The sequence below is a fragment of the Actinomycetospora sp. C-140 genome, assembly GCF_054796175.1.
In genome coordinates this window covers 168,494-226,164 of record NZ_JBTWNF010000007.1, presented here as the reverse complement: position 1 = coordinate 226,164, position 57,671 = coordinate 168,494, and the positions used below count along the sequence as shown (strand labels likewise).

Genomic DNA, 57,671 nt, shown 5'->3' with positions numbered 1-57,671 from the left:
GGACTACGAGGCGGCGGCGGCCGAGCGCGAGGCCCTCGCCGACATCGCCCGCAAGACGGCGCTCGCGGCGGGGCAGGCGGCCTCCGAGGGCGGCGCGCGCGGTACGTCGGCGGGGGAACCGGCCCGTCCCACGTGAGCAGTTGGCGCCCCTCCCGGGGCGCCAACTGCTCACGTGAGGCCGAAGACGTTCCCGGACGGGATCTTCGGGCGGCCGAGGACGCGGACCGGACCCGGGCGGGCGGTGTCGTAGAGCGCCGCGGTCTCGGCGGCGATGCGCGGCCAGGCGAAGTCGGTGTCCAGCCGGGCCCGGGCGGCGCGGGCACGCTCCCGCGCGGCCGCCGGGTCGTCGAGGCAGCGGATCACCGCGGCGGCGAGGCCCGGGACGTCGCCGGGGTCGAACGACAGGCCCGTGACCCCGTCGACGACCACCTCGCCCAGCCCGCCGGCCCGCGACGCCACCAGCGGCGCCCCGGCGGCCGCCGCCTCGAGCGCGGTGATGCCGAACGGCTCGTAGCGGCTCGGGAGCACGGCCGCGTCGGCGGTCGCGAGCAGGTCGCGGAGCACGGCGTCGTCGACGTGCCCGAGCAGCTGCACCGACCGGCGGACGCGGGCGGCGCGGGCGCGCTCGGCGAGCCAGTCGCTGCAGGACCCGGTGCCGGCGACCAGCAGTCGGGTGCCGGGGTGGGCGCGGCGGATCGCCGGCAGGGCGGCGACCAGGTCGTGCACCCCCTTCTCCCACTCGAGGCGCCCGAGGTAGAGCAGCGTCGGCGGTCCGTCCGGCCGGGTCGGCGCCCGGTGCCACGTCGCCGGGTCGATGCCGTTGTGGATGACCGTGACGTCGTCGGGGTCGAGGTCGAACAGCCCCGACACCTCGGCGCGCATCGCGTGCGAGCACGTGACGACGCGGTCGGCGCGGCGGGCGAGCCACCACTCCACCGAGTGCACCTGCTGGTTGAGCGGCTGGGAGAGCCAGCCGCCGTGCCGCCCGGCCTCGGTCGCGTGCACGGTCGCGACCAGCGGGGCGTCCGCGAGCTCGGCCAGCGCGACGGCGGCGTGGGCGACCAGCCAGTCGTGGGCGTGGACGACGTCGGGGGTCCACTCCCGGAGCAGCGGCGCCGTCCCGCGGACCATCGCGTGGCCGAGCCCGAGGGTCCAGGCGACGAGGTCGCGCACGAACTCCAGGTGCGGCGGGTCCTCGGCGACCCGCAGTACGCGCACGCCGTCGGCGCGCTCGAGCGTCGTCGGATGCGTCTCGGCGTCGGTGCCGGCCGGGTGGCGGGCGACGACGACGACGTCGTGCCCGGCGTCGGCCAGCGACGTCGCGAGCGCGTGCACGTGCCGGCCGAGCCCGCCGACCACGACCGGCGGGTACTCCCAGGACAGCATCAGCACCCGCACCGGCGGCCCCTTCCGGACTCATGATCGAAGTACCGATACGGACGCTGAGCGTCTGCGACGGCACTTCGCTGACCAGTCAGGCGAGCGACCCTACTCCCGAGTAGGTAGGGGCGGCGCGGCGGCGGTCGCCAGGGTCGCGCCGGCGCAGGGCGCGGGCGTCGAGGCGTCCGAACACATCGTCCTGGGCCGCGAACACGGCCGCGCGGGCGGCCGCCTCGGCGTGACGGCCGGCGGGCAGGAGGTCGGTGAGCTCGCGGACGCGGTCGCGGTGCTCGGCCGCGCGGCGGCGGGCGTAGTGCGCGGCCGAGTCCTTGGTGACCATGAACGCCCAGTCGCTCGAGAGCGCCAGCGCGGCCTGGGTCGCGAGCGCGTCGAGGGTGGCGTCGCGGCCCGCCGTCGGCGCCGCGCCGTCGACGGCGGCGAGCAGCCGGTCGGCGACCTCGGCGTTGTCGGCGACGAGGTCGCGCACCCCGGCGCCGTCCCAGACCCGCCAGTCCTTGCCCGACCCCCACGACGACGCCGGCAGCACGACCGGCTCCTCGACGTGCCCGGCCTCGACCGCACCGCGCAGCGTGGTGACGCGGATGCCCGCCTCCGGCAGGGCGGTCAGGACGGCCTCGAGCCACGCCGGGCCCTCGTGCCACCAGTGCCCGAACAGCTCGGTGTCGAACGCGGACACCACGAGCCCCGGGCGGCCGCGGGTCGAGCGCAGCGACTCCAGCCGGGACCGCACGACGCCGACGAAGTCCTCGGCGTCCCGGGCCACCGCCGCCGCGGCCCGCGCCGGGTCGTACGGCTTCTTGTCCCCGGGCGCCACCCGCCGGCCCGTGACACGGGCGGGCTTGAGCCCGGTGGCGTGGTCGAAGGTGTGGAAGTCGCGGTAGTCCGGGCCGCCCGGGTAGCTCGCGCGCGGGGACCACACGCGGTAGGTCACCTCGAGATCCCGCCCGAACGCCACGACGTCGGTGCCGTCGACCGGGTGCGCGGCCGCGGTGTCGCCGCGCAGCGCCGGGCCGTCGACGAGGAAGCGCTCGACGCCGGCGGCCGCGTAGTCGTGCTCCAGGCCGGGTGCGTAGCCGCACTCCGGCGCCCAGATGCCCGCCGGGCGCCGCCCCAGGCGCAGCGACGCGTCGCGCAGCCCGGCGTCGAGCAGGAAGCGGCGGACGCGTCCGGGCAGCAGCGGGGCGAAGGGGTGGGTGGCCGGTCCGCCGAGGAGCTCGACGACCCCCGCGTCGGCCAGGCGACGGAGGACGGGCGACGCCCCGTGCCGCCAGTCGCGCTCGAAGACCTCCAGCGCGCGGGCGGCCGCGCGGTGCTCACGGGTGGCGAGGTCGGGGTGCGTCCGGTGTGCCTCGTGCGCCCGCAGCTGCCAGTCGGCCAGCCAGGAGTGCATCGCGCGCAGCGCCGCGGGGTGGTCGAGCTGCGCGGCGAGCACCGGGGTCACGCCGAGCGTCAGGACGTCGCGGTGGCCCCGGGACGCGAGCCGCTCGAGGGTCTCGACGACGGGGAGGTACGCGTGCGCCCAGGCCTGGTAGAGCCAGTCCTCGCCGACGGGCCAGGCGCCGTGGCGCAGCAGCCACGGCAGGTGCGAGTGCAGGACGAGGCAGAACGTGCCCACCGGTTCCCTGCTCAACCACGCTCCCTGTCGTCGCCCCCTGCCGGGGCGCCGAGTCTCGCACGGGCCCCGGGAGTCGGTTCCGGGCGACGGGCGGCGAGCATGTGGCGATCCTGGCGTCACACGCCAGCACAGCCGCATCGCTCGAACACCCACCCCGAGCCTCAGGCGGGCCGCACCGCCGTGACGAGCAGGTCCAGCGAGCCGTCGAGGTCGTCGGCGCGCAGGTCGAAGTCGGCGGCGGTCACCGCGGCGACGTCGGCCGCGAGCGTCTCCGGCCACACCTCGCCGGACAGCGCCAGCGCCACCTGCGCGTCGACCAGCGACCCCCCGTGGCGCGCGTCGAGGGCGCGCAGGGCCGGCCCGTGGTGCAGCCCCAGCAGCGACTCCACGGAGAGCCCGGCGGACGTGACCAGCGAGGCCAGCTCGGCTCCGGTCAGCTCTCGGGTGTGGAACGGGTTGAGCGGGCGGTCCTCGGGGCCGGCGCCCGGGGAGAAGGTCAGGCGGTTGGGGGTCGCGCAGTACAGCCGCCCGCCGGGCCGCAGGACCCGCGCACACTCGGCGAGGAAGCCGGGCTGGTCCCACAGGTGCTCGATCACCTGCAGCGTCACGACGGCGTCGACGCCCCGGTCGGCCACGGGCAGCACCTGGAGGTCCGCGCGGGCGACGGCCACCGACCGGTAGCGGGCCCCCACGTACGCCGCGACCGCCGCGTCCAGCTCGAGGGCGACCACCCGCCGGGCCGAGGACGCCAGCAGCGCCGCCCCGTACCCCTCGCCCACCCCGGCGTCGAGCACGACGCGGTCCGCGCACGGTGCCGCCAGCGCGAGGTAGACCGCCTCGTGGCGCCGGAACCAGTAGTTCTCCACGTCCAGCCCCGGGACCGTGCGCTCGCCGGTCAGCGGCAGGCCGTCGACGGGGGTCACCTCCCGCATCCTGGCAGGCGGGGCCGTCCCGGGGCCGACGGGGACGTGCCGCTCCGTCGCCCGGCGGTGACGAGGTCGACAACGCCGGGCGCCGGCACCCCGCCGCCCATATGCTTAGCCTGTGCAACTATCCGGTGCCGGCGCGACGACGCGCGAGTGGTGGCACCGCCTGGTGGCGTCCGACCCCGGGCTCGTCCGCCTGACCTCGGCCGGGCGGGCCACGGTCGGGGTCGGGTCGGCGTTGCTCGTCGAGCTCGCCGTCGTCCGCCTCTTCGGCCTGCCCTCCGCGCTCGTGCCGATGATGCTCGGCGGGGTCATCGCGATGATGGCCGCGTTCGGCGTCTCGGACCCGACGCGGGCCGGGCGGGCCGCGACGCTCGGTGTGATGTCGCTGTTCCTGCTCGGCGGCATGGGCACCGCCCTGCTCGTCGACCGTGTCCGTGTCCTGTCGCTGGTGACGTTCGTGCTGGTCATGATGCTCGCGGTCGTCATCAGGCGGTTCGGGCCGCGCTACTTCATCGGCGGCATGGTCACGTTCATGGGCTACTTCTTCGCCCTCTTCCTGGGCCTGCGCCCCGAGCAGGTGCCGGGGGTCCTGCTGGCCGTCGCGGTCGGGTTCGCGTGGGCGACGTTCCTGTCGCTGGTGGTGCTCCCGGTGCGTCACGACCGGGTGCTGCGCCGGACGGTGCGCGCCTTCTCGGCACGGGTCCAGCGCGCCGTCGCGGCGGCGGGGGAGATGCTCGACGCGCCCGGCGACGAGCGGCGGCGCGACCGGGTCCACGACCGCCTCGTCGCCGTCACCGAGGCGGCGCTGATGCTGGACGGCCAGCTGGGGATCGCGGTCGCGGCCGACGCCCACGCGCGGGCCGTGCGGCACGCGGTGATCGACGGGGAGCTCGCGACGCGGGCGGTGGTGGACGCCGCCCGCCGCCTCGCGGAGCGGCCCGGCGACGGCACGGAGATCCGGAATCTGCTCGGTCTCGTCGGTGCGGGCCGGTGGGAGGAGGCGCGCGCGGCGGCGGACGGCGCCCGCGCGGACCACGCCGACGGTGAGGCGGCCGTGGCGGCCGTCGGAGCGCTGGTGGCCGCGCGGGACGCGTGGTCGGCGGCCGTCGCGGGCGAGCGGAGCCCGGCGGAGACAGGTGACTTCCCCGAGTTCGCCCCCGCCGTCGAGCTCTTCGGCGGGTTCCTGCCCGGCTCGGGCGTGACGGTGATGGCGATGCGCGACGCCGTCGTCGACGGCAGCGCGTCACCCCGGTCGTGGGCGTCCCACCTCGCCCTGCCGACACGCCAGGCGCTGCAGGTCGGCCTCGCCACGGCGCTGGCGGTCGCCCTCGGTGACGTCGTCTCCGGTCAGCGCTGGTACTGGGCCGTGCTCGCCGCGTTCCTCGCCTTCACCGGGACCGCGACCGCCGCGGAGACCGTCCGCAAGGCCGGGCACCGCATCGTCGGCACGATGGTCGGCCTCGTCGGCGCCATCCCGCTGGTGGCGCTGACCGGCGGCTCGCCCGCCGTCGCCGTGCCGGTGATGCTGCTGAGCGTCTTCCTCGGCTTCTACCTGTTCAAGGTCTCGTACGCGCTGATGATCTTCTTCATCACGTTGCTCGTCGGCGAGCTCTACGCCCTGCTCGGGAGCTTCACGCCGTCGCTGATGCTCCTGCGCCTCGGGGAGACGGTGCTGGGCGGGGTCATCGGCGCGGCGGTCGCGTTCCTCGTGGTGCCGACGCACGCGCGGGACGCCGTGTCGGGCGCACGCCGGGTGCTGCTCGAGCGCCTGACGACACTGCTGGACGACGTCGACCTGTGGCTGCGCCGGCCCGACGCGGCCGTCGACCTGGGCGCCGACGCCCGCTCCCTCGACGCCGCGGTGCACCAGATGCTCACGGTCACCGACCCGCTCACGCGCACCCTGCTCGTCGTCCCGGACCGCGACACCCGCCGTCGGCTGACGGGGTGGACCACGGTCGCGTACCACGCCGCGCGGCTGGCCCGGGCGGCCCGCGCGGTGCCCCGGGGCCGGGGGAGCGACGGGGGCGGGGCGCATCGCCTGGCGCGCCTGGCGGAGCGGTGGGGCGCCGAGGACCCCACCACGCCGCGCGCCGCGACGCGGGCGGTCGGCGACCTCCTGGCCCACGCCGACCGCACCGGCCGGCCCGGCGACCCCGTCGTCCGCGAGCTGCTCAGCCTGCACGAGGCGGTCACCGCCCTGGCCGACGCCCGGGGCTTCCTGGTGGACTGGGCCGACGAGGACCCCGGGATCCTGGGCCGCGTCCTCGACGCCGATCTCGCGCCGGTGTCCGCGACCGTGACCCTCGTGGACCGCGACGGCACGGGCGGCACGCCGGTGGTCACCGACGCCGACGGCGCGTACGCGACCGGCACGACGCCGGGCGGCCAGCTCGTCGTCGTGCCGGGTCGCGGCCTCGACGCCGGGCCGACGGCGCTGCGCCTGCCGCGCGACGGGGCCGCCGTCCTGCCCGACGTCGTGCTGCCGCGACGCCGGGTGCCTGCGGCGCGTGAGCACTTCGGAGTGCCCCAGCACTCCGAAGTGCTCACATGCGCCGGAGGCGCACCAGGGCGATCCCCAGCGCGATCCAGGTGAGGCCCCAGACGGCGATGGCGACGCTGCGGGGGACGTCGCCGAGCGCCCCGGCGGCCGGGATGGTCGCGAGCGGCCACACGCCGGCCGCGAGCGTCGCCCACCGCGGCAGGATGGCCGGGCCGCGGACCATCCCGATCGCCGCGACGACGAGCCCGCCGGCGGCGAGGACCATGAAGACGCTGAAGAGGGTCACTGCCGTGTCCTCGTCGACCAGCGCGTAGGCGTGGGCCAGCGAGAAGACCGTCATGGCGACCGCGGCGACGGCGAGGGCGCCCGTGACGAGGCCGGAGGCGCCGACCGCGCCCGCGAGGCGTCGCACACCGACGATCGCGGCGGCGAACAGCAGGCCGGCGGGCACGACGGCCGCGAACCAGCCGGCGCCCACGGCGCCCGGGTCCAGGGCGCCGACGATCCCGAGGACGGTGATCACGACGCCGGCGACGGCGGCGGCGACGCCGGAGGGTCGGACGCCGGTGTCGGTGCGGGCGAGGGTGTCGGTCATGGCTGCTCCCGGATGTCGGGGGTGGACGGATCAGGAGCGAGCCTCGGCGCGCGAGCGTCCCGCCCGGCAGGGCCGCAGCTCCCGGCGCGCACCCGGGGCCGTCGGGAGGAACATCCCGGCCTGACCGGGAGAAACGGCCGCAGACAAGTGCCCGGCGGGGTCGCAGGATGAGCACATGGGGGGCACCCGTACCGACCGGCCGCCGTGGCTCGCGATCGCCGTCACCGCCGTGGGGCTCGCGGAGACGGTGGCGGCGGTCGTGGGCGTCCTCGTCACGGGCATGTCCTTCGCGGCGGCCCGGGACAGCTTCCTCGTCTCCAACGCGGTCATCGGCACCGTCGGCACCCTCTGCGGGGGCCTGATCGCGGCGTACCGACCACGTCACCCGCTGGGCTGGGTGCTGCTCGGGGCCGGCGTCGCGCAGACGGCCACCGCGGCGGTGACCCCCTGGCTCGCCGCGGCGCTCGTCGCCGGCGACCCGACCGCGATCACCTGGACCGCGACGGTCTACTCCGCGGCCTGGCCGTGGGCGATCGGCCTGCTCCTGCCCCTGGCCCTGCTGGTGTTCCCGGACGGCCGGGTGCCGCGCCCGCTGCTCGCGGTCGCGCTGGTCAACGGGGTCGTGCAGGTCCTGCTGTTCAGCGCCGACCCCTATCCCCTCCAGACGGTCGCCGGGTTCGCGGCGGGCCAGGCGCCGCCGGCGTGGTCGGTGCTGGCGGTCCCCGGTCTGCTGTCCGGCCCGGTCGACGTCGCGTCGAACGTCGTGCTGGCGGCGACCTACCTCGCCGGGGTGGTCACGCTGGTCGCGCGCTACCGCCGCGGCGACGAGCGCACCCGCCGCCAGATCCTCTGGCCCCTGCTCGCCGCCGTCGCGACGGTCGTCGTCATCGCGGCGACGCGGGCGCTGTGGACGCTCATGCCCACGGGCACCGTCTTCCCGGTGATCTCCACGGTCGCGGTCGCCCTCGTCCCGATGGCGATCACGGTCGCCGTCCTGCGCCACGAGCTGCTCGACATCCGCCTGCTCTGGTCCCGGGCGGTCACGTACCTCGTGCTGACCGTCGCGCTCGTCGCGACCTACGTCGCCGTCGTCGAGCTCGTCGCGCGCCTGGTCGGGCCGGCCGACGGGCTGGCGTCCTCGGTGGTGGCGACGATCGTCGTCGCGGCCGCCTTCGACCCGATCCGGGTCCGGCTGCAGCGCCTGGTCGACTCCCTGCTCTACGGCGACCGCGCCGACCCGGTGCGCGCGATGTCGTCGGTCGGCGAGCAGCTCGACCGGCCGGTGGACGTCCTCCCGGCCGTGTGCCGCGCCCTGCGGCTGCCCTGGGCGGCGCTCGCGGTCGACGGCGACGTCGTCGGCGAGACCGGGACGCGACCCGCGGACGTCGAGACGTTCCCGCTGCGGCACGCCGGTCGCACCGTCGGCGAGCTGCGGGTCGGGGTGCGCTCCGGCGAGGCGCGCCTCGCCGCGTCCGACCGCGCCGTCCTCGAGCTCATGGCCCTGCCGATCGGCGTCGCCCTGCACGCCGAGGCGCTGTCGGCGGCCGTGCAGCGGTCGCGGCAGGAGATCGTCGCCGCGCGCGAGGAGGAGCGCCGACGCCTGCGGCGCGACCTGCACGACGGGCTCGCGTCGGTGCTCACCGGCGTCGCGTTCCAGGCCGACGCGGTGGTCACGCTGTCCGACGGGCAGGTCGCGACGCTGGGCGAGGGCATCCGCACCGGGGTCACGGGCGCGCTCGCCGACGTCCGGCGCCTCATCAACGAGCTGCACCCGACCGCGCTGGACGAGCTCGGCCTGGCCGAGGCGGTGCGCCGGCACGCCCAGCGGCTCGCGCGCGGGGAGCCGGCGCCGCTGGCGTTCGCGGTGCTCGACGAGCCGGTCGGCGAGCTGCCCGCGGCGGTCGAGGTCGCCGCCTATCGCATCCTCGTCGAGGCCCTGACCAACGTCGCCCGCCACTCCGGCGCCACGCACGCGGAGGTCGACATCCGGCGGTGCGACGGCGACCTGGTCGTCGGTGTCCGCGACAACGGGACCGGTGCCGCGGACCGCTGGGACGCCGGCGTCGGGCTGGCGTCGATGCTCGAGCGCGCCGCGGAGCTCGGCGGCCTCGTGTCCGCGGCGCCGTCGCCGGCAGGCGGGCGGGTCGAGGCGCGGCTGCCGCTCGCCCGGGTCCCGTCGTGACCGAGCCGGCGGTGCGGGTGGTGCTCGCCGACGACCACCCCGTCATCCGCGACGGGCTGGCGGCCCTGCTGACGGCGACCGAGGGGATCGAGGTGCTCGCCACCGCGCGAACCGGCGACGAGGCGGTCGACGCCGCGGTGACCGGCCGGCCGGACGTCCTCGTGGTCGACCTGCACATGCCCGGCGGCATCGACGGGGTCGAGGCGACGCGCCGGGTGCGCTCCGAGGCACCCGAGGTCGGGGTCCTCGTGCTGACCATGCTCGACGACGACACCTCCGTGCGTGCGGCGCTCGACGCGGGCGCGGCCGGCTACGTGCTCAAGGGCGACTCGCGCCAGCAGATCGTGCGGGCCATCCACGCCGTGGCGGCCGGGGCGACGTTCCTCGGAGCGGGCGTCACGCCGAGGCCGCCCAGCGTGGACGCCTTCACCGAGCTGACCGCCCGCGAGCGCCAGGTCCTCGACATGCTCGCCACCGGCGTCCCCACCGCCACCATCGCCGCCCGCCTCGGCGTCGCCACCAAGACCGTCACCAACAACCTCTCGGCGATCTTCGCGAAGCTCGGCGTCACCGGGCGCACGGAGGCCGCGCTGCTCGCGCGCGACCACGGGCTGGGGCGCCGCGACTGACCGGCCTGATCAGCCTGGATCAGCGCAGGGCCGCGAGGTGCTCGAGGGTCATGGCGACGACCTCCTCGTCGCGCAGCGTCCGCCCGCGCAGCACGGCGCGGTCGAAGGCCTCGGCGCCGAGCCGGGTCCGCAGGGTCTCGACGGTCGCGGCGACCCGGTCGGCCTCGACCGGCTCGAAGGGCAGCGCGGTGGCGGCCCCGGCCGCGTCGATCGCGGCGTGGAGGGCGACCGCGACCTCGTCGAGCCCGTGGCCGGCGAAGATCGCGAAGACGTGGCGCAGGGAGAGCCACTGGTTGGCCCAGTCGCCGCCGCGGAACCAGGTCTCGACGACCTCGGGCCAGCCGTCGACCGCGGCCGCGACCTCGCCCCGCGCGGCGCGCACGGCCAGCTCCTCGGTGCGGGCGAACGCGCGCAGCCAGCGGTTGCCGACCTCTTCGGCGATCTCGACGCTCTCGCGCAGGAACCGCAGGGCCCGCTCGGGGTCGTCGCGCTCCCGGGACACGCCGAGCGCGTAGGCGGCCTGCGCCCGCGCGGTGGGCGACCCGCTGCGCTGCGCCGCCTGCCGCGAGAGGTCGGCGAGCGCCCGCGCCGCGGCCGGGTCGCCGATGCTCGTCGAGGCCACCGAGCGCATGTAGTCCACGTGCGCGGCGAGGGCGTGGTCCCCGGTGCGCGCCGCGTCCTCGCTCATCTCCTCGAGGACCCGCAGTGACGGGTCGGTGTCGCCGCGGTAGATCAGCGCGTTCGCGAGCGTGCGTTCCGCCAGGGCGCCGGTGGGGACGCCGAGACGCTCGGCGCTCGCGAGCGCCTGCCGGGCGCCGACCACCGCACCCGTCAGCTCCCCGCGCACGAAGCGTCCGTAGGCGACCACCCCGAGCACGACGGGGGACCACGGCCGGTCCTCGGCCCCGGGCGCGGCGAGCGCGGCCTCCGCCCAGCGGAAGATCTCGTAGCGCACCGCGCGGAACGCGAACTCGCGCACCGACGCGACGAGCTCGAGGGCGACGTCGACCTCGCCGAGGGCCAGGCTCGTGCCGAAGGCCTCCCGCAGGTCCTCCATCTCCCGGTCGACCTCCCGCAGCCAGGTGCCCTCCTCGGGCCCGCCGAACCCCTCGCGCGCGGCGCGGGCCGCGTCGAGGTGGGCGCGGGCGTGCGCGAGCCGGACGGCCGCCGCCTCCGGCCGCTCGTCCAGGCGCGCCCTGGCGAAGGCCCGCAGCGTCTCCAGGAGCCGGTAGCGCGTCCCGCCGTCGACCTCGCGGGCGACCACCATCGACTTGTCGGCCAAGGTCGCGAGGAGGACGGCGACGTCGGCGCGGTCCAGGTCGCCGTCGGCGCACACCTCCTCGGCGCGGCGCAGCGTGAAGCCGCCCGCGAACACCGACAGCCGCGCGAAGAGCGTCTGCTCGCCCGGCGCGAGCAGGCCGTGGGACCACGCGACGACGTCGCGCAGGCTGCGGTGGCGCACGTCGGCGTCGTGCCGGCCCGCCAGGAGCCGGAAGCGCTCGTCGAGGCGCTCGGCGACCTCGGCGACGGTCATCGACCGGACCCGCGCGGCGGCGAGCTCGAGCGCGAGCGGCAGGCCGTCGAGGCGCACGCAGATCTCGGCCGTGGCCCGCGCCGACCGCGCGTCGAGGACGTACCCGCGGCGCGCGGCGGTGGCCCGGGCGACGAACAGCGTCACGGCGGGGGAGGCGCGGACGGCGTCGGGGGTGACGTCGTGGGCGCCCGGCACGGCCAGCGGCGCCAGGGTGTGCGTGACCTCGCCCGGGAGCCCGAGCGGCTCGCGGCTGGTGGCGAGCACGCGCACGCCGGGGCACCACCGCAGGATGCGGGCGACGAGCGGGGCGACGGCTTCGAGCACGTGCTCGCAGTTGTCGAGGATCAGGACGAGGTCCGCCGACCGCAGGGCCTCGACGATCGAGTCCTCCAGCGAGCGCTCCGGGCGTCGTTGCAGGTCGAGCTCGGTGGCCAGCGTCGCCGTGGCGGCCTCGGGGGAGCGCACCGCGGCGAGCTCGGTCCACCGCACCGTGTGCCCACCCGGGGCGCCGGCGAGCTCCTGCGCGAGACGGGTCTTGCCGACACCGCCGGGGCCGACGAGCGTGACCAGCCGGTGCGCGGCGAGCTGGTCGCGCAGGATCGCGAGGTCCGAGGCGCGCCCGACCAGGTCGTCGGACGCGGGAGGGGGCACGGGATCGGGGGCGGGCGCCCGCACCGGCTCTGGGCGGCCGTCGAGCTCGGGGCTCTCGACGAGGATCTTCCGCTCGAGGTCGCGGACGTCGGGCGTCGGATCCATCCCGAGCTCCTCGCGCAGCAGGAGCCGCAGCTGCTGGGCCCGCCGGAGGGCCTCCGCCGGACGGCCGGAGCGGTAGAGCGCGAGCATCAGCGCCGACCAGAGGCGCTCCCGCAGCGGGTGCTCGACCACCAGCGCCTCGAGCTCGCCGACGACCTCGCGGTGGAGCCCGCACGCGAGGCCCGCCTCGGCCGCGAGCTCGTGGCCGGTGACGCGCAGCTCCTCCAGCCGGCCCGCCTCGGCGCGGACGCCGTCGGCGCCGGCGAACTCCGCGAACGCCGGACCGCGCCAGCGCGCGAGCGCCGTCGCCGCGAGGCGGCGGGCCGCCGCCGGGTCGTCGTCCATCCGCGCGCGCACGCCGTCGATCTCCGCGGCGAACCGGTCCGCGTCGACGTCCGCCGCGGCCACCATGAGGCGGTAGCCGGGGGCGCGGGTCTCGAGGACGGCGCCGCCCCCGTCCAGCGTCCGGCGCAGGCGCGAGAGGTGCGTCTGCAGGGTGGGGATCGCGGTGGACGGCGTGTCCTCGCCCCACAGGACGTCGACCAGACGGTCCGTGGTGATCATGTGCCGCCGGTGCGCGAGCAGCACCGCGAGGAGCAGGCGCGGCTTCGGCCCGCCGAGCGCCCGTCGGTGGCCCTCGGTGACGACCTCGAGGGAACCGAGGACCCGGAACTCCATCGAACGAGTGTGCCTCACGTCTCATTGATGACCGAAGGGTCACCGATGGGCTGCAAGGGCGATTGCGCACGCTCGGTCCCGTCGGCGGCGCCGAGCGGCCCGCCCGGGACCACGGAGGGGCTCATGCGGATCCACAAGGACGACATCCCGCGGACGATCGACGCGCCGGGCGCGATCGCCCGCCAGCGCCAGGACTTCGGCGAGGCGACGGGCTACGGCTCGATCGCGGGTGAGTACTTCTCGCTCGGCGGCGGCGCGGACATCGCCCCGCTGCTCGCCGGGCTGCCCGGCGACAGCTGTCACGCCCCGCACTGGGGCTACGTCATCTCCGGCGAGGTCACCGTCACCTACATCGACGGCACCCAGGAGACCGTCACCGACGAGGATCTCTTCTACTGGCCGCCGGGCCACACCGTGCGCGTCGGGCGCGACGCCGAGGTCATCCTCTTCAGCCCCGCGCAGGAGCACAACGCGGTGCTCGACCACATGAAGACGACGATGGGCGCGTGACCCGTCGGCCTCGTCGAGCCGCCGCGTCCGTGCTCAGGCGGGCGCGGCCGCGCGGGCGTACCCGCGCATCGTCGAGACGACCTCGTCCTGTGCAGCGGTCGTCGGCCGCGGGGCGGCGGGGGAGATGCCGCCCTTGTCGCGGTTCATGAGCAGGGGGATGTCGGGCTCGTCCTCGTCGTCGGACACCCGCGCCATCGACCACCGCCCGAACGCCCGCTCGGCGTCCGGGGACTCCTCGAGGATCGTCAGCCGCTCGTGCCGGGGGTCCTTGCGGATCGTCTCGTAGAGCTCGCGGACGACCGCCTCGTCGCCCTCCAGGGCCTGGACGACGCTGTCGTGCCACACCAGCAGCGCGCCGGTGACGTCGTGCTTGGTGTTGTTCGAGCGTGCGGTGCTGAAGATCGCCCCGAGCTGGGCCTTGCGCTCGTGCGCGGGGATGCGCAGGTGACTGCTGTAGATCAGTCGAAAGCACGCCCCAGGGGCCTGGTCCGCCATCACTTCGCTCCTTCGCCGGGGATCCCCGGCGACGCTAGTCGATGGTGACCGCGACCACACCTGGACGAGCGGGGCGGATGCGGTCCCCGGTCGTGTGCGGTGAGTCACCGGCGAGGGGAGAGCGTTGGGCTCGCCAGGTGTCCCGACGGCTCGTCGGTGCTGCTCCGACGAGGTCAACAGAGGACCGCAAAGGGAGGTAAAGGAGCCCGCGCGGAGCGACTCATGTTACGGAGGGTAGTTCTTCGCGACGACGCGTAACGCCGTCGACATCACCTCGTTGAGTGGAGTCGTCACCGTGTGAGTCGGAATCCGGCCCGCGCGGCGGCGAGGGGGCCACCACGGGCGGACACGTTCGGGGCGTTCCCCGCTCCCCAGAACTGCCACACGAGGAGTCCCTGTGCTGAAGAAGATGGGTGTCGTGACCGCGGGCGTCACGGCCGGGCTGCTGGCCGCCGCACCGTTCGCGTCGGCGACCGAGTGCCACGACAGCGACCACCACGAGTCGAAGCGGTCGCACAGCTCGGAGACGAGCTGCGAGTTCACCGGTGGCAACGCCGGGGCTGGCTCCGACATCAGCGGTGACTCGCTGAGCAACATCGTCACGCAGACGCCGATCGCCGGTAACAACATCGCCAACATCGCGAACTGCAGCAGCTTCCTGAACGACAACCTCAGCCACAACGACCTCACGCTCGTCAAGCTCGGCGAGGCGTAGCTCGTTTCGTCGGGCCCCGCTCCAATCGCGGAGCGGGGCCCGTCGCATGCCCGGCCCGTCCGTCGGCCAACTGTTAGGTTCGCCTAAGCACACCTGCAGTCGACGGAAGGGTGCGCGGTGGGTTCCACGGCCATCGCCGGACGTCCCCTGGCCCGCACGCCGGTGCGGCGGCGGGGACGCCCGCTGCTGGCCCTCGGCCTCGGGCTCGGCGCCCTGGCCGTCGTCGTGGTGCTCAGCATCGCGATCGGGTCCGGACCCACGACGCTCGAGGAGGTGTGGCGCGCGCTGGTGGCGCCCACCGGCTCGCCCGCCGACATCGTCGTCCGGGACCTGCGCTTGCCGCGCACGCTGCTCGGGGCGATGGTCGGCGCGTCGCTCGGGGTCGCCGGCTCGCTCATGCAGGGCCACACGCGCAACCCGCTCGCCGACCCGAGCCTCCTCGGCATCAGCGGCGGCGCGGCGTTCTGCGTCGTGCTCGCGACGACCGTCCTCGGCATCAGCGGGGTCTACGGCTACATCTGGTTCGCCTTCGCCGGGGCGGCGCTGGCGGCGACGATCGTGTTCGCGCTCGGCGCCGCGAGCCGGGGCGGACCGACGCCGGTGACCCTGGCGCTCGCCGGGCTCGCCGTGTCGGAGCTGCTGCTCGCGATCACCTCGGGGCTCGTCCTCGGCGACGGCCCCTCGCTGGACGCCTACCGGTTCTGGTCCGCGGGCGCGCTCGACGACCGCGGCGCCGACCTCATCGTGCAGGTACTGCCCTTCGTCCTCGTGGGCCTCCTGCTGGCCGCGGCGAACGCCCGCGCGCTCGACGTCCTCGCCCTCGGGGAGGACAGCGCGCGCGGGCTCGGGCAGAACGTCACGCGTGCCCGGGTCGTCGGCCTGCTCGCGGTCACCCTGCTCGCGGGGGCGTCGGTGGCGGTCGCCGGGCCGATCGGGTTCGTCGGGCTGATCGCGCCGCACATCGTGCGGTCGCTGGTCGGCCCCTCCCACGGGCGCCTGCTGCCGCTGTCGGCGCTGGTCGGGGCCGTGCTCGTGCTCGCCGCCGACGTGGTCGGCCGGGTGGTCGTGCGTCCCGGCGAGCTCGCGGTCGGCATCGTGCTCGGGATCGTGGGCGCGCCCTTCTTCATCGCCCTCGTGCGCCGGAGGTCGGTGCGGCTGTGAGCACGGAGACCACGACGGACACCCCCCGGTACGACACCGTCGCGGGCCGCCGCTCCCTGCGCGTCGGCCCGGTCTCGGCGGTCTGGCGCCCGCGCACGGCGGCCGTCGTGCTCGTCGGCGCCGCCGTGCTGGTCGTGGTCGGCGCGGTGAGCATCGGGCGCGGCGACTACCCGATCGCCGTCGGCGACGTCCTGCGCGTGCTGTTCGGTGGCGGCAGCCGGGGCGAGACGTTCGTCGTCACCGAGCTGCGGCTGCCCCGCGTCCTCACCGGGGCCCTGGTCGGGGCCGCGCTCGGCATCGCCGGGGCGATCACCCAGGGCGTCGCCCGCAACCCGCTCACGAGCCCCGACGTCCTCGGCGTCACCGACGGCGCCGGCGTCGCCGCGCTGCTCGTGCTGGTGCTGGCCGGCACCGGCGGGTCGGCGGTCGGCCTGCTCGCGGCCCTCGGGCTCCCGCTCGCGGCGCTCGTCGGCGGGCTGCTCGCCGCGGCGCTGGTCGTGGTGCTCGCCTATCGCCAGGGGCTCGACGCGTTCCGCTTCATCCTCGTGGGCCTGGGCATCAGCGTCGCGCTGGTGTCGGTGACGTCGTGGCTGCTCGTGATCGCGAACGTGCAGCAGGCGGGCCTCGCGCTGGTGTGGCTGCGCGGCTCGCTCAACGCCCGGGGCTGGGAGCACGCGCTGCCCGTCGCGGTCGTGCTCGTCCTGGCGGTACCGGTCGCGATCGCGCTGACCTTCCGCCTCGACGCCCTCGACCTCGGCGACGACACCGCGCGGGGCCTCGGTGTGCGGGTCGATCGCACCCGGATCTCGCTACTGGGGCTGGCCGTCGTCCTCGCGGCGTCCGCGACAGCAGCGGCCGGCCCCATCCGCTTCGTCGCCCTGATGGTTCCCCAGGTGTCCCTGCGCCTGACCGGCGGCTCCCGACCACCCCTGGTGGCGTCGGCGATCGCCGGCGCGGTGCTCGTCGTCAGCGGCGACCTCGTGGCGCGCACCGTGCTCGGCGGTGAGGTCCCCGTCGGCGTCGTCACCGTCGTGCTGGGCGCCCCCTACCTGCTGTACCTGCTGGTCCGCCGGACGAGGAAGGACTCCGCGTGAGCGCCGAGACCGAGAGCGCCGTCACCACCGGCCCCGACGACGCCGCACCGGCTGTCCGCCTCCACGCCGAGGGCATCCGGGTCGGTTACGGCGACGCCCTCGTCGTCGGCGGGACCGAGGGGCTGGACCTCGACGTCCTCGACGGCACCGTCACCGCCGTCATCGGCCCCAACGGCTGCGGCAAGTCGACGCTGCTGCGCACGCTCGCACGGCTGCTCGCGCCGAAGCACGGCCACGTCATGCTCGACGGTCGGCGCCTCGACGCCGTCCCGTCCCGTGAGATCGCGACGGTGCTGGGCGTGCTGCCCCAGGACCCGACGGCGCCGGAGGGCATCACGGTCGCCGACCTCGTCGCGCGCGGCCGGCACCCGCACCAGCGCTGGTTCCGGCAGTGGTCGGCCGAGGACGAGGAGGCCGTCGCCGAGGCCCTGGAGTGGACAGGGATGGCCGGGTTCGCCGAGCGGACCCTCGACACGCTGTCGGGCGGGCAGCGTCAGCGGGTGTGGATCTCGATGGCACTGGCGCAGGGCACCGAGGTCCTACTGCTCGACGAGCCCACGACGTTCCTCGACCTCGCCCACCAGGTCGACGTGCTCGAGCTCGTCGCCCGTCTCAACCGCGAGCGCGGCCGCACCGTGGTGATGGTGCTGCACGACCTCAACCTCGCCGCCCGCTACGCCGAGCGGCTGGTGGCGCTGCACCGCGGCGAGATCGCCGCCGAGGGGACCCCGCACGAGGTGCTCACCGAGGACACGGTGCGCGACGTGTTCGGGCTCGAGGCGCGCGTCGTCCCCGATCCCGTCGCCGGGACGCCCATGGTCGTCCCGATCGGGCGATACGTCACATAGCGGACGGTTGACGTCTCCTCGACGTTAGGTAAGCCTCCCCTATCGAGATCACTCTCCGATCGCCGACGATCCACGGAGCGCTTGCATGTCCCTCGTCCCCACCGGAGCGACCGCCCGCCTGCTGGGCGCGCTGGCCGCGGTCCTCGCCCTCGTGCTCGCCGGATGCGGTGGGGGAGGTGACGAGCAGGGCTCCAGCGGGGCGGCTCCCGCACCGGGCTTCCCGGTGACGGTCCAGCACGCCTTCGGGCAGACCACGATCCCGACGAAGCCCACGCGCGTCGTGACCGTCGGCTACAACGACGCCGACTTCGCCCTCGCGCTCGGCACCGTCCCGGTCGGGGTGCGTGACTTCATCGGCGCCTTCGACGAGACCACCCGACCCTGGGCGCAGCAGGCCCTGAACGGCGCGCGGCCCGAGATGGTCGGCGGCAACGAGATCGACATCGAGAAGGTCGCGTCGTTGCAGCCCGACCTGATCCTCGGCGTGTACTCCTACATGGACCGGGCCACCTACGACCGGCTCTCGCAGATCGCGCCGACGGTCGCCGACCCCGTCGAGAACGTGGCCGCGCCCTGGCAGGAGCAGACCCGGATCACCGCCCGAGCCCTCGGCGTGCCCGAGCGGGGTGAGCAGGTCGTGGGCGACGTCGAGCGCCGCTTCGCCGACGCCCGGACGGCGAACCCCCAGTTCGCCGGCAAGAACATCGCGGTCGCGCTCGTGGCCTCGGGTGAGTACAACCTCCTCGGCCGCGACGACGCGCGCACGCAGGTCTTCACCGCCCTGGGGCTGGGCGTCCAGGACACCACCGAGACGCTCTCGACCGAGCAGCTCGGCCGCCTCGACCAGCAGGGCGTCGCGGTGCTCGGGGTGCCGCCGCAGGTGGCGCTGGCCAACCCGCTGTTCGCGAACCTCGGCGCCGTGCGGGTCAACCGTGTCGCGTTCCTCGGCGACGAGGCGTCGCCGGTGGCCGGGGCGCTCGGCTTCTCGAGCCCGCTGAGCCTGCCGTACGCGCTCGACCAGATCACGCCGGAGCTCGCCCGGGTCTACGGCACGACGTAGCCCACGTCCGGCGGCCACACCCCTGTCCCACGCAGGGGTGTGGCCGGTCGTCGACTACGGATAGCCTCACCTAACATCGCGCGACCTCGAGGAGAGCCATGAGTTCGCAGTCGAGCAGCTCGGACGACCCGGAGACCCTGGACGTCCTCGGCGTGGGCTTCGGGCCGTCGAACCTCGCGCTCGCGCTCGCCGTCCAGGAGCACAACGAGCAGTCGCCCGACGACCGGCGGATCCGGGCGTCGTTCGTCGAGCAACAGGCGGCGTTCGGCTGGCACCGCGGCATGCTCATCGAGGGCGCCACGATGCAGGTGTCGTTCCTCAAGGACCTGGTCACGATGCGCGACCCGACGAGCCCGCGGTCGTTCCTCAACTACCTGCAGGGCCAGGGCCGGCTCGCCGACTTCATCAACACCAAGACGATGTTCCCGTCGCGCATCGAGTTCCACGACTACCTCGAGTGGTGCGCCGCCGACGTCCGGCACCTCGTCGCGTACGGCACGCGCGCCGTCGCGGTGCACCCGGTCGTCGGGCGGGCGGACGGCCGCATCGAGGAGGTCGAGGTCGTGCTGCGCGACGTCGCGACCGAGCGGTCGCGGGTGGTGCGCACGCGCAACCTCGTGCTGGCCACCGGGCTGGTGCCGTCGGTGCCGCCCGGCGTCGCACGCTCGCCGAGGATCTGGCACAACAGCGAGTTCCTGCACCGCCTCGCCGCGGTCGACGACGACCCGGACTCGGCGCCGCGGCGCTTCGTCGTCGTGGGCGCCGGCCAGAGCGCGGCCGAGACCACCGAGCACCTGCACAGCCGCTACCCCGACGCCGAGGTGCACTCGGTGTTCTCGCGGTACGGCTACAGCCCCGCCGACGACACGTCGTTCGCCAACCGCATCTTCGACCCCGACGCCGTCGACCACTTCTACTCGGCGCCGGGCGACGTCAAGCAGATGCTCATGGACTACCACGCGAACACCAACTACTCCGTGGTCGACCCGGAGCTGATCCAGGAGCTCTACTCGCGGGCGTACCAGGAGAAGGTGCACGGGCGTCAGCGCCTCCACGTCCACGGCGCCTGCCGGGTCGCGGGCGTCCGGGAGCCCGCCGCGGACGACGCGGACGACGCGGACGGCGGGGCCGACGGGGCCGAGGACGGGGCCGCCGACATCGAGGTCGACATCGAGTTCCTGCCCACCGGGGAGCGGGAGACGGTCGGGACCGACGTCGTCGTCTACGCCACCGGCTACCGGCCGATCGACCCGACCACCCTGCTCGGTGACCTCGGGATGTGGTGCCGGCGCGCGGAGAACGGCGAGCTGCTCGTCGAGCGCGACTACCGCCTCACGACCGAGGAGCCGCTCGACGCCGGGATCTACGTGCAGGGGCCCACCGAGCACACGCACGGCATCAGCTCGACGCTGCTCTCGACGACCGCGGTGCGCGTCGGCGAGATCGTCGCGTCGCTGCGCGGGCGCCGCCCGGCCGCCGCCGCGGCCCCGGCGTCACCGGCACCGCGCCCGCGGCCCGAGGACGACGGCGACGAGCCCGTCGACGGCGGCCCGCTCTCTCCCGACGCCCGCGTCGTGGACCACGCCGGCAACCGGCCGGTGGGTTCGTGAGCACGCTCGACGCCGCCCGGCCCGCGGCGGTCGGGGTGGGCCGGACCTGGCCCGACCGGTTCGCCGAGCAGGTGGCGGCCCGGGGTGACGCCGTCGCGGTGGAGATGGGTGACGAGTCGCTGACCTACGGCGCCCTGGCCGACCGGGCCGGGCGCCTGGCCGCGGCCCTGCGGGCGCACGGCGCGGCGCCCGAGCGGTTGGTCGGGCTCGCGCTGCCCCGCTCGGTCGACCAGGTGGTCGCCCAGGTCGCGGTGCTGTGCGCGGGGGCGGCCTACCTGCCGGTCGACCCCGACCAGCCCGAGGAGCGCATCCGGTTCGTCCTCGACGACGCCGCGCCCGCGGTCCTGCTGACGACGCCGGAGCTGCGCGACGCGCTCCCCCCGGAGTGGCGCGCGCGGGCCGTGCTCCTGCCCGATCTCGACCTCACGGCGACCCCGCCCGCGCCGCTCGACCCGGGCGTGTCGGTCGACGCGCTCGCCTACGTCATCTACACCTCGGGATCCACCGGCCGTCCGAAGGGTGTGCTGGTCACGCACGCGGGCGTCGACAAGCTCGTGGCGACCCAGACCGAGCGGCTCGGCGTCGGCCCCGACGACCGCGTGCTCGCGTTCGCGTCGCCGAGCTTCGACGTCGCGTTCTGGGAGCTGTGCCAGTCGCTGCTCTCGGGCGCCCGCATGGTGGTCGTGCCGAGCGAGCTGCGGGCCCCGGTCCCGGAGCTCGCGGCGTACCTGTACGCCCACGACGTCTCCGTCATGATCCTCCCGCCGGTGCTGCTGGCGGCCATGCCCGAGGACGTCACGCTGCCGCCGGGCGTGCTGCTGGCGGGCACCGAGCGCGTCGCCCCGGAGCTCGTGGCGCGCTGGGGTCGCGACCACCGGATGTTCAACGCGTACGGGCCCACCGAGGCCACCGTGAACTCCACGCTCGGCGAGAGCCACCCCGGCACGCTCGACGGGACGTCGGTCCCCATCGGCGTGCCCGACCCCCTGACCACCGCCCGCGTCCTCGACGCCGCTCTCGCGCCGGTCGCCGACGGGGAGCCGGGCGAGCTCTACCTCGGCGGCCCCGGCCTCGCGCGCGGCTACCTCGGACGGCCGGGCCTGTCGGCGGAGCGTTTCGTCGCCGACCCGTTCGGCGGGCCCGGCGACCGGCTCTACCGCACCGGCGACCTCGTCGTCCGGCACGGTGAGGTCCTCGACTTCCGCGGCCGCACCGACGACCAGGTGCAGATCCGCGGGTTCCGGGTCGAGCCGGGCGAGGTCGAGTCGGAGATGCGATCGCACCCGGGGGTGGCGCAGGCCGCGGCGGTGGTGCGCGAGGACCTGCCCGCCGGGCGGGGGCTCGTGGGTTACGTGGTGCCGGCGCTGGGAGAGGCCGGCGAGGGCCGCGTCGACGAGTGGAAGGAGCTCCACGAGGTCCTCTACACGGCCGCCGACGAGGACGCCGCGCTCTTCGACGACGGCTTCGCCGGCTGGAACTCGACCTACGACGGCACCGACATCCCGCGCGAGCACATGCGCGTGTGGCGCGACGCCGTCGTCGACCGCATCCGCGCGCTGCCCGCGGGGGGGCGCGTGCTGGAGGTCGGCGTCGGCAGCGGGCTGCTGCTCACGGAGGTCGCGCCGGAGGTCGAGCGCTACGTCGGCATCGACCTCTCCGCCGAGGGGATCGCCGCGCTGCAGCGCCGGGTCGACGCCTCCGACGTGCTGCGCGGGCGCGTGGTCCTCGAGACCCGCCCGGCGCACGAGGTCCGCGGCGTCGACGGCGGGCCGTTCGACGCCATCGTGATCAACTCGGTGGCCCAGTACTTCCCCGGCGCCGACTACCTGGCGGCGGTCCTGCGCGACGCCGCGGGGCTGCTGGCGCCCGGGGGCTCGATCCTCGTCGGCGACGTCCGGCACGCGGGCCTGCTGCGCACGCTGCGCGCCGGCGTCGAGACGGCCCGGGACCCCGGTCGCGACCCGGCGGCGCTGCGCCGGGCCGTCGACGCGTCGGCGGCGTGGGAGCCCGAGCTGCTCGTGCACCCCGACTTCTTCCGCGACGTCGCCGACGAGCTGGGCCTCGCCGCCGACGTCGAGCTCGAGCGCACCCCGCACCACGACGAGCTCTCCCGCTACCGCTACCACGCCGTCCTGTACGCCGACGTGAGCGAATTTCGGGGCTATGGCCCCGAAGTTCGCTCACGTCCCTGGACCGGGTCGGTCGAGGAGGTCAGGGAGGCGCTGGCGGCGTCGGACGCCGTGCGTCTGGTCGGCGTGCCGAACGCGCGCCTGATCCCGGACCTCGAGGCGCTCGCGCGGGTCGACGGCACCGCCCTCCCCGACGTGCCTGCCGCCGACCCCGAGGACCTGATCGCGCTCGCCCCCGGTCGCGCGCGGGCGACCTGGGATCCCGAGGACCCGACACGCTTCGAGGTCCTCTACTCCGACGCCGGCCCGGCCTTCCGCGGCGGCGGACCCACCGGCACCACGACCCCGGCGCCGTTCCGCGACGTCGGCGCCCTGACCTCCGCGGTCCGGGAGCACCTGCGCGACCGGCTGCCCGAGCACCTGGTGCCGGCGGCGGTCGTCGCGGTCCCCGCGCTGCCGACCCTGCCCAGCGGCAAGCTCGACCGCGCCGCGCTCCCCGCGCCGGACCTCGCCGCGGAGCTCGACGGCACCGCGCCGCGCACGCCGCGCGAGGAGCTGCTCGCGGCGGTGTTCGCCGAGCTGCTCGGCGTGCCGGGCATCGGCGTGCACGACGACTTCTTCGCCGTCGGCGGCGACTCGATCCTGTCGGTCTCGCTCGTCGCGCGGGCGCGCGCGGCCGGGCTGGCGATCACGCCGCGCCAGATCTTCACGCACCGCACGGTGGCCGGGCTGGCGGAGGTCGCTGCGGCACGCGACGACGGCACCGAGGACGGCGTCGCCGTCGAGCTCGACGACACGGCACGGGCGGCGCTGGGGGACACCGGGGACACCGCCGAGGTCTGGCCCGTCTCCGCGCTGCAGGAGGGCTTCTTCGTCCACGCGGCGCTCTCGGACGTCTACACCGTCCAGGAGGTCGTGCGGCTGCGCGGTCCGGTCGACGCCGGAGCCTGGCGGGCGGCCGCGCAGCGGCTCCTCGCACGACACCCGCAGCTGCGCGCGGGCTTCGCGCAACGTGCCGACGGCCGCGTCGTCCAGGCGATCGCGGAGTCGGTCGACCTGCCCTGGCGCGCGGTCGACCTGCGCGACCTCGACACCCCGGCCGCCGAGCGCGCCCTCGACGACGTCGTCGTGGCCGAGCGCGCCGAGCGCTTCGACCTCGCCCGACCGCCCCTGATCCGCGCCGCCCTCGTGCACACGGGTGACGACACGGCAGCGCTCGTGCTGACCTTCGAGCACATCGTGCTCGACGGCTGGTCGGTCGCGGTCGTGGTGCGGGAGCTGCTCGCGGACACGGGCGAGGCCACTCCTGACACCGACCTCCCCACCCACCGTGCCCGCCACGCCCGCCTCCCCGACCAGGCCGCCGACCTCGCCGCGTGGCGCGACGCGCTGGCCGACCTCGACGGCCCCACGCGGCTGCTCGGGGCGCTCGCCCCTGACGCCGGTGTCGGCGCACCCGAACCCGCGCGCGCCCCCCGCCACCACCAGCGCCGGCTCGGGATCGACGAGCGGACCACCGGCCGGCTCGTCGCCGCGGCCCGGCGCCGCGGCCTGACGCTCGGCACGGTGCTGCACGGCGCCTGGGCGCTGGTGGTGGGGCGCCTCACCGGCTCGCGTGACGTCGTCGTCGGCAGCACGGTCTCCGGCCGCGACGGCGTGCTGCCCGGCGTCGAGGACGCGGTCGGCCTGTTCATCAACACGGTCCCGGTCCGGCTGCGGTGGGCGCCGGGGGAGCCCGTCGCCGACGTCCTCGACGCCCTGCAGGCCCACCGCACCGAGCTGCTCGACCACGACGGCGTCGCGCTCGCGGCGCTGCAGCGCGAGCTGGGGCACGGGGAGCTGTTCGACTCGCTGGTGGTCGTCGAGAACTACCCGCAGCCGGACGGTGTGGAGGCGGTCGACGTCGTCGACGCCGTGCACTACCCGGTGGCGCTGATCGCCGCCGTCGGTCCGCGCCTCGACCTGACGATCAAGCACGACCCGACGCGCGTCGACGCCGCGGCCGCCGAGCTCGTCGTCGCCCAGCTGCGCCGCACCCTCGACCGCTTCGCCGCCGACCTCGACGCGCCGGTCGCCGCGATCCCGCTGCGCGACGCGCCGCCGCGCCACCCCGACACCGCGCGTCCCGTCGAGCCCGCGACGCTCACGTCCTGGATCGCCGACCAGGCCGCCGCGACGCCCGACGCCCCCGCGGTGATCGCCGAGGACGGCACGCTCACCCACGCCGAGCTGGCCGGGCGCGCCGCCGGTCTGGCCCGGCACCTGGCGGGGGAGGGCGCCGTCGTCGGCGTCGCCGTGCCGCGCTCGGCCGACCTCGTCGTCGCCCTCGCCGGCGTGCTGCACGCCGGGAAGGCCTACGTCCCGCTCGACGTCGACCTGCCCCGCGAGCGTCTCGCCGCGGTGATCGCCGACGCCGGGGTCGAGGTCGTCGTGACGACCGCATCGACCGACGCCCTCCCCGACGGGCCCCGCCGCGTGCTCGTCGAGGACGCGGGCGACGCCGACACCCCGCTCGCGGAGCCGGACCCCGACGACGCCGCCTACGTGATCTTCACGTCCGGTTCGACCGGGCGCCCCAAGGGCGTGGTCGTCAGCCACCGCGCGATCGTCAACCGGCTCGCCTGGACCCAGGAGACCTACGGGCTCACCCCGGACGACCGCGTGCTGCAGAAGACGCCGGTCGGGTTCGACGTCAGCGTCTGGGAGTTCTTCTGGCCGCTCGTCACCGGGGCGGCGATCGTCGTCGCGCGCCCCGGCGGGCACCGGGATCCGGCGTACCTGGCCGGGCTCGTCGCCGACGCCGGCGTAACGACGATGCACTTCGTCCCGTCGATGCTCGAGGCCTTCCTCGCGACCGACGAGGTCACCGAGGACCCCTCGTGGGCGGCGTCGCTGCGCCGCGTGCTGGCGAGCGGCGAGGCGCTGCCCGCCGGCGCCGCGGCGCGCTGGCGGGAGCTCACCGGGGTCCCGCTGCACAACCTCTACGGCCCGACCGAGGCCGCCGTCGACGTCACCCATCACCAGGTCAGCGACGTCGACACCGCCCGCGTGCCGATCGGCGCGCCGGTCTGGAACACCACGCTGCACGTCCTCGACCCCTGCCTGGCGCCGGTGCCCGACGGGGTGCCCGGCGAGCTCTACCTCGCTGGCGTGCAGCTCGCCCGCGGCTACACCGGGCGGCCCGGCCTCACCGCCGAGCGCTTCGTCGCGGACCCGTTCGCGCCGGGCCGGCGGCTCTACCGCACCGGCGACCTCGTGCTGCGCCGCCCGGACGGAGAGCTCGAGTACCTGGGGCGCACCGACGAGCAGGTGAAGATCCGTGGTCAGCGCATCGAGCCGGGCGAGGTCGAGGCCGCGCTCGCCGCGCAGCCCGGCGTCGCCCGGGCCGCGGTGACCGTGCGCCGCGACGGCCCCTCGCCGTCGCTCGTGGGGTACGTCGTGGGAGACGCCGACGGCCTCCGGGCGGCCCTGGCCCGGGAGCTGCCCGAGGCCATGGTCCCGGTGGCGGTCGTGGCGATCGACGCGCTGCCCCTGACCGCCAGCGGCAAGCTCGACCGTCGGGCGCTCCCGGCTCCGGAGCTCGGGACGGGGCCCGCCCGCGAGCCCGCGACCGAGGCCGAGCGGGTGCTCTGCGCGATCTTCGCCGAGGTCCTGGGCCGCGAGACCTGCGGTCCCGACGACGACTGGTTCGCCCTCGGCGGCGACTCGATCTCCGCGATCGGCGTCGCGAGCCGGGCACGCCGCGCGGGCCTGGCCGTCGGACCGGCCGAGGTGTTCGCGGGCCGCAGCCCGGCGGGGGTCGCGGCGCGGGTGCCGGACACGGCCGTCGGCGCCGCCCGGGTCGAGGACCTGGTCGCCCCGGTCGCGCCGGAGCAGGTCCGGGCAGACGTCGCCGTCGCCGAGGTGTGGCCTCTCTCCCCGCTGCAGGAGGGCCTGTTCTTCCACGCGGGGCTCGACGGCGGTGTGGACGGCAGCGCCGACGTCTACCGGATCCAGGAGATCGTCGACCTCGACCACCGACTCGACGCCGACCGCCTGCGCGACGCGGTGGCGACGCTGCTCGCCCGTCACGACGCGCTGCGCGCCGGCTTCACCAGCGAGGGCCTCGACGAACCGGTGCAGTTCGTCGCCGCGTCCCTCGAGCCGCCCGTGCGCGTGGTCGACGCGCCGTCCGACGACGCCGTCGCCGCCGCGACCGCCGAGGACAGGGCGGCCGGGTTCGACCTGGCCGCGCCCCCGCTGTTCCGGGTGGTGCTCGTGCGCGGCCCCGCGAGCGACCGCGTCCTGATCTCCCGGCACCTGCTGCTGTGGGACGGCTGGTCGGCGTGGACGGTGCTCTCGCAGCTGCTCGGCGCCTACGCGGGCGAGGAGCTGGAGCCCGCCGGCTCGTACCGCGACCACCTCGCCTGGCTCGCCGCCCAGGACACCGACGCGGCGATGGAAGCCTGGCGGAGCGCGCTCGCGGGTCTCGAGGAGCCGACGCTCGTCGGCCCCGACACCCCTGAGCCGCTGCGGGAGCAGGACGTCGAGCTGGACGCCGACGTCACCGCCCGCCTGCGCGCCCTGACCCGCGAGCGGGGGATCACCGCGCACACCGTGCTCTCGACCGTGTGGGGCCTCGCGCTCGCCGCGGCGACCGGACGCACGGACGTCGTCCTCGGCACCACCGTCGCGGGCCGGCCCGACGCCGTGCCGCACGTGGAGACGACCGTCGGCCTCTTCCTCACGACCGTGCCCACCCGCCTCGTGCTCGACGCCGGCGAGTCCGCGGGCGCGCTGCTCGCGCGGGTGCAGGACGAGCGGCTGGGGCTGCTCGCGCAGGAGTGGGTCGGGCTGGGCGCGATCCAGCGCGCCGCGGGCCGGCGGACCCTGTTCGACACGCTGTTCGTGTACCGCCCCGAGGGCGGCGAGGAGCGCATCGCCGACCTCGCCGACCGCCACGGCGTCACCGCGCTGCGCAACGACGACGCCACGCACTACCCGATGACCTTCATCGTCACCCCGGGCGAACGGATGCGGCTCACGCTGGCCCACACGCTCTCCGACGACGGCGCGCGGGCGTGGCTCGACCGCTTCACCACCCTGCTCGACCAGGTCCTCGCCGACCCCGAGGTGGCGGTCCCCGCGCTGGACCCGCTGCTGCCGGCCGAGCGCGAAGCCGTGACGAGCGGCCGCGACGGCGCCCCGGCGGATCTCGGGAACGTCACCGTCGCGGACATGCTCGCCGAGCGGGCCGCGCTCGTGCCGGACGACCTCGCGCTGGTCTCCGGGAACGTCGCGCTGACCTACCGCGAGCTCGACGCGGCCATCGACCGCACGGCGCGCCTGCTGCGGTCGCGCGGCGCGGGCCCCGAGACCGTGGTCGCGCTCGCCGTGCCGCGTTCCGCCGAGACCGTCGTCGCGCTCTTCGCGGTGCTGCGGACGGGCGCGGCGTACCTGCCCCTCGAGCTCGACCACCCGGCCGAGCGGCTCCGGGAGACGATCGCGGACGCGGAGCCGGTCGCGCTGGTGACGGTCGCGCGGGTGGCCGAGAGGTTCGGCGGGGTGCCCGCGATCGTGCTCGACGACCCGGACGTCGCCGCCGAGCGCGACGCGCTCCCGGCCGGGTCGTTGTCCGACGCCGAGCTGGGCGACTTCGCGCGGGACCGCGCCGACCGCCTCGACCGGCCCGCCTACCTGATCTACACGTCCGGCTCGACGGGCAGGCCCAAGGGCGTCGTCACCCCGTACCGCGGTCTGACGAACATGCAGATCAACCACCGCACGGAGATCTTCGACCCGGTGGTGGCGGCGGCCGGCGGACGGCGCCTGCGGATCGCGCACACCGTCTCGTTCGCCTTCGACATGTCGTGGGAGGAGCTCCTCTGGCTCGTCGAGGGCCACGAGGTGCACGTCCTCGACGAGGAGCTGCGCCGCGACGCCACCCGGCTCGTGGCGCACGCCGACGAGCACGCGGTCGACGTCGTCAACGTGACCCCGACGTACGCCGACGCCCTCATCGAGGAGGGCCTGCTCGCCGAGCGCGGCATGCCCCTGGTCCTGCTCGGCGGCGAGGCGGTGTCCGACACGGTCTGGTCCACGCTGCGGGACACCGACGGCACCCTGGGCTACAACCTCTACGGCCCGACCGAGTACACGATCAACACGCTCGGCGGCGGCACCGAGGACAGCGCGACCCCGACCGTCGGACGCCCGATCACCAACACACGCGCCCACGTGCTCGACCCGTGGCTGCGCCCGGTCCCCGACGGCGTCCCGGGCGAGCTCTACATCGCCGGCACCGGGCTCGCCCGCGGCTACTGGCGACGCCCGGGCCTGACCGCCGAGCGGTTCGTCGCCGACCCCACCGACCCGGCCGGCGGCCGGATGTACCGCACCGGCGACCTCGTGCGGCGCCGCCCGGGCACGGGCGGCGTGCTGGACTTCCTCAGCCGCACCGACGACCAGGTCAAGATCCGAGGGCACCGCGTCGAGCCGGGCGAGGTCGCCGCGGTGCTGACCGCGCACGACGCCGTGGCGCGCGCGGCCGTCGTCGCCGACAGGTCCGGGCCGGGCGGGTCGGCGCGGCTGGTCGGCTACGTCGTCCGCGCCGGTGATCTCGAGGTGGCCGCCGTCCGCGACGACCTGCGCGGACGACTGCCCGACCACCTGGTCCCGGCCGCGCTCGTCGAGGTCGACACGCTGCCGCTGACCGTCAACGGCAAGCTCGACGTCGGCGCGCTGCCGACCCCCGACCTGGCCCCGGCCGGCGGCGGGCGCCCACCCGCGACGCCGGAGGAGGAGACCCTCTGCGGGATCTTCGCCGCGGTGCTCGACGTCCCGCGCGTCGGGCCCGAGGACGACTTCTTCGACCTCGGCGGCCACTCGCTGATCGCCACGCGCCTGCTCTCGCGGGTGCGCACCGCGCTCGGCGCCGACGTGACCCTGCGCGACCTGTTCGACGCGCCGACCCCGGCGGCGCTGGCCGGGCGGGTCGGCTCCCGCGAGCCGGTCGCGGCGCGCCCCGAGCTCACGTCCCGCGAGCGGCCCGGCGCGCTCCCGCTCTCGGCGGCCCAGCAGCGGCTCTGGATGCTCGCGCAGCTCGGCGAGACCGGCGGCTCCGCCACCAGCGCCTACCACTACCCGATCGTGCTGCGGGTGCGCCCGGACGGCGAGGAGCTGGACGTCGACGCCCTCGCCGCGGCCCTCGACGACGTCGTCTCCCGCCACGAACCGCTGCGCACGCTGATCGACGGCGCCACCCAGCGGGTGCTGTCCGAGGTGCGGATCCCTCTGACGCGGGCATCCGCGTCCTCGGAGGACGAGGCCGCTGAGCTCGTCGCGGCCGAGGTCGCGCGCCCGTTCGACCTCGCCCGCCGTCCGCCGCTGCGGGCGACGGTGATCGCGCTCCCGGGTGGTGCTCTCGGGGCCGGAGAGCACCTCCTCGTGCTCGTCCTGCACCACATCGCGACCGACGAGTGGTCCGACGGCCCGCTGTTCGCCGACCTCGCCGCGGCCTACGCGGCCCGGCGCGACGGGCACGCGCCCGTCTTCACCCCGCTGCCGGTGACCTACGGGGACTACGCGCTCTGGCAGGCCGAGCTGCTCGGCTCCTCCGACGGGGGGTCGCCCGAGGCCGCCCGCCAGCGGGCGTTCTGGGCCGACGCGCTCGCGGGCGCGCCGGAGGAGCTGGAGCTGCCGACCGACCGGCCGCGCCCGGCGACGCCGAGCTTCACCGGCGGTACGGTCGCGCTTCCGCTCGACGACGCCGTGGCCGAGGGCCTGCGCGAGCTCGCCCGCGAGCGCGGCGCCAGCACGTTCATGGTGCTGCAGGCCGCCGTCGCGGTACTGCTCGCGCGCCTCGGCGCCGGGGACGACGTCCCGCTCGGCGCCCCGGTCGCGGGCCGCACCGACCCCCGCCTCGACGACCTCGTCGGCTTCTTCGTCAACACGGTCGTGCTGCGCACCGACCTGTCGGGAGCACCGTCGTTCGGCGAGCTCGTCGACCGTGTCCGGGCTGCCGACCTCGCCGCCTTCGCGCACGCCGACCTGCCGTTCGAGACCGTCGTCGAGCACCTCGATCCGCCGCGCGTGCTCGCCCGCACCCCGTTGTTCCAGGTCATGGTCGGCCACCACGTCCGGTCGGGATCGCCGCTCTCGCTGCCCGGGCTCGAGATCACCGAGGACGACGTCGCCGGCACCACGGCGAAGTTCGACCTCGTGTTCTCGTTCGTGGAGGACACCGCGTCCGGCGGCGCGATCACCCTGCACCTCGAGTACGCCGCGGACCTGTTCGACCGCGACTCGGCCGAGCGGATCGCGGAGCGGTTCGCGCGGGTGGCGGGGTCGGTGGTCACGGCGCCCGACGCCCCCGTCGCCGACGTCGGCGTCCTCGCCGACGACGAACGCGAGCGGCTCGCGCGGATCGAGGGCCGCCCCGACGCGCGCGCCGTGCCCGAGGAGACCCTGGTCGCGTCGTTCGAGCGCCACGTCGACACCACACCTGACGCGGTGGCCGTGGCGGACGCCGACCGCGCGGTCTCGTACGCCGAGCTCGACGGGCTGGCCGAGGCCGTCGCCGACCTCCTCGTCGGCGTGGGGCCCGAGGACGTCGTCGCGGTCGCGGTGCCCCGGTCGGTGACGATGGTCGCGGCGGTGCTCGGGGTGCTCAAGCGGGGGGCCGCGTGGCTCCCGATCGACCTCGCGCACCCGCCGGAGCGCCTGGCGCACATGCTGGCGGACTCCGGGGCGGTGCGGGTCGTCGTCACCCCGGCCACGGCCGAGCGGGTGCCGTCCGGACCGCCGCAGGTCGTGCTCGACGGCGTCGAGCCGGCGCCGCGGCGGGACCGCGCCCGCCCCGCGAGCCTCGACGCCGCCGCCTACGTCCTCTACACGTCGGGCTCCACGGGCCGGCCCAAGGGTGTGGTCGTGCCGCACGAGGGCATCGGGAGCCTCGCCGCGACGTCGGTCGACCGCATGGGCGTCACGGCCGAGGCGCGGATCCTGCAGTTCGCCTCGGTCGGCTTCGACGTGGCCGCGTTCGAGCTGACGATGGCGCTGACCCTCGGCGGGCGCCTGGAGATCCTGCCCGACGACGCCCGGGTCGCCGGTCCGCCGCTGACCGACTTCCTCCGCGACCGGCGGATCACCCACGCGATCCTGCCGCCGTCGCTGGTCGCCGCCCTGCCCGACGACTGCGTGATCCCCGACGGCACGACGGTGCTCGTGGGCACGGAGACCGTGCCGCCCGACCTTGTCGCGCGGTGGGCCGAGCGGCTGCGGATGCTCGTCGCCTACGGCCTCACCGAGGCGACGGTGAACTCGACGCTCTGGCGCACCCGCTCCGACTGGTCGGGACCCCTGCCGATCGGCGATCCCGACCCCAACACGGTCGTCCGCGTGCTCGGGCCGCGGCTCGAGCCGGTGGCGCCCGGCGTCGTCGGCGACCTCTGGGTCGGCGGGCGCGGGCTCGCCCGCGGCTACGTCGGCCGCCCCGACCTCACCGCGGAGCGGTTCGTCGCCGACCCGTACGGCGCACCCGGGGCCCGGCTCTACCGGACCGGGGACCGCGCGCGCTGGCGTCGCGACCCCGCGGCGAGCGCGGGCTGGGTGCTCGACTTCCTCGGCCGCGACGACGACCAGGTCAAGATCCGGGGTGTGCGGATCGAGCCCGGCGAGGTCGCCGCGGCGCTCGCCGAGCACCCCGGGGTGGCCCAGGCCGTGGCGGTGGCCGACCGGGACGGGGACCTGGCCCGCCTGGTCGGGTACGTCAGCCCGGCGTCCGGTCCCGTCGACGTGGACGAGGTGCGCGCGACGGCCGCGGCGCGCCTGCCCGAGCACATGGTCCCGTCGCTGGTCGTCGCGCTCGACGGGCCGATGCCCCTGACGCCGAACGGCAAGGTGGACCGCCGGGCGCTGCCGGCGCCGGACTGGTCGGCGCTCGTGACCTCGGCGGCGCCGACGACCCCGGAGGAGGAACGCCTCGCGGCGATCGTGGCCGAGGTGCTGCGGCTCGAGCGCGTCGGCGTCGACGACGACTTCTTCGCGCTCGGCGGACACTCGATGGCCGCGATGCGCCTGGTGTCGGGGGTGCGCGAGGCCCTCGGCGTCGAGCTGGTGGTGCGCGACGTGTTCGAGGCGCCGACCGTCGCCGGGCTGGCCGTGCGGGTGGCCGACGCGCCGCGCGCCCGGCCCCGACCGACGCCGGGCGGGCCACCGGGGGCGGAGGAGCCGCTCGCGCCCGGGCAGCGCCGCCTCGTCGCCGACGGCACGTCCCGGCGCCCCGATCACGCGCTGGTCCTGGACGGGCCGTTCGACCGGGACGCGCTCGCCGCGGCGGTCGACGACGTCGTCGCGCGCCACGAGCCGCTGCGCACGACCGTCGGGGAGGTCCGCCGTGTCGCGGCGCGCGGGCCCGGGCTGACCGAACGCCACGGCGCACTCGAGGACCTCGCGCGCGAGCCGTTCGACCTCACCGCCGAGCCGGCGTTCCGCGCGCACCTGGTCGACGGGCGGCTGCTGCTGGTGCTCGGCTACACGGCGGTCGACGAGTGGTCGGTCGTGCCGCTGCTGCGCGACCTCGCCACGGCCTACGCCGCCCGTCGCCGTGGCGGGGAGCCGGCGTGGGCGCCGCTGCCGATCTCGTACACCGACTACGCGCGCTGGGCGACGGCGCTGCCGGCCCGGTCGCCCGCGGACCGGGACGACCTCGTCGGGCTGCCGACGTCCCTGTTCCACTCCGGCGAGTCCGGTGGGTCCGGCGCGTCCGGTGCCGCGTCCGTGGTCGCCGTCGAGATCGACGCCGGGCACCGGCTCGCGCTCGACCGCCTGGCGCGCCGCACCCGCACGAGCCTGCTCATGGTGCTGCAGGCGGCGCTCGCGTCCGCGCTGACCGCCGAGGGCGCGGGCGAGGACCTGCCGCTGGTGACCATGGACGCGGGCCGGGTGGACGCCGCCCTCGACGACCTCGTGGGGTCGGTCGCCGACCTCATCGTCGTGCGCACCGACACCTCCGGCGACCCGTCGGTCGAGGAGCTGCTCGACCGGGTGCGCCGCGCCGACCTCGCCGCGTTCGCCCACGACACCGCGTTCGCCGACGTCGCCGCGCACACGGGGCTCGCCCGCCCGCCGGTGGCGCTCGTGCACCACGAGGACGTGGGGATGGCCGGCGAGCAGTCGGTGCTCGGCGCGCTCGACGCGGTGCCGACCGGGGCGTCCTCCGCCGACCTCACCCTCGCGTTCTGGGAGACCGCGCCGGGGCGGGCGATGGCGATCGAGCTGATCCACGACCCGGCGGTGGTGGACGACGCCACGGCGCGCCGGATCCTCGACCGCGTGCTGGCGTTCGGGGTCTGATCACCGACCGTCGGCGATGCGGCCGACCCCGGCGGCCCAGAGCTCGGCGTAGCGCCCGCCCGCGGCGAGCAGCTCGTCGTGGGTGCCGAGCTCGACGACGACGCCGGCGTCGAGGACCGCGATCCGGTCGGCGGCGGCCGCCTGGGAGAGGCGGTGCGCGACGACCAGCGCGGTGCGCCCGCGCAGTGCGCGGTCCGCGGCGGACTCGAGGATCCGCGCGCCGGCGCTGCCGGCCTCGGCGGTCGCCTCGTCGAGCACCGCGACGGCCGGGTCGGCGAGCACCAGGCGGGCGAGGGCGAGCTGCTGCGCCTGCGCCGCGGTGAGCGTGCGGCCGCCGGTGCCCACGACCGTCCGCAGCCCGTCGGGGAGCCCGGCCACCCAGCCCTGGGCGTCGACGACGTCGAGCGCGGCCCACAGATCCTCGTCGCTCGCGCCGGGCGCGGCCAGGCGCAGGTCCTCGGCGACCGTGCCGGCGAAGACGTGCACCTCCTGGCTGACCATGGCGACGTCCCCGACCTCCACGCGGCCGGTGCTCGCCCGGTGCACCCCGGCGACGATCGTCGCGAGCGTGGTCTTGCCGGCCCCGCTCGCCCCGACCAGCGCCAGGCGTTCCCCGGGCGCCAGGTCGAGATCGACACCGGAGAGGACTTCGTGGCCGGTGGTGTAGGCGTGGGAGACACCCCGGACCCGGACACGCCCGTCGGGCGACGCCGTCCGGGCGTGGCCGTCGGCGTCGTCGGTGTCCTCGTCCCGGTCCACCACGCCGACCACGCGCGCGAGGCTCGCGCCCGCCGACTGGAGGGTGTCGAGCAGGAAGAGCACCTCGTTGATCGGGGTGAAGAGGTTGATGAAGTACAGCGCCGCGGCGCTGGCCGTGCCGACGGTCGCGGTCCCGCCGCCGACGAGCGCGAACCCGGTCGCGAGCACGGCCGCGACGCCGAGGAACTCGGCGAGGTTGAGCCGGCCGAAGAAGCCGGTCTGCAGCCGGACGACCCGCAGCGCGAGGTCGACGACGTCCGCCGCGCGGGAGCGGACCCGGTGGCCGTGGTCGTCGTGCAGGTCCAGGGCGCGGACGGTCGCGATGCCGCCGGCGGTGTCGAGGAGCTGCTGCTGCTGCGCCCCGCCGACCTCGCGCTGCTCGCGGTAGAGCGGGCTGGACCGGCGCACGTACCAGCGGGCGGTGAGGACCTGCACCGGGACCGCCACGAGCGCGGCGACGAAGAAGCGCCAGTCCAGGAGCGCGAGGCCGCCGAGGCTCAGGACGATCACGAGGGCGCCGCGCGCCATGTCGGGCACGGCCTGCCGCACCGCGTCGCCGACCAGGGCGAGGTCGCTGGTGACCCGTGAGGTGAGGTCGCCGGCACCGGCCTGCTCGAGACGGGCGAGCGGCAGACCGAGCGCCCGGGCGACGAACCGCTCGCGCAGCGCGGCCAGGACCTGCTCCCCGACCCGGGCGATGGCGGCCATGCCGACCACGGCCAGCAGTCCCTGCGCGAGTGCCGCGCCGACGAGGCCCAGTACCGGGTCGGTCACCGCGTCCGCGCCCTGCCGCCCCACCACCACGTCGACGATCCGCCCGAGGAGCGGGGGGACGAGAGTGCCCGCCGCGGCGCTGCCCACGAGGGCGAGGAGCCCGAGGGCGAGCACCCCTCGCCGGCCACGGAGCAGGCGCCCGATCGCCGCCCGCACGGCGCGCGCGTCGGCGACGGGGAGGATGGCCCGCCCCGCGGTCCCGGTGTCCGCGCTCACCCCAGCACCGCCGACCGGTAGACGGGGTGGGACGCGACCAGCTCCGCGTGGGTGCCGGTCGCGGCGACGCGCCCGTCGACCACCAGGACGACCCGGTCCGTGACGGCGAGCAGCGCCGGGCTCGTGGCGAGCACGAGGGTGGTGCGGTCCGTCCGCAGGGCGGCGACGCCCTCCGCGATGCGGATCTCGGTGACACCGTCGATGGCGGTCGTCGGGTCGTGCAGCACGAGCACGGGGGCGTCGGCGGCGAGCGCCCGCGCCAGGGCGACCCGCTGCCGCTGGCCGCCGGACAGGGAGCGGCCCTGCTCACGCAGGAGGGTCTCCGCGCCGTCGGGGAGCACGTCCGCGACCTGGTCGGCCTGCGCGGCGGCCATCGCCGACGCGACCGGCGCGGGGTCGCGGGCGGCCGCGGCGACGTTCTCGCGCAGCGTCCCGGAGAACAGCTCGGCCCCGTGCGCCGCGACGAGCACCCCGCTCCGCGCGGCCCGCGGCGGGTGGGCGGCCAGCGCCCGGCCCTCGACCGTGACGGTGCCGCGCGCCGGGTCGACCTCGCGCGCCAGGCAGGCGACGAGGGCGGCGGCGTCCGCGGGATCCGCCGCCACGACGCCGACCGTCTCCCCGGCCCCGACCACGAGATCGACGCCGCGGAGGGACCCGTGGTGCAGGTCGTGCAGGGCGAACGCGGGCCGGGCGGGGACCGGGGGCGCCGCCGGATCGCCGGCGGCGACGGCGGGGCCGGCGGTCAGGAGCTCGGCGATGCGCGCGGCGGAGGCGCGGCCCTGGGCGATCCGTCCGTTGACCCACCCCAGCATCTGCAGGGGCGTGATGAGGAACTGCGCCAGGCCGACCGCGGCCACGAGGCCGCCGATGCTGATCTGACCGTCCGCGGCGAGGCGGCCGCCGACGAGGGCGACGAGCGCGAGGAAGAGGCCGTTCGCGGCGAGCACCGCGCCCTGGTAGCCGGCTTGGACCCGGGTGGCACCGAGGGTGGCGCCCAGGGCCTCCTGGCTCGCCCGTTCGTAGCGGGCGACCGCGGCCGGGACGGCGCCGAGACCCTTGAGGACGCGCACCCCGTCGACCAGGTCGGCCGCGACACCGGAGGCGCGGGCGGCCCGCTCCTGCTCGGGTCCGCTGCGGCGCTGCAGGGGGACGCCCAGGAGGTGCACGACCAGCAGCAGCGGCGGGGTGCCGAGCAGGATCAGCAGCCCCAGCGGCACGGAGACCCGCACCAGGGAGACCGCGGCGACGAGCATCGCGGCCAGCGCCGCGAGCCCCAGCGGCACGGCGAAGTTCACCACCCCCACGCGCTTGGCGTCGGCGACGGCGAGGTTCGCGAGCTCGCCCGGCAGGCGGCCGGTCTCGGCACCCCCGCGCGGATCGAGCAGGCGGTCGGCGACGAGCAGGCGCAGGCGCTGATCGGCGCGGACGTCGCCCAGCCAGGCCCGCCGGGCGCCCCAGCGGTAGCAGAACGACAGCACGAGGAAGTCGAGACCGAGCACGGCGAGCCAGCGCAGGAGGGCGCCGGTGTCGCCGGTCGCGACGGCCCGGTCCACGACGGTGCCGACCAGCACCGGGACCAGCGCCTCGCCCGCCTGGTGCCCCATGAACAGGAGCGCGGCGGTGGAGACGGGTCCCCGCTGGTCGCGGATCGCCCCGCGCAGCACGCGCGGCCCGGTGATCGGTGCCGTCACGGGGTCAGAGCGTCTCGGACCGACACAGAGGGAAGGCTCACCTCACTCGACGCGGCGGTCAAGCATCCTGGGGAGTGCGCCACATTTCGTACCGCGCAGGTGCCGATGGCGGCACCGGGCGTGGCCAGGACGACCGACTTGTGACGGATGTCGACCTTGACAGTCGCGCTCCGTGCCGACTTTGCTGAGCCTACCTTAAGTCAACGTCGGCTCCGGGCCGTCGAGGAGGACGCTCGTGACCACGACGCCCACGGGTGCGCCCACGGGTGCGCCCACGGATAGCACGGTCGGCACGACGAGCACGGTCAGCACCGTCAGCACGGACGGCACCGACAGCTCGGCCGCGGAGCGCCTCGCGTCGCCCGCCGGCGCGGCGCCCGCCCCCGGGGTGGCGCGCTCCGTGCTCGTCCTCCCGTCCGGCGAGCTGCACGCCACCGGCGTCCGCACGACGGTCGAGCCCGACCCCGCGACCGGCCGGGCCGGGGCCGAGGCGGCGGCCGTGGTGGCCCGGCTGCACGCGGAGGGCGTGGCCGACCCGATCGTGACCGGCGTCCTGGGCGCCGACGACGGACGGCCCGGGCGGCTCGTCGTCCCCGTCGCCTGGGAGCGCCGCGCGCGGCGGGCCCCGGCACCGCCGCCGGCCGCCCGGGACGCGCGGGCCGCCGGGTGGGACGTCCGCCCCGAGCCCGCACCTCCGCGGTACGCGGCCGCCGTGCACCGCGCCCTCGAGCTGATCGCCGACGGCGAGGTCGCGAGCGTCGTGCTCGCCCGCGCGCTCGCGCTCGTCGCGCCCCGCCCGGTGGACCCGGACGAGCTGCTGTCCGCGCTCGTCGATCCCGACGACGACGCCTCGACCGTCCGCGTCGACCTCGATGACCGCGGTGGCTCCTCGCTGGTCGGGCTCGGCGACGAGCTGCTGGTCGCCCGGCACGGTGACCGTGTCGTGAGCGCCCCCCTCGCGGGGACCGCGTGGCGCAGCGCCGACCCGGACGAGGACGTCCGGCGCGGTCGCGAGCTCGCGGCGCGCGCGGACCTCACCACCCACGCCGCGGCCGTCGCCCGGGCCGCCGAGCGGCTGGCCCCCTGGTGCGACCACCTCGACGTGCCCCCGGCGCCCGCGCTCGTCCCCACGGCCCGTCGGTGGCGCCTGGTGAGCCGCGTCGAGGGCCGCCTCCGGGTGCCCCGCCCGACGGCGCTCGAGCTGGCCGAGGTCCTGCGCCCGGGCGCGGGGACCTGGGGCGACCCGCCCGAGGTGGCCCGCGCCGTGGTCGACGATCTCGAGCAGGCCGATCGTGGCCACCTGGGTGCCGCCGTGGGATGGTGCGCCGCCGACGGCGACGGCGAGTGGGTCGTGGCCGCCCCCTGCGCCGGGATCCGCGGGCGGCACGTACGGCTGTCGGCCGGGGCCCTGGTCGCGGCGGGGTGCCGGCCCGAGGCCGAGCTCGCCGGTACCGGCGCCACGTTCCGCACCCTCCTCGCGGCGCTCGGCCTCGAGTCGACCCCCTGATCCCGCTGCATCCCCGACCGGACGGGAGCCGATCATGACCAACCCCTTCGACGACGCCGACGGGCGCTTCCTGGTCCTCGTCAACGACGAGGACCAGCACAGCCTGTGGCCGGTGTTCGCCGACGTGCCCGCCGGATGGCACGTCGTGTTCGGTGCCCCGCCCGAGGGCGAGACCCGGGAGGCCTGCCTGTCCTACGTCGAAGAGCACTGGACCGACCTGCGGCCGCGCAGCCTGCGCGAGCGCACCGCTGCGGAGGCCGGCTGATGCGCGTCGTCCTGTTCGGGTTCCAGAAGTGGGGAGCCCAGCTCCTCGCCGCGCTGCTCGACTCCCGCCACGAGGTCGTGCTGACCGTCAGTCACCCCGAGGAGGGGGAGTGGGCGCCCGAGATCTTCCAGGAGTCGATGGGGGATCTCGCCCTCAAGCACGACATCCCCGTGCTCTACCGCGAGAAGGCCGTGGACGCCGAGCTGGCCGAGGCGATCCGCGAGTCGGGCGCCGAGATCGGCCTGGCCTGCAACTGGCGCACCTGGATCAGCCCCGAGGTGTTCTCCGCGCCGACGCGCGGCACCGTCAACACCCACGACTCGCTGCTGCCGCGCTACGCCGGCTTCTCGCCGCTGAACTGGGCGCTGATCAACGGTGAGAGCCAGGTCGGCATCACCGCGCACTGGATGGACGCCGACCTCGACCGCGGCGACATCATCACCCAGCGGACCGTGCCGGTGACCCCGACCGACACCACCGAGGATCTCTTCCACCGCACGGTGCCGCTGTTCGGGCCGCTCTCGCTCGACGCGTTCGACCGCATCGAGTTCGGCCCGCACGACTGGCTCCGCCAGGACCCCGAGCACGCGTCGTTCTTCCACAAGCGCGCCGACCCGGACAACAGGATCCACTGGGACCGGTCCGCGCGGGACCTCGTCAACCTCGTCCGGGCGCAGACCGGGCCGTACCCGAACGCGTGGTGCCTGCACGAGGGCGAGCGGCTGCGGGTGCTCGAGGCCTCGGTGTCGCGGGAACGCTGCGGCGGGACGGTCGGGCGCGTCTTCGCCCGCGAGGGCCGGGGCGTCATCGTCGTCGCGGGACCGGAGGCGTGGCGGGGCCGGCAGTACGGTCTGGTGCTCCAGCGCGTGCTCGACGCGCAGGGCGTCGAGCACGTCGCCGGCGACTACTTCCGCCGGATGGGCGACTACCTGACCTGATCCGGCTCGGTCTGGGACCGCGCCGACCGGCCCGACCGGGGGTTACTGGCCGGTATCCCTCGCTCAGCGAGGGGTACCAGCCAGTAACGGCGGCTCAGTGCTGGCCGCCGCCCTGGCCACCCTTGCCGCGGAACTTGTTCACCATGTCCTGGGCCTTCTGACGGTTCTTCGGGTCCTGCGCGTAGCGCTTCGCCTGGTCGGCGTACTTGCGACCCTGCGGGCTGCGCAGGAAATCCTGCACCTTCTGGAACAGACCGGGCACGACGTCTCCTGAGGGGGCGGGTGGGGCGGTGTCTCCGCCCCGCTGGCCCCAATATATCGCCCGTTTCGGACACTCTCGGGTTACCGACGAGTAGGGCCTTACACCCTACTCGTCAGTAACATGAGAGGGATACGCCACCGTGCCTTTCCCGATCAGGCATGGGAGAGTCAGGGCAGAAGGCAGGTTACCGACGAGTACGTTACCGGGCGGTAGCCCCGGCGCTCGGCCGGACGATGCGAGCACAGGAGGTCGCAGAACGCCCATGAACATCGTCGTGCTGATCAAGCAGGTGCCCGACACCTGGTCGGAGCGCACGCTCTCCGACGCCGACAAGACGCTCGACCGCGCGTCGACCGACGCCGTGCTGGACGAGATCAACGAGCGCGCCGTCGAGGAGGCTCTCAAGATCAAGGAGTCCGGCGACGCGGAGGTCACCGTCCTGACCGTCGGGCCGGACCGCTCCACCGACGCCATCCGCAAGGCCCTCTCGATGGGCGCGGACAAGGCCGTCCACGTCAACGACGAGGCCCTGCACGGCTCCGACGCCGTGACCACGGCCAAGGTGCTGGCCAAGGCCGTCGGCACCGTGGGCGAGGTCGACCTGGTGCTGGCCGGCAACGAGGCCACCGACGGCCGCAGCGGCGCCGTGCCCGCGATGCTCGGCGAGGTGCTGGGCTGGCCGTCGCTGACCCACGCGAACGCGCTGACCGTCGAGAACGGCACCGCGACGGTGAAGCGCGAGACCGACGAGGGCACGTGCGACGTCACCTCGGCGCTGCCCGCCGTCGTCAGCGTGGGCGAGAAGATCAACGAGCCGCGCTACCCCTCGTTCAAGGGGATCATGGCCGCGAAGAAGAAGCCGGTCAGCGCGATCGGCATCTCGGACCTCGGGCTCGACGCGGGCGAGGTCGGCCTCGCCGGGTCGCTGACCCAGGTCGACTCCTTCGCTCCGCGCCCGCCCAAGTCCGGCGGCCAGAAGGTCGAGGACGAGGGCGACGGCGGCGCGAAGATCGCCGAGTTCCTCGTGGGCCAGAAGCTCATCTGATCACCCCCTGACTGCGAAGAGGAGAACCCATGGCTGAGGTCCTGGTCCTCGTCGACCACGTCGACGGGGAGATCAAGAAGAACACCTACGAGATGCTCACGGCCGCCCGTCGGCTGGGCGAGCCCTCCGCGGTCGTCGTCGGCACGCCCGGCACGGCGGCGAAGCTCGCCGAGGGTCTCGCGGCGCACGGCGCCGAGAAGATCTACGTCGCGGAGTCCGAGGACGCCGTGAACTACCTGTCGACCCCGCAGGTCGACGCGCTGGCCGCCCTCGTCGAGCGGGTCTCCCCGCCGGCGGTCCTCGTCGCCGCGGGCGCCGACGGGCGCGAGGTCGCCGGCCGCCTGGCCGTGCGCACCAACTCCGGCTGGCTCAACGACGTCGTCGACCTCGACGGCGAGCGCGAGGGCACCCACTCGATCTTCGGTGGCGCCTTCACCGTCTCGGCCCGCGCGACCACCGACACCGCGGTGATCTCGTGGCGCGGCGGCTCGATCGAGCCCGAGGAGCAGGCCGGCGCCGGCGCGCAGGAGTCCGTCGACGTCCCGGCGATCGACGAGGCGACGTCCGCGAAGGTGTCGAACCGCGCGCCGATCGTCGGCGGCGACCGCCCGGAGCTCACCGAGGCGAACGTCGTCGTCGCCGGTGGCCGCGGTGTGGGGTCGGCCGACAACTTCTCGGTCGTCGAGACCCTCGCCGACTCGCTGCACGCCGCGGTCGGCGCCTCGCGTGCCGCCGTCGACTCGGGCTACTACCCCAACCAGTTCCAGGTGGGGCAGACCGGCAAGACGGTGTCGCCGTCGCTCTACATCGCGCTCGGCATCTCCGGCGCGATCCAGCACCGCGCCGGCATGCAGACCTCGAAGACGATCGTCGCGGTGAACAAGGACCCCGAGGCCCCGATCTTCGAGATCGCCGACTTCGGTGTCGTGGGCGACCTGTTCTCGATCAGCCCGCAGCTGACCGAGGAGGTCGGCAAGCGCAGCTCGTAGGCGCGCCAGGGCTGTTGACCGAAGGGCACTTTCGCTCGATCTCCTCGAGCGAGGGTGCCCTTCGGTCGGTTCAGGAGCGGGGCGTGAAGGTCACCGGCAGGTGCGAGATCGCCCAGGTGGTCCCGATCGTCTCGACGACGTCAGCGGGGTCGGTGAGGCGGAGGTCGTCCATCGCGGCGAGGGCCTCCTCGAGGGCGACCTTCATCTCGGCGCGTGCCATGTGCATCCCGACGCAGACGTGGGAGCCGAACCCGAAGGCCATGTGCCGGTTCGGGCGGCGGTCCAGGTCGATCTCGTCGGGACGCGGGAACGTCCGCGGGTCGTGGTTGGCGCCCGCCCAGTTCAGGTAGACGCGCTCGCCCGTGCGCAGCTCGCGTCCGCCGATGACGCAGTCGGTGGTCACGGTGCGGGTGTGCGAGCGCGTCGGCGTGGCGTAGCGCATCAGCTCCTCGATCGCGTCGGGGATGCGCGCGGGCTCGGCGCGCAGCCGCTGCGCCACGTCGGGCCGCTCGGCCAGCAGCAGGAACAGGAAGCTCATCGTCGACGCCGTGGTCTCGAAGCCGGCGGGCAGCAGGATCATGCAGTAGTCGAGGATCTCGGTCTCGCTCAGTGGCCGGTCGTCGACCGTCGCCGCGCACAGGAGCGACACGATGTCCCCGCCCGGCTCCCGGCGGCGCTGCGCCGCCAGCGCGCCGAAGTACTCGTAGACCTCCGCGGCCGCCGCACCGTCGGCGCCCTCGCCGCGCACCAGCGAGACCGCGAGCTCGGCCAGGCGGTCGCGGTCGGGCCCGGGGACCCCCATCGCCTCCATCAGCGAGTGGGCGGCCAGCGGCGTGCAGAACTGCCCGAACAGCTCGGCGCGGCCGTCGGGGAGGAACGCGGCCAGCAGCGTGCGCGTGACCTCCCGGTAGGCGGGCTCCCGCGCCGCCTGCGCCGACCGGGACAGCGGCGGCGCGATGATCTGCTTGTACTGGCGGTGCAGCGGCGGGTCGGACTCCATCGGGATCACCGGGCGGGTGTTGCCGAGGTCCTGGAGCAGGACGGGGAACGCGGAGAACGAGGTCCCCTCGGCCCGGTGCACGTCCTGGATCTCCTCGTACCCCGAGACCGTCCAGATCCCCGACTTGTAGCCGTCGGTGCGGGTCACCGGGCACTCGCGCGCCATCGCCCCGGAGACGCGGACGTACCGCCCGCGGGTCAGGGTCTCCGAGAGGGGCTCGAAGTGGTCCCGCCGATGGCCGGGGTCGTCGTGGGCGCCGGCCGGGCACTGCGGCGCCCAGTAGCCGGCTCCGTTCCGTGTGTCCTCGGTCATGGGACCTCCCGCGACGACCGGTGGACGGCCCGGTCCGCCGCCCCGGCGGCGGACGTGACCGGCCGCGACGCTAGTGCGCGCGCCCGGGTGTGACCACTGCGTGACCGCGAGGTCGCGGTCGGTGCACCGGTCGGTACCGATCAGGGGAGACCAGCCGTGCGCGAGGGGATTACGCTGGCCGGTCGATGACGTACCTCGACCATGCGGCGACCACGCCGATGCTGCCCGAGGCGGCAGCCACCCTGACCGAGGCGCTCGGGCGCGTCGGCAATGCGTCGTCGCTGCACTCGGCGGGACGCCGGGCCCGCCGGGCGGTCGAGGAGTCCCGCGAGACGATCGCCGAGGCGGTCGGCGCCCTGCCGTCCGAGGTCGTGCTCGCCACCGGCGGCACCGAGGCCGACAACCTCGCGCTCAAGGGCCTGTACTGGGCGCGCCGGGCCGCCGACCCGCGGCGCACGCGGGTGGTCGTGTCCGCCGCGGAGCACCACGCGGTCCTCGACGCCGGCGAGTGGCTCGCCGACCACGAGGGCGCGGTGCTCGACGTCCTGCCCGTCGACCCCGAGGGCCGCGCCGATCCGGCGGCCCTGAAGGCCCTGCTCGCCGACCACGGCGACGAGGTCGCGGTCGTGTCCGTGATGTGGGCGAACAACGAGGTCGGCACCGTCAACGACGTCGCCGCGCTCGCCGAGGTCGCCCACTCCTGCGGGGTGCCGATCCACACCGACGCCGTCCAGGCCGTCGGCGCCGTCCCCGTCGACTTCGCGGCGAGCGGGGTCGACGCCCTCTCGCTGACCGGCCACAAGCTCGGCGGGCCGGTCGGGGTCGGCGCGCTGCTGCTGCGCCGCGACGCCGCCTGCACCCCGCTGCTGCACGGCGGGGGGCAGGAACGCGACGTCCGCTCGGGCACCCTCGACGTCCCCGGCACGATGAGCCTCGCGACCGCCGTGCGCGCCGCCGTGGCCGACGTCGCCCGCCGGGCCACCGCGCTCACCGCCCTGCGCGACGACCTCGTCGCCCGGGTGACGGCCGCGGTGCCCGACGCGCGGCTCAACGGCGTGCCGCTCGACCGCCCCGGCGAGCGTCTGCCCGGCAACGCGCACCTGTCGTTCCCCGGCTGCGAGGGCGACAGCCTGCTCATGCTGCTCGACGCGCGCGGCATCGAGTGCTCGACGGGCTCGGCCTGCACCGCCGGCGTCGCCCGCCCCAGCCACGTCCTGCTGGCCATGGGGCTCGACGAGGACCTCGCCCGCGGGTCCCTGCGCTTCTCGCTGGGCCACAACTCCACCGCCGCCGACGTCGACGCCGTGGTCGAGGCGATCGGCCCCGTCGTCGAGCGCGCCCGCCGCGCCGGCGACGCGCTGGCCCGCTCGTGAGGTGCGCTGACGCGCCCGTGAGCACTTCTGAGTGCTCCGGCACGCCGAACTGCTCACGTGCGCGGAGCGCACCGTGAGGGTCCTGGCCGCCATGAGCGGCGGCGTCGACTCGGCGGTGGCGGCGGCACGGCTGCGCGACGCCGGGCACGACGTCACCGGCGTGCACCTCGCGCTGTCGGCGAAGCCCGCGACGATGCGCGAGGGCGCGCGCGGCTGCTGCTCGGTCGAGGACTCGCGCGACGCCCGGCGCTGCGCCGACCTCCTCGACATCCCGTTCTACGTCTGGGACATGGCCGCGCGGTTCCGCGACGACGTCGTCGAGCCCTTCGTCGCCGAGTACGCCGCCGGCCGCACGCCCAACCCCTGCCTGCGCTGCAACGAGAAGATCAAGTTCTCGGCGGTGCTCGAGCGGGCGCGGGCGCTCGGCTTCGACGCCGTCGGGACGGGGCACTACGCGCGGCTTTCCGCCGGCGGCGAGCTCCGCCGGGCCGCCGACCCCGACAAGGACCAGTCCTACGTCCTCGGCGTCCTGCGCCCCGACCAGCTCTCCGGGGCGATCTTCCCGCTCGGGGACTCGCCCAAGACCGGGGTCCGCGCCGAGGCCGCGGAGCGCGGGCTCGTCGTGGCCGAGAAGCCCGACAGCCACGACATCTGCTTCATCCCGTCCGGCGACACCCGCGGCTTCCTGGGCGCGCGGATCGACGACGCTCCGGGGGAGATGGTCGACACCGCCGGCGAGGTCGTCGGCCACCACCGCGGTGTCCACGACTTCACCGTCGGCCAGCGCCACGGCCTCGGCCTCGCGCGCCCCGCCCCCGACGGCCGGCCGCGGTACGTGCTCGGCCTCGAGCCGGTGAGCCGGACCGTGCGCGTGGGGCCGGCGGAGGAGCTCGACGTGACGGTGCTGCACTGCTCCGACCCGGTGTGGCTGGGCGAGGTCCCGACCGACTGCGTGGTGCAGGTCCGCGCCCACGGCGGGCTCTCGCCGGCGGCGGTCCGGGTGGTCGACGACGGCGTCGAGGTCGCGCTCGCCGAGCCCCTGCGGGGCGTCGCGCCGGGGCAGGCGGCGGTGTTCTACCGGCCGGACGCCGACGGCGACGTCGTCCTCGGCAGCGCGACCATCGCGTCGACGTCACGCTGATCAGGAGCGCGTGGTCCACGCGTTCGGGCGTGCTGGCGTGGATGAGGTACTCGTGATCTCGGACGGCTCGGGCCCGTGTGATCACCAGTGCGAAAAGCACCGTATGGGGGTGGACGAGGTGCTCCTCGCACTGCTGATCTCTGCGGTGGCCGGTCGACGCGATGTCACGGGCGCCCGGCATGCGTCTGGCGTTCGAGGGACGCCCTCGCTGCGTTCGGCGCAGCGAAGGACGCCCTCGGTCCCGGGTCGGAGCGCGGCGCGGTGCGCACGGCGGCGAGGCTCGTGATCGCCTCGAGCCCGCCGCCCGACGTCGGTGATCCTCAACTGTCTAGCGCCCGGAGTAGAATCGGTCGCACGATGACAAGCAACTGCATCGGGTGCGGCCGCGAGATCCCTGCGGAGCGCACCGAGCTGGGATACACCTACTGCACGGCCCCGGCCTGCCAGGCGCGGTACCGCCAGGGCCCGACGGTCACCGCGGTGGCCGTCAACAAGAGCGGCGACGCGTACCGGGTCGCCGAGCCCGAGGACATCGCCGCGCGGGCGGCGGCGGGCGAGTTCGCCACCAAGAACACCGGGCTCGGGACGGTCCACCAGGACACGCCGAGGGTCCCGGCCCAGCGCCGGCCCAAGGCCCGACCCACCCGGACGACGCGGCCGGCGACCCCGACCTGGACCCCGGCCCAGGAGAACATCGTCCGGCTCTACGCCGACATGGGCCTCTCGCCGCGCCAGATCGCCGCGCGGGCCCGCGAGAACACGCCGCGCCTCGGCGTGACCGAGAACCTCGCGGTCCGCATCCTGTCGGCCCCGCGCCGCTAGCCTCCGGGGCCATGGGCTTCGAGGCGGAGAACATCCGCGACTGGCAGGGCAAGGCCGTCGTCGACCCGACCGGCGGGAAGATCGGCGATCTCGAGGCGATCTACGTCGACACGCTCTCCGACGAGCCCGCGTTCGCGACGGTCGTCGTCGGCATCATCGGACGCCGGCGCCTCGCGTTCGTGCCGCTGGCGGGGGCGACGGTGGCGCCCGACCACGTGCGGGTGACCGTCGCGAAGGACCTCGCCAAGCACGCGCCGTCGATCGACACCGACGGCGAGCTGGCGGCGGACGACGAGCCCGCGGTGTTCGAGCACTACGGGCTCCCCACCGCGACGCCCGGCGGTGCGCGCCGGCTCGCGCGGCGCTGAGACATGCCGATCCGCGTCGAGGACGACGCCACCGACCCGCGCGTCACCGTCCTGACCATCGACCGTCCCGAGGCCCGCAACGCTCTCGACCCCGAGCACCAGGCGGCCCTCGGCGACGCCGTGTTCGCGTTCGAGTCGGACGACACCAAGCTGGTCGCCGTGCTCACCGGCGCCGGAGACACGACGTTCTCGGCCGGCGCCGACCTCAAGCGCCTCATCCCCACCTACCGCCACCGCGTGCGAGCCGGCGAGGACCCGCCGTGGAACTTCGGCGGCTTCACCGCGACCGACCGCGCCAAGCCGCTGATCGCCGCGGTCAACGGGCACGCCCTGGCCGGCGGGCTCGAGATGGCGCTCGCCTGCGACATCCGCCTCTGCTCGCAGAACGCGACGTTCGGCCTCGCCGAGACCAAGTGGGCGATCATCCCCGGCGCCGGCGGGACCGTGCGGCTCCCGCGTGCCGTGCCGCTCGGGCTGGCGATGGAGATGATCCTCTCCGGCGAGCCGATCGACGCCGCCGAGGCGCACCGGGTCGGGCTGGTCAACCGCGTCGTCCCGCTCCGGGAGCTGCTGCCGCGAGCGCTGGAGCTCGCCCGCTCGATCGCCGACCGGGGCCCGCTCGCCGTCCGCGAGGCCCGCGCCCGCGTCCTCGACGGCCTCGGGCTCGAGCACGACGAGGCGATGGCCCGGGAGCACGCCGCGTTCCTGCGGGTCATGCGCACCGAGGACGCCGAGGAGGGCCCGGCGGCGTTCGCGGAGAAGCGCCCGCCGCGGTACGAGGGCCGGTGAGGGACCGGGGCGGCCTACTGGCTGGTATCCCTCGCTGAGCGAGTGATACGAGCCAGTAGCCGCCGACCCCGGACGCGCAGGCCGCCGATCAGGGCGGTGACGACCAGGCGCAGCGGGCTCGTCGTGGTCCGGGGCGCCTCGCCGGTCCGCGCGGCCTCGTCGACGGCCGTGGCGAACTGCTCGAACATCCGGCGCGACACGTCACCGGCCAGCGCGCGCCCGAACTGCGCGACGCGACCGGAGAGGTGGACGTCGGCGTCGGCCCACAGCGTCGTCCCGCCCTCGGGCGAGGGGTCGGCCGCCAGCCGGATCACCGCCTGCGTCGACGACCCGCCCCGGTCCGCGCCCTGGGCGAGCACGCGCATCCGTCGGCCCGACGCGTCCCGTTCCTCGACCTGTGCCAGGCCCTCGAACCGCAACGACACCGGCCCGAGCGCGACGACCGCGCGCCCGCGGTAGCGGTCGTCGCCGAGGTCCTCGGTCATCTCCGCGCCGGGCAGGCAGGCGACGAGCCGGGAGACGTCCGCGAGCACCGCCCACACGTCGTCGACGGGCGAGGTCAGGCCGCTGCGGACGTCGACCGTCACCGTCGGCGGGCCGGCCGGCACCGTGACCGTCTCGATCGAGCGGGTGGATTTCCTGTCGTCTGACGCCAGCGTGGACGCCACGCTGGCACTCCCCGAGCGCCCGACCAGCGCCGGCGGCACGGCGGCGCGGGGCGGGGGGAGGCCGTCGGGGCGGGTGCGGGCCTGGTCGGCCACGTCGGCGACGGCGGCGAGGATCCCGCGGTAGCCCGTGCACCGGCAGAGCACCCCGGACATGTCCTCGGGCAGCGTCGCCTCGTCGTAGGTGCCGCCGGCGAGCAGGTCGTAGGCGCTCATCAGCATCCCCGGGGTGCAGAAGCCGCACTGCAAGGCGTGGTGGTGGGCGAACGCCTGCTGCAGCGGGTGCTGGTCGTCGGCGGCGCCGAGCCCCTCGACGGTCGTGAGCACCGCACCCTCGCACTGCACCGCGAACAGCAGGCAGGCGCGCACGGCCTCGCCGTCGAGCAGCACCGTGCACATCCCGCACACGCCGTGCTCGCAGCCGACGTGGGTGCCGGTGAGCCCGAGGTGGTCGCGCAGGACGTCGGACAGGGTGGTGCGCGGCGACACGGCGACCGTGACGGCGCGCCCGTTGACGGTCACGGAGACCTCGGCGGTGGCGTCGGCGTCTACGAACACGCGGCCTCCCGGTGCGCCCGGGCCAGCTCCCGCGCCGCGAGCACGCCGAGCAGCCGGGCGCGGTAGCCACGCGAGCCGTGGGCGTCGCCGTCGGTGTCGACGATCTCGCGCGCCAAGGCGTCGGTGAGCTCGCGCAGCCCGGCCTCGCTCGGGTCGTCGACCGTCAGCTCCCGGACCACGGGACGGGCGGAGACCCCGAACGCGGCGAGCGTCGCCGCGCCGTCGCGGACCCGCACCGCCACCCCCGCCAGCGCGAAGTCCCCGTGCCGGCGGGCGATCTCGGCGAACCCGAAGCCGTCGCCGGCGCGGGCGACCGGGAAGCGCACCGCCGTCACCAGCTCGTCGGGGCCCACCGCCGTCGTCATGGGGCCGGTGACGAACTCCCGCGCGCCGATCTCCCGCGATCCCCGCGGCCCGCGGACCACCACGGTCGCGCCCAGGCACGCGGCGACCGCGGGCAGCTCGGCGGCCGGGTCGGCGTGCGCGAGGCTGCCGCACACCGTGCCGCGACTGCGCAGCTCGCGGTGCCCGACGAAGGGCATCGCCCGGCCGATCAGGGGGACCGAGGCGACCTCCGCGGACCGCTCGAGCCCACGCTGCCGGACGGCCGCGCCGACGTGCAGCTCCCCCTCGGAGAGGACCAGCGAGGACAGCCCCGGCAGCCGCGTGATGTCCACCAGCGTGGCGGGCCGCCCCAGGCGCATCGCCAGCACGGGCACCAGCGACTGCCCGCCGGCGAGCACCTTCGCGTCGCCGCCGGCCAGCACGTCCACCGCCTCGTCGACGGTGTCGGGGCGGCAGTAGGCGAACGGCGCGGCCTTCATCGCCCGGTGAACTCGGGCTTGCGCTTCTCCCCGAACGCCGCGACGCCCTCGGCGAAGTCGTGGCTCGAGCGCAGCATCGCGTAGGCCTTCCGCTCCAGCTCGATGCCGGAGTACAGGGGCGCGTCGACACCCCGGTCGAGCACCTCCTTCGCGGCACGCAGGGCCAGCGGCGAGAAGCCCAGCATCGTCGTCACGAGCGCCTCGGTCGCCGCGTCGAGGGCCTCGCGGTCGGGGTGCAGCTCGGCGACCACGCCCCAGTCGGCGGCCTCCTGCCCCGTCATGCGCCGGGCGGTCATGACGTGGTGCTTGGCGCGCGAGATCCCGATCAGGCGCGCGAGCCGCTGCGTCCCGCCGGAGCCGGGGATCATGCCGAGGTTCATCTCGGGCAGCGCGAAGCGGCTGCGCTCGGTGGCGAGCCGGATGTCGCAGGACAGGACGAGCTCGAGGCCCACGCCGAACGCGTAGCCGTCGACGGCGACGATCACCGGCTTGGGGCTGCGCGAGGGCGCGGTCACGTCGTGGCCGAGGTCGGTGAAGTCGATCGGCTCGACCTCCATGAACCCGGCGATGTCCCCGCCCGAGGAGAAGTGCTCGCCGTCGGAGCGGATGACGACGACCTGCACGGCCGGGTCGCGGTCGATCTCGGCGAAGCGCTCGGCCATGAGCCGCCGCATCTCCCAGGTGATCACGGTGTACCGGCCGTGGGACAGCGTCACATCCGCGACCCGCCCGTCGTGCGACCGCTCGAGCCGGACCTCGCCGCCGGTCAGTGCCATGGGAACCCTTCGTCGTGGTCGGTATGTGAGCGAACTTTGGGGCTATAGCCCCAAAGTTCGCTCACGTAGGAGGTCGTGGAGCACGGAACCGTGCAGGGGCAGGGAGGTGACGGGGACGCCGGCGGGGGCCAGGGCGTCGGCGACGGCGTTGGCGTAGGCCACCGGCAGGCTCATCGAGCTGCCCTCGCCGCAGCCCTTGGCGCCGAGCGGGGTCAGCGGCGAGGGCGACGAGACGTGGTCGCTCACCAGCTCGAACGCCGTCTCCGCGCTGGTCGGGCACAGGTAGTCGAGGAACGTCGCCGACGTCGGCTGGCCCGCGGGGGAGTAGCGGAACTCCTCGTACGCCGCGCCGCCGAGCCCGTGCACCAGGGCCCCGAGCACCTGCCCCTCGAGCAGCACCGGGTCGAGGATCGTGCCGGCGTCGTGGACGGTCGCGACCCGGTCGAGGGTGACCTCCAGGGTCGAGGCGTCGATCCGCACCCCCACCATCTCGGCCACGAACCCGTAGCAGAGCGACGAGTTGATCCGGTCGTCCGCGGTCGCCGCGACGGCCTCGGGCGGCACGAACTCGCCCTCGGTCGCGAGCCGCGCCGGTGCCCCGGCCGGCAGCGCGCCCGGGTCCCAGTGCACGACGCCCGCCGCGTGCCGGAAGAGGCACGACGCGCCGGACGACGGGTCGCGCACCGAGCCGTCCGCGAGCTCGAGACCGGACGCGTCGACCCCCAGCAGCACCGAGGCCCCGGCGCGCACCGTCTCCGCCAGCCGGTCCACCGCCGCGATCACGGCGCTCGTCACCAGCGGCGCGAAGCGCGACGAGTAACTGCCCGACGTCACCGTCCAGGGCGTCGAGGCCGTGTCCATGTCGACGGTCGCGCGGACCTGCGAGACCGGCAGCCCCAACCGCGCGGCCGCCACCTTCCGCGCCACCGTCGCGTGCCCCTGCCCCTGGGGCACCGACCCGAGCAGCACCGTCACGACGCCCTGGAGGTCGACCGACGCGCGCACGATCTCCGTCGAGCCCGACTTGTCGCGGCCGGGCTTGCGGTCGGCGGCCGGCGTCGCGAGCCCCACGTAGCCGATGTTGGTGCCTGACGGGTCGACGACGAGCGCCAGCCCGACGCCGTAGTACGCCCCGTCGGCCCGGGCCAGCGACTGGCGCGTCCGCAGCTCGTCGTAGCCGCCCTTCGCGAGCAGCAGGTCCAGCGCCCCCGTGTAGTCGCCGGAGTCGTAGAGCCCCCCGGTCGGCGTGCGGTGGGGGAAGGAGCGCACGAGGTTGCGCCGGCGGACCTCGACGACGTCCAGACCGGTCCGGTCGGCGACGGCGTCCATCAGCCGCTCGAGCCCGAAGTAGAGCTGCTGGCCGCCGAAGCCCCGGTTGAGACCGGTCGGGGCCCGGTTGGTGACGACGGCGCGGGCGCGGATCGCGACGGCGGGCACGTCGTAGGCCCCGGTGATGTTGCCGAAGCAGCGGTAGAGCGTGCTCGGCTCGGGCGGGCGCAGGTAGGCGCCGACGTCGTCGACGAGGTCGACGCGCAGGGCGTCGACCGTCCCGTCGGCACGGACCGCCGCCGAGAACGTCATCACCCGCCCGGCTCCCGACGAGCTGGACAGCAGGTGCTCGACGCGGTCCTCGGCCCAGCGCACCGGCCGGCCCGCGTGCCGCGAGGCCAGCGCCATGAGCACCACGTACGGGTAGATGCCGGACTTGATGCCGAAGCTGCCGCCGATGTCGGCCGGCACGTGCAGCCGCAGCCGGGATACCGGCACCCCGAGGGCCCCGGCGACGACGGGGACCATCGTGAACGGGCCGTGGAAGTTGGCCCACACCTCGACGGTGTCGACACCCCAGTGCGCCACGACGCCGTAGCACTCCATCGGCACCGACGAGTAGCGCGGGAAGGTGTACTCGCCGCGCACGACGTGGTCGGCGTGCTCGAAGGCGTCGTCGACCGGCCCGAACGAGAACGTGCGGTCGGTGGCGACGTTCGTGCCCGCGTCGGGGTGCAGGAGGACCGCGTCGGGCTCCAGCGCCGACCGCGTGTCGACGACGACGTCGAGCGGCTCGTAGTCGATCGCCACCAGCTCGCAGGCGTCCTCGGCCACGTAGCGGTCGGTCGCGACGACGACGGCGACGGGCTCGCCGACGTAGCGCGCGGTGTCGGTCGCGGACGGCAGGTAGGGCATCGGCGTCGTGGTCGACAGCGGGAACGGCCGCACGGCCGCACGTACCTCGTCGGGCCCGATCACCGCCGCCACGCCGGGGTGCGCGCGGGCGGCCTCGAGGTCCGCCGCGCGGATCCGCGCGTGCGGGTGCGGGCTGCGCACGACCGCCGCGACCAGCGTGCCGGGCAGCGGGTCGAGGTCGTCGACGAACCGCCCGGCGCCCGCCACGAGCGCCGCGTCCTCGTCGCGTGCGGGCACCCAGGTCACGGCGCCTCCCGACGCGACCGGAGGGCACCGGCGCCCGACACGGCGGCGGTGTCGGCGAGCGCCGTGTAGTCCCCGCCGACGAGCACCCGGCGCAGGGTCTTGCCGACCGCGGAGCGGGGCACGGCGTCGATCGCGATCACGCGCTTCGGCCGGCGCAGCGACGGCAGCCGGTCGCGCGCCCAGGACGCGGCGCCCCGCACGGCGTCCGCCGGCGCGACCCCGGCACCGGGCACGACGAACGCCGTCACCGCCTGCCCCCAGCGCTCGTCGGGCAGCCCCACGACGACGACGTCGGCGACCGCCGGGCAGAACGCGAGGGCGGCCTCGATCTCGTCGGGGTAGACGTTCTCGCCGCCCGTGTTGATCATGTCGTCGACGCGGCCGCTGACCCAGAGGTCGCCGTCGTCGTCGGCCACGGCGAGGTCGCCGGTGAAGTACCAGCCCCCGCGCACGGCCTTCGCGGTCGCGTCCGGCCGCAGCCAGTAGCCCCCGAACGCCTCCGGGCTCGCCATCGACACGGCGACCTGGCCCTGCTCGCCCGCCGCGACCTCGTCGTCGGGTCCCGCGCCGGGGGACGGGTCGACCAGGCGCACGCGGCTGAACATCCCCGCCCGCCCCGCGCACCCCGGCTTCGCGGCGACGTCCGGGCCGATCGTGAACGTGTAGATCTCGGTGGAGCCGAAGTGGTTGACGAACGCCTCCGGCGCGACGGCCTCGACCAGCCGTTCGGCCAGCGCCGGCGCCATCGGCGCGCCCGCGTAGGCGAGCCGCCGCACCCCGCCCAGGGCCGACGGCGCGGCCTCGCGCAGCAGGGTCCAGAACATCGTCGGCACGAGGTAGAGCGACGTGACCCGCTCGCGCGCGATCAGCTCGGCCGCCTCCGCGGCGTCGAACCGGGCCTGCGGCACCCACGTCCCGCCCGCCAGGACGGTGGCCAGCAGCGTCCGCACGCCCATCGTGTGGAACAGGGGCATGACGCCGAGGACGACGTCGCCCGGGCGCTGACCCGTCTGCACGAGGTGTGCGACGGCCGCGGCGTGCTCGGCGCGGTGGGTGCGCGGCACGCCCTTCGGTCGCCCGGTGGTGCCGGAGGTGTAGAGCATGACGCTGACGTCGTCGGGGCCGGGCGGGTCCGACGGTGCGGTGTCCGGCGTGTCCAGGGCCCGTCGTTCGAGGTCGGGCAGGTCGAGGTGGGTCACCGGGCGGACGCGCTCGTCGCCCAGCGCCGTCGCGGTCGCCTCGGCGGTCGCGGGCTCGCTGACCACCAGCGCGGGCGCCGCGTCGGCCAGGCAGTGCGCCAGTTCGGGCGGGCCGAACCGCGGCGACAGCGGTGTCGCGACGGCGCCGAGACGCTGGGCCGCGAGGTGCAGCGACGCCGCCGGCTCGCCGCCGACCAGCACGAGCGCGACCCGGTCGCCGCGGCGCACCCCGAGACCGCGCAGGGCGTGCGCGAGGCGGGCGGTGCGGGCGTCCCACTGCGCGTAGGTCATCGGGGCCGGCCCGCCGACGGCCCGGCGGGCGGGGAAGCGTTCGACCGCCCACGTCCACGCCGTCGCGAGGTCCATCCGGTGCCGCCTCCCGATCATGCTCCGCCGCATACGGTCTGTTTCGGACGGTATGGCACGGACACTCGACGGGCAAGAGTGGGTACGCTCCGTGCCCGTGGCCGACCGGCTCTCCCCGACCTCCTACGTCGTGCTCGGCACGATCGCGCTGCGGGGCCCGTCGACGTCCTACGACCTCAAGCGGGCGGTCGGGCGCTCCATCGGCTACTTCTGGCACTTCCCGCACGCGCAGCTCTACTCCGAACCGCAACGGCTGGCCGAGCTCGGTCTGCTGGAGGCCGAGACCGAGCCGGAGGGCCGGCGCCGGCGCACGTTCCGGCTCACCGACGCCGGGCGCGCGGAGCTGACGTCGTGGCTCGCGGAGCCCACGCCCGAGCACTTCCAGATGCGCGACATCGCCGAGCTCAAGCTGTTCTTCAACGAGGTCGCCGAGCCCGGCGACGTCGAGCGGCTGGCGCGCGAGCAGATCGCCGCCCACCGCGAGCGCATCGCGGTCTACGAGGACATGCAGGCGCGCTACGCCGACCTCGACGCCGTCGCCAAGCGGATGATCACCCTGCGGCTGGGGCTGGAGATGGAGCACGCCGCGCTGCGGTTCTGGACGGCGCTGCTGGAGGAGGTCTCCTAGGTCATCCCGGACGCCGCGAGCGGGTCGTAGCCCGGGATGCGGAACAGGTCCTGGAGCTGGCGGCGGCGCACCCCGATGTTGCTGCCCTCGATGATCGGGTAGGCCAGCGCCTCGTTCAGGTACTCGACGATCGGGAAGCGCTCGTCGTACGACGTGACGCCGACGAGCTTCACGAGGTCGTTGATCACGTCCACGCCGGTCTCGGAGCCGAAGACCTTGGAGTGCAGGGCCAGCTCGGGCGCCGAGGGGTGCTGGGCGAGCACGGCGTCGAGCGCGCGCCAGGCCAGCAGCCGGGTGGCCTCGATCTTCCCCTTGGCGTCGGCGAGGACGTCGGACACCGCCTGGTGGTCGATGATCGGCGTCGGGCCCCCGCGCGTCTCGGTGGTGGCGAAGCGCAGCGCGACATCGAACGCGCCCCGCATCGCGGCGACGGCGAAGATGCCGATCGAGGCGCCGCTGGGCAGGAAGGCGTTGCGGGTCAGGGCGGCGCCCTGGCCCTCGGCGCCGAGCAGGTTCGCCTTCGGCACGCGGACGTCGTGCAGGCGCACGCGCGAGGTCAGGCAGCCGCGCAGGCCGGGCAGGTCGTAGTGCTCCTCGACCTCGAGGTGCCCGGCGAGGTGCTCGCGTTCGGCGACGATCAGCGAGATGCCGCCCGGTGCCCGGCACACGATGGTCATGAGGTCCGGGCCGTCACCGTCCCACCCCGACAGGTGCGACGCCCACGCCTTGCGCCCGGTGATGACGTAGTGGTCGCCGTCGGGCTGCGCGGTCGTCCGCGTGCCGGTCGGGCTGTCGAAGTTCGCGCTGCCCTCGGGCTCGCTGTAGGCCATCGCCGCCAGCGGTGCCCCGGAGTCCGCGAGGAACGGTGCGACGAAGCGCGCGACCTGCTCCGGGGTGCCGGCCTCGTAGACCGGCGCGAGCGCGATGAGCGGGCCGGCCATTGAGATCGTGAAGTCGGGGCTGTGCACCGCCCACTCCTCGACGAAGATCGCCGCGTCGACCCCGTTCGACGCCGCGCCGCCGACCGGGGCCGGGATGAGGCCCTTGAGGAAGCCCTGCCCGACGGCCTTCTCGAACACCGGGCGCGCGAGCAGGGCCCGGGTCAGGGGGTCCGGCTCGGCACGCACCGCGGCGGCGAGGTCGCGCAGGTGCTCCTCGGCGAACGCGCGGGCGGCGGCCTTGAGCCCTTCTTGCTCGGGGCTCAGCAGGAACGACACGGTCATGCCGCCGAGCCTGGCCCGCTCGGCCGGCGCCGTCCCGGCTCCCCGTGCACCGGACCGTGCCGTGCGTGCACCCGCGCTACGGGCGCATCTCCCGCGGCGAGACCCCGAACCGGCGCCGGAACGCGCGGGCGAACGCCGTCGGGTCGTCGAAGCCGTGCGCGTGGGCGAGCGCGGTGACGGTGGCCGGCGTGCCGGAAGCCAGCATCGCCGCGCACCGCTCGAGGCGACGGCGGCGCACCGTCGCGGCGAACGACTCGCCGGTGCCCGCGAAGAGGTGGTGCAGGGTGCGTGGCGAGATCGCGAAGCGCCGGCACACGCCGGCGACGGTGAGGTCGCGGTCGCCGAGGTGGCGCTCGACGTGGGCCAGGATGGCGGCGCGGCTGACGCCGGCGCGGATCGCCGGGTCGGCCGTGTCGGCCGTGCGGTCCCCGGTCGCCGCCGCCACCGCCGTCGCGAAGGACTCGGCGAGCTCATCCGCTGCGGGGTCGGCGGTGTCGAGCGACCACAGCGCGGGCATCAGCGCGGCCACCGCGGCCCCGGCGCCCGTGGCGGCGACGGCCCGGCCGAGCCGCGGCCGGCGCCCGTGCAGCTTCGCGTCGAGGTCGCCGTGCGGGACGCGGAACGACAGCATCTGCCAGGGCCGGTCCAGCTCGAAGAAGTAGGGCTGCGCGGTGTCGACGACGACGATCTCGCCGGGCCCCACGACGCTCGTGTCCTCGCCGACGGTGGTGACGCAGCGCCCGGTCAGCTGCAGGTTGACGAAGTAGTACGCGCCGTCGGTGCGGGCCACCTCGCGCGGGCCGTGGTCGGTGCGCTGGGGGCGGGAGCGCAGCCGCGCGCGGTTGAGGCCCGCGAGCGCCCGGGTCTCGACCTTCGCCGCGAACCCCGCCTCGTCGGTGGTGCGGTGCGGGGTGAGCGGGACGAAGGCCTGGCAGATGACCTCGTGCCAGTACGAGAACTGCTCGCGCGCCGGCAG

At 75.7% G+C, this 57,671-nt stretch carries 40 protein-coding genes (2 of these 40 running past the window's edge); 23 read left to right on the top strand and 17 right to left on the bottom strand.

Annotation, left to right across the window (positions count from 1 at the left end; all coding sequences use genetic code 11):
- A protein-coding gene (locus tag ACR9E3_RS14275) for an acyltransferase (RefSeq protein WP_460380956.1) crosses the window boundary here: on the top strand, positions 1-136 show its 3' portion. The gene continues 608 nt to the left of window position 1, outside the view; 136 of the gene's 744 nt are visible here — the last part of the coding sequence; the start codon falls outside the window, past its left edge; it ends in the stop codon at positions 134-136.
- A gap of 32 nt (positions 137-168) precedes the next feature.
- Here ACR9E3_RS14275 and ACR9E3_RS14270 read toward each other — a convergent pair whose 3' ends face one another.
- The 3 genes from ACR9E3_RS14270 to ACR9E3_RS14260 all read right to left on the bottom strand — a co-directional run bounded on the left by ACR9E3_RS14270 (position 169) and on the right by ACR9E3_RS14260 (position 3,948).
- Positions 169-1,398, bottom strand: coding sequence for a glycosyltransferase family 4 protein (locus tag ACR9E3_RS14270; RefSeq protein ID WP_460380955.1), 1,230 nt, complete (start codon positions 1,396-1,398; stop codon positions 169-171).
- A gap of 76 nt (positions 1,399-1,474) precedes the next feature.
- Complete coding sequence (locus ACR9E3_RS14265; RefSeq protein WP_460380954.1) at positions 1,475-3,031, bottom strand: 1,4-alpha-glucan branching protein domain-containing protein; 1,557 nt, start codon at positions 3,029-3,031, stop codon at positions 1,475-1,477.
- Between the two features lie 146 nt (positions 3,032-3,177).
- Positions 3,178-3,948: a class I SAM-dependent methyltransferase gene (locus ACR9E3_RS14260; RefSeq protein WP_460380953.1), complete on the bottom strand. Its 771-nt coding sequence runs from the start codon at positions 3,946-3,948 to the stop codon at positions 3,178-3,180.
- A gap of 112 nt (positions 3,949-4,060) precedes the next feature.
- Between ACR9E3_RS14260 and ACR9E3_RS14255 the strand changes: the two genes are divergently transcribed.
- Entirely contained in the window at positions 4,061-6,541 is a 2,481-nt protein-coding gene (locus ACR9E3_RS14255; RefSeq protein ID WP_460380952.1) for an FUSC family protein, read from the top strand.
- Here the strand turns inward: ACR9E3_RS14255 and ACR9E3_RS14250 are convergent.
- Complete coding sequence (locus ACR9E3_RS14250) at positions 6,492-7,043, bottom strand: hypothetical protein (protein WP_460380951.1); 552 nt, start codon at positions 7,041-7,043, stop codon at positions 6,492-6,494. The genes ACR9E3_RS14255 and ACR9E3_RS14250 overlap by 50 nt on opposite strands.
- A 175-nt stretch (positions 7,044-7,218) precedes the next feature.
- On the opposite strand from ACR9E3_RS14250, the gene ACR9E3_RS14245 reads away from it, so the two are divergent.
- Both ACR9E3_RS14245 and ACR9E3_RS14240 read left to right on the top strand, forming a co-directional pair.
- Positions 7,219-9,225 carry a sensor histidine kinase gene (locus ACR9E3_RS14245; protein WP_460380950.1) on the top strand — a complete coding sequence of 669 codons (2,007 nt, stop codon included), beginning with the start codon at positions 7,219-7,221 and terminating at the stop codon, positions 9,223-9,225.
- On the top strand, positions 9,222-9,854 hold the full coding sequence (locus tag ACR9E3_RS14240; protein WP_460380949.1) for a response regulator transcription factor: 633 nt from the start codon (positions 9,222-9,224) through the stop codon (positions 9,852-9,854). Before ACR9E3_RS14245 ends, ACR9E3_RS14240 begins: the two co-directional genes overlap by 4 nt.
- Before the next feature lie 19 nt (positions 9,855-9,873).
- Here ACR9E3_RS14240 and ACR9E3_RS14235 read toward each other — a convergent pair whose 3' ends face one another.
- Entirely contained in the window at positions 9,874-12,819 is a 2,946-nt protein-coding gene (locus tag ACR9E3_RS14235; protein WP_460380948.1) for a BTAD domain-containing putative transcriptional regulator, read from the bottom strand.
- Positions 12,820-12,942: 123 nt separating this feature from the next.
- On the opposite strand from ACR9E3_RS14235, the gene ACR9E3_RS14230 reads away from it, so the two are divergent.
- Positions 12,943-13,329 carry a cupin domain-containing protein gene (locus ACR9E3_RS14230; protein WP_460380947.1) on the top strand — a complete coding sequence of 129 codons (387 nt, stop codon included), beginning with the start codon at positions 12,943-12,945 and terminating at the stop codon, positions 13,327-13,329.
- A gap of 33 nt (positions 13,330-13,362) precedes the next feature.
- Here the strand turns inward: ACR9E3_RS14230 and ACR9E3_RS14225 are convergent, their stop codons facing one another.
- A complete protein-coding gene (locus ACR9E3_RS14225) occupies positions 13,363-13,824 on the bottom strand; it encodes a BLUF domain-containing protein (protein WP_460380946.1) in 462 nt (153 codons plus the stop codon).
- 418 nt (positions 13,825-14,242) lie between these two features.
- Here ACR9E3_RS14225 and ACR9E3_RS14220 point away from each other — a divergent pair, with 418 nt between their 5' ends.
- From ACR9E3_RS14220 to ACR9E3_RS14190, 7 genes are all read left to right on the top strand, one after another.
- On the top strand, positions 14,243-14,539 hold the full coding sequence (locus tag ACR9E3_RS14220; RefSeq protein WP_460380945.1) for a hypothetical protein: 297 nt from the start codon (positions 14,243-14,245) through the stop codon (positions 14,537-14,539).
- 117 nt (positions 14,540-14,656) lie between these two features.
- Complete coding sequence (locus ACR9E3_RS14215; RefSeq protein WP_460380944.1) at positions 14,657-15,700, top strand: FecCD family ABC transporter permease; 1,044 nt, start codon at positions 14,657-14,659, stop codon at positions 15,698-15,700.
- Positions 15,697-16,794: a FecCD family ABC transporter permease gene (locus ACR9E3_RS14210; RefSeq protein ID WP_460380943.1), complete on the top strand. Its 1,098-nt coding sequence runs from the start codon at positions 15,697-15,699 to the stop codon at positions 16,792-16,794. The genes ACR9E3_RS14215 and ACR9E3_RS14210 overlap by 4 nt, the downstream gene beginning before the upstream one ends.
- The gene (locus ACR9E3_RS14205; RefSeq protein ID WP_460380942.1) at positions 16,791-17,642 is read left to right on the top strand and encodes an ABC transporter ATP-binding protein; all 852 of its coding nucleotides are present in this window, start codon (positions 16,791-16,793) and stop codon (positions 17,640-17,642) included. The genes ACR9E3_RS14210 and ACR9E3_RS14205 overlap by 4 nt, the downstream gene beginning before the upstream one ends.
- Before the next feature lie 85 nt (positions 17,643-17,727).
- Positions 17,728-18,702: an iron-siderophore ABC transporter substrate-binding protein gene (locus ACR9E3_RS14200; protein WP_460380941.1), complete on the top strand. Its 975-nt coding sequence runs from the start codon at positions 17,728-17,730 to the stop codon at positions 18,700-18,702.
- Positions 18,703-18,800: 98 nt separating this feature from the next.
- Positions 18,801-20,312 carry a lysine N(6)-hydroxylase/L-ornithine N(5)-oxygenase family protein gene (locus ACR9E3_RS14195; protein WP_460380940.1) on the top strand — a complete coding sequence of 504 codons (1,512 nt, stop codon included), beginning with the start codon at positions 18,801-18,803 and terminating at the stop codon, positions 20,310-20,312.
- Positions 20,309-33,775, top strand: coding sequence for an amino acid adenylation domain-containing protein (locus ACR9E3_RS14190; RefSeq protein ID WP_460380939.1), 13,467 nt, complete (start codon positions 20,309-20,311; stop codon positions 33,773-33,775). Before ACR9E3_RS14195 ends, ACR9E3_RS14190 begins: the two co-directional genes overlap by 4 nt.
- On the opposite strand, the gene ACR9E3_RS14185 is transcribed toward ACR9E3_RS14190, so the two are convergent.
- On the bottom strand, positions 33,776-35,524 hold the full coding sequence (locus ACR9E3_RS14185; RefSeq protein WP_460380938.1) for an ABC transporter ATP-binding protein: 1,749 nt from the start codon (positions 35,522-35,524) through the stop codon (positions 33,776-33,778). It abuts the gene before it with no gap.
- The gene (locus tag ACR9E3_RS14180) at positions 35,521-37,215 is read right to left on the bottom strand and encodes an ABC transporter transmembrane domain-containing protein (RefSeq protein WP_460380937.1); all 1,695 of its coding nucleotides are present in this window, start codon (positions 37,213-37,215) and stop codon (positions 35,521-35,523) included. Before ACR9E3_RS14180 ends, ACR9E3_RS14185 begins: the two co-directional genes overlap by 4 nt.
- 235 nt (positions 37,216-37,450) lie before the next feature.
- Here ACR9E3_RS14180 and ACR9E3_RS14175 point away from each other — a divergent pair, with 235 nt between their 5' ends.
- From ACR9E3_RS14175 to ACR9E3_RS14165, 3 genes are read left to right on the top strand one after another with little or no spacing between them, the layout of a single operon-like run.
- Complete coding sequence (locus tag ACR9E3_RS14175) at positions 37,451-38,722, top strand: chorismate-binding protein (protein WP_460380936.1); 1,272 nt, start codon at positions 37,451-37,453, stop codon at positions 38,720-38,722.
- Positions 38,723-38,756: 34 nt separating this feature from the next.
- Positions 38,757-38,987, top strand: coding sequence for an MbtH family protein (locus tag ACR9E3_RS14170; RefSeq protein WP_460380935.1), 231 nt, complete (start codon positions 38,757-38,759; stop codon positions 38,985-38,987).
- The gene (locus ACR9E3_RS14165; protein ID WP_460380934.1) at positions 38,987-39,925 is read left to right on the top strand and encodes a methionyl-tRNA formyltransferase; all 939 of its coding nucleotides are present in this window, start codon (positions 38,987-38,989) and stop codon (positions 39,923-39,925) included. The genes ACR9E3_RS14170 and ACR9E3_RS14165 overlap by 1 nt, the downstream gene beginning before the upstream one ends.
- Before the next feature lie 94 nt (positions 39,926-40,019).
- Here the strand turns inward: ACR9E3_RS14165 and ACR9E3_RS14160 are convergent, their stop codons facing one another.
- Positions 40,020-40,187, bottom strand: a complete 168-nt coding sequence (locus tag ACR9E3_RS14160; RefSeq protein ID WP_460380933.1) for a hypothetical protein — start codon at positions 40,185-40,187, stop codon at positions 40,020-40,022.
- Positions 40,188-40,449: 262 nt separating this feature from the next.
- On the opposite strand from ACR9E3_RS14160, the gene ACR9E3_RS14155 reads away from it, so the two are divergent.
- A complete protein-coding gene (locus ACR9E3_RS14155) occupies positions 40,450-41,232 on the top strand; it encodes an electron transfer flavoprotein subunit beta/FixA family protein (protein ID WP_460380932.1) in 783 nt (260 codons plus the stop codon).
- Positions 41,233-41,261: 29 nt separating this feature from the next.
- Complete coding sequence (locus tag ACR9E3_RS14150; RefSeq protein ID WP_460380931.1) at positions 41,262-42,221, top strand: electron transfer flavoprotein subunit alpha/FixB family protein; 960 nt, start codon at positions 41,262-41,264, stop codon at positions 42,219-42,221.
- A 70-nt stretch (positions 42,222-42,291) separates the two neighbouring features.
- Here ACR9E3_RS14150 and ACR9E3_RS14145 read toward each other — a convergent pair whose 3' ends face one another.
- Positions 42,292-43,533, bottom strand: coding sequence for a cytochrome P450 (locus ACR9E3_RS14145; RefSeq protein WP_460380930.1), 1,242 nt, complete (start codon positions 43,531-43,533; stop codon positions 42,292-42,294).
- A 185-nt stretch (positions 43,534-43,718) separates the two neighbouring features.
- Here ACR9E3_RS14145 and ACR9E3_RS14140 point away from each other — a divergent pair, with 185 nt between their 5' ends.
- From ACR9E3_RS14140 to ACR9E3_RS14120, 5 genes are all read left to right on the top strand, one after another.
- Complete coding sequence (locus tag ACR9E3_RS14140; RefSeq protein ID WP_460380929.1) at positions 43,719-44,906, top strand: cysteine desulfurase family protein; 1,188 nt, start codon at positions 43,719-43,721, stop codon at positions 44,904-44,906.
- A 73-nt stretch (positions 44,907-44,979) separates the two neighbouring features.
- The gene (gene mnmA, locus ACR9E3_RS14135; RefSeq protein WP_460380928.1) at positions 44,980-46,047 is read left to right on the top strand and encodes a tRNA 2-thiouridine(34) synthase MnmA; all 1,068 of its coding nucleotides are present in this window, start codon (positions 44,980-44,982) and stop codon (positions 46,045-46,047) included.
- Between the two features lie 357 nt (positions 46,048-46,404).
- Positions 46,405-46,869: a hypothetical protein gene (locus ACR9E3_RS14130; RefSeq protein WP_460380927.1), complete on the top strand. Its 465-nt coding sequence runs from the start codon at positions 46,405-46,407 to the stop codon at positions 46,867-46,869.
- A gap of 11 nt (positions 46,870-46,880) precedes the next feature.
- Entirely contained in the window at positions 46,881-47,237 is a 357-nt protein-coding gene (locus ACR9E3_RS14125; protein WP_460380926.1) for a PRC-barrel domain-containing protein, read from the top strand.
- A 3-nt stretch (positions 47,238-47,240) separates the two neighbouring features.
- On the top strand, positions 47,241-48,026 hold the full coding sequence (locus ACR9E3_RS14120) for an enoyl-CoA hydratase/isomerase family protein (protein WP_460380925.1): 786 nt from the start codon (positions 47,241-47,243) through the stop codon (positions 48,024-48,026).
- Between the two features lie 14 nt (positions 48,027-48,040).
- On the opposite strand, the gene ACR9E3_RS14115 is transcribed toward ACR9E3_RS14120, so the two are convergent.
- The 5 genes from ACR9E3_RS14115 to ACR9E3_RS14095 are packed head-to-tail and all read right to left on the bottom strand — an operon-like array spanning position 48,041 to position 54,844.
- Positions 48,041-49,249 carry a xanthine dehydrogenase family Fe-S subunit gene (locus ACR9E3_RS14115; protein ID WP_460380924.1) on the bottom strand — a complete coding sequence of 403 codons (1,209 nt, stop codon included), beginning with the start codon at positions 49,247-49,249 and terminating at the stop codon, positions 48,041-48,043.
- Entirely contained in the window at positions 49,240-50,073 is an 834-nt protein-coding gene (locus ACR9E3_RS14110; RefSeq protein WP_460380923.1) for an FAD binding domain-containing protein, read from the bottom strand. The genes ACR9E3_RS14115 and ACR9E3_RS14110 overlap by 10 nt, the downstream gene beginning before the upstream one ends.
- A complete protein-coding gene (locus ACR9E3_RS14105; RefSeq protein WP_460380922.1) occupies positions 50,070-50,849 on the bottom strand; it encodes an enoyl-CoA hydratase/isomerase family protein in 780 nt (259 codons plus the stop codon). The genes ACR9E3_RS14110 and ACR9E3_RS14105 overlap by 4 nt, the downstream gene beginning before the upstream one ends.
- A 42-nt stretch (positions 50,850-50,891) precedes the next feature.
- Positions 50,892-53,279: a xanthine dehydrogenase family protein molybdopterin-binding subunit gene (locus ACR9E3_RS14100; RefSeq protein WP_460380921.1), complete on the bottom strand. Its 2,388-nt coding sequence runs from the start codon at positions 53,277-53,279 to the stop codon at positions 50,892-50,894.
- Positions 53,276-54,844 carry a class I adenylate-forming enzyme family protein gene (locus tag ACR9E3_RS14095; RefSeq protein ID WP_460380920.1) on the bottom strand — a complete coding sequence of 523 codons (1,569 nt, stop codon included), beginning with the start codon at positions 54,842-54,844 and terminating at the stop codon, positions 53,276-53,278. The genes ACR9E3_RS14100 and ACR9E3_RS14095 overlap by 4 nt, the downstream gene beginning before the upstream one ends.
- Positions 54,845-54,941: 97 nt before the next feature.
- Between ACR9E3_RS14095 and ACR9E3_RS14090 the strand changes: the two genes are divergently transcribed.
- Positions 54,942-55,472, top strand: a complete 531-nt coding sequence (locus tag ACR9E3_RS14090; protein WP_460380919.1) for a PadR family transcriptional regulator — start codon at positions 54,942-54,944, stop codon at positions 55,470-55,472.
- On the opposite strand, the gene ACR9E3_RS14085 is transcribed toward ACR9E3_RS14090, so the two are convergent.
- Positions 55,469-56,695 carry an acyl-CoA dehydrogenase family protein gene (locus tag ACR9E3_RS14085; protein WP_460380918.1) on the bottom strand — a complete coding sequence of 409 codons (1,227 nt, stop codon included), beginning with the start codon at positions 56,693-56,695 and terminating at the stop codon, positions 55,469-55,471. The two genes, ACR9E3_RS14090 and ACR9E3_RS14085, sit on opposite strands and share 4 nt — an antisense overlap.
- Before the next feature lie 76 nt (positions 56,696-56,771).
- On the bottom strand, positions 56,772-57,671 hold the 3' portion of the coding sequence (locus ACR9E3_RS14080) for a helix-turn-helix domain-containing protein (RefSeq protein WP_460380917.1). Its footprint extends 24 nt past the window's final position; only the last 900 of its 924 coding nucleotides appear in the window; its start codon lies off the right edge, out of view — the gene reads right to left on this strand; the stop codon is at positions 56,772-56,774.

Excerpts from the sequence above, each read along its gene's own strand:
- ACR9E3_RS14095 (WP_460380920.1), bottom strand. The coding sequence starts at position 54,844 with ATGGACCTCGCGACGGCGTGGACGTGGGCGGTCGAACGCTTCCCCGCC.
- ACR9E3_RS14230 (WP_460380947.1), top strand. The coding sequence starts at position 12,943 with ATGCGGATCCACAAGGACGACATCCCGCGGACGATCGACGCGCCGGGC.
- ACR9E3_RS14130 (WP_460380927.1), top strand. The coding sequence starts at position 46,405 with ATGACAAGCAACTGCATCGGGTGCGGCCGCGAGATCCCTGCGGAGCGC.
- ACR9E3_RS14195 (WP_460380940.1), top strand. The coding sequence starts at position 18,801 with ATGAGTTCGCAGTCGAGCAGCTCGGACGACCCGGAGACCCTGGACGTC.
- ACR9E3_RS14105 (WP_460380922.1), bottom strand. The coding sequence starts at position 50,849 with ATGGCACTGACCGGCGGCGAGGTCCGGCTCGAGCGGTCGCACGACGGG.
- ACR9E3_RS14170 (WP_460380935.1), top strand. The coding sequence starts at position 38,757 with ATGACCAACCCCTTCGACGACGCCGACGGGCGCTTCCTGGTCCTCGTC.
- ACR9E3_RS14125 (WP_460380926.1), top strand. The coding sequence starts at position 46,881 with ATGGGCTTCGAGGCGGAGAACATCCGCGACTGGCAGGGCAAGGCCGTC.
- ACR9E3_RS14245 (WP_460380950.1), top strand. The coding sequence starts at position 7,219 with ATGGGGGGCACCCGTACCGACCGGCCGCCGTGGCTCGCGATCGCCGTC.
- ACR9E3_RS14200 (WP_460380941.1), top strand. The coding sequence starts at position 17,728 with ATGTCCCTCGTCCCCACCGGAGCGACCGCCCGCCTGCTGGGCGCGCTG.
- ACR9E3_RS14250 (WP_460380951.1), bottom strand. The coding sequence starts at position 7,043 with ATGACCGACACCCTCGCCCGCACCGACACCGGCGTCCGACCCTCCGGC.
- ACR9E3_RS14260 (WP_460380953.1), bottom strand. The coding sequence starts at position 3,948 with ATGCGGGAGGTGACCCCCGTCGACGGCCTGCCGCTGACCGGCGAGCGC.
- ACR9E3_RS14120 (WP_460380925.1), top strand. The coding sequence starts at position 47,241 with ATGCCGATCCGCGTCGAGGACGACGCCACCGACCCGCGCGTCACCGTC.
- ACR9E3_RS14235 (WP_460380948.1), bottom strand. The coding sequence starts at position 12,819 with ATGGAGTTCCGGGTCCTCGGTTCCCTCGAGGTCGTCACCGAGGGCCAC.
- ACR9E3_RS14150 (WP_460380931.1), top strand. The coding sequence starts at position 41,262 with ATGGCTGAGGTCCTGGTCCTCGTCGACCACGTCGACGGGGAGATCAAG.
- ACR9E3_RS14145 (WP_460380930.1), bottom strand. The coding sequence starts at position 43,533 with ATGACCGAGGACACACGGAACGGAGCCGGCTACTGGGCGCCGCAGTGC.
- ACR9E3_RS14225 (WP_460380946.1), bottom strand. The coding sequence starts at position 13,824 with ATGGCGGACCAGGCCCCTGGGGCGTGCTTTCGACTGATCTACAGCAGT.
- ACR9E3_RS14140 (WP_460380929.1), top strand. The coding sequence starts at position 43,719 with ATGACGTACCTCGACCATGCGGCGACCACGCCGATGCTGCCCGAGGCG.
- ACR9E3_RS14155 (WP_460380932.1), top strand. The coding sequence starts at position 40,450 with ATGAACATCGTCGTGCTGATCAAGCAGGTGCCCGACACCTGGTCGGAG.
- ACR9E3_RS14165 (WP_460380934.1), top strand. The coding sequence starts at position 38,987 with ATGCGCGTCGTCCTGTTCGGGTTCCAGAAGTGGGGAGCCCAGCTCCTC.
- ACR9E3_RS14085 (WP_460380918.1), bottom strand. The coding sequence starts at position 56,695 with ATGACCGTGTCGTTCCTGCTGAGCCCCGAGCAAGAAGGGCTCAAGGCC.
- ACR9E3_RS14110 (WP_460380923.1), bottom strand. The coding sequence starts at position 50,073 with ATGAAGGCCGCGCCGTTCGCCTACTGCCGCCCCGACACCGTCGACGAG.